Genomic DNA, 51,642 nt, shown 5'->3' with positions numbered 1-51,642 from the left:
ACTTCTTTGCCAAGATTAAGCAGTATCGTGCGATTGCTACTCGCTATGATAAGTTAGCCCGTCATTTCTTGAGTGCTATTTATCTGGTTTCTTGTGTCATTTGGCTTAATTGATGACACGCCCTAGTTGAAATCGAAAAAGATACTTTCGTTAGTTTTTATTCTATTAGAAAGTTGATGGATACTCCCAAAATAAGTGATTCTACTAGAGAACTGAAAATAAATCTTAATTGGAGTCCTAATTTGAAAAACGTGACTATGCTCAACAGTCACAAGATGAACGAACTATACGACTTAGGTGATATAAGGGTTGAAACAAAAAATCTCAGATTTTTGTGCAACCAGTTTGTGCATAGCTATATATTTGAAGTGGTTATAGAGGATGGTGTAGGGCTTTCCTGTTGTTACTTTACCTCTGATCGAGATAAAAATAAAAAAATATTTTTTATAACAGTAGAAGTGCTTGTACATATACTTAATTTAGTTGGCAATGATTATCCATCTAAGTTGAAAATCACAAGAGATTCAAAGACTGGAGAACTTCTTACAGGAGTATTATGATTCCTGTCGCCCATACTATGGCGCAACTTATAGACAACCAGTCATTCTAAAAATTACGCCCAAAGTACATCATAAAACAGTAACCCAAGTTAGTCTTGATTAGGATTATATTCTCGCAACGCCGCAATACGATCATCCAATGTTGGGTGTGAGCGGAACAGGTTGGCAATACTAAAGCCTTGAGATTGTCCAGATGAGATCGCAAATGCTTTCATATTTTCAGGCATTTGGTCAGGACGCTGTGCAGAGGGACGCAACGCATCAAGCGCACTGATCATTTTTTCGCGGCTGGCAAGTTTTGCCCCCATTTGATCCGCACGGAATTCACGTAAGCGTGAAAACCACATGACGATGGCAGACGCCAAAAACCCAAGCAAAATATCCATCACCATACTGGTAATAAAGTAACCAATACCGGGGCGATCACTAGTGTTTTTAAACACAGTACGGTCAACGAAACTGCCGACAATGCGCGCAAAGAACATTACAAACGCATTTACCACCCCTTGCATAAGGGCAAGGGTTACCATATCACCGTTAGCCACATGACCAATCTCATGCGCCAATACCGCTTCGACTTCATCTTGATTCATATTCTGTAATAGACCAGACGAAACTGCCACCAGCGCTTTATTTTTATTCCAGCCAGTGGCAAAGGCGTTTGGCTGCGAATTGTTAAAAATACCAACCTCAGGCATACCGATATTTACGGCTCGCGCTTGTTTGGCTACGGTATCGATTAGCCATTGCTCAGTAGCGGTGCGTGGAGATTCTATAACTACCGTACCAGCCATCCATTTTGATATAAATAGCGACACCATCGAGCCGACCATGCCGTAGATACCACACATAACAGCAAGGCTAATGTAGTTAAGACCACCTGCACTGTGCACACCGCCAATCCCAAAAAACCTCGATAAAATACCAAACACAATGCTAAATACCACAATCACTGCTAAGTTGGTTAATAAAAATAATCCAATACGCATCATGATGCTAACTTCCTATTTACAATGTCGGTATGGCTTCGATAGATGGTTCTCTAAGAGGTTTGTTTGTTATGATAGATTTTACTGTGATTTTGACTGTAATGTTAGACAAAATAGCCTTTTATAAGAGGTGGCAGAGATAGGGTGATTATTTTGGGGAATGCCGTACAATACCTGACTGGTTTTAGCAGGTTAGAACAGTAGTAGATGAGGAGTAGTGATTTTTGACAGAACTAAAGACGGTTGGGTTATTTGCGCTTACTGCATTGGCTGAGATTGCAGGATGTTATCTGCCTTATCTGTGGCTGCGAGAAGGCAAGTCAATCTGGCTACTGATACCTGGTGCACTGAGTTTGGTCGCATTTGTTTGGCTGCTGTCATTACATCCGACTGCTGCGGGTAGGGTCTATGCGGCATATGGTGGTGTTTATATATGTATGGCGATTTTATGGTTGTGGACGGTCAATGGCATACGACCAACCATGTGGGACATATTGGGCTCGGTAGTTGCGCTATTAGGAATGGCGATTATTATGTTTGCGCCGCGCGGAGCTTAATCAAAATCGAAGCTTAATTAAAGACAGTGCTTAGCTAAAGGCCAATGACGAACCAAAAAAATACCAATCAAACGGTTAGGTCAGATTGGCATATTGATGTATTGATTATTAATGTTTGCCTAAAATACTGCCATTGTCGTCTTTCTTGGCTTGTTTGGCAGCTTTCTTCTCTTTAGCAGTCAAAAGGGGCTTTTTCTTAACATTCTTTTTACTATCTTGACCTTTGCTCATAATCGTTTCCTTTTTTACGGCACACTACTCATTACGCCAAGTTAAGCGAATTCAAGATAGTGTGAATACAGCTAACATAGCTGTTTACTGAATAGAGTATAGGCTTAAGCTTTAGTAATAGATAGCGCTCGCACAATTCGTCTACGATTCAATTATCATTCAAATCGTTTATGGTTTTCGCTAAGTGTTCTTTGCGCAGAATGATGAGCAACCCTAATACGGTTAGTCCTATTTTATTAATTGATTCGTTCAATCAATCATTGTATTAATAAGTGCTTACTTACGGATACATGGCGATTTGCTATAATGAATCATAAACCGATTTATAAACGCGGCAAATTCTTATTTATTAACATTTAGCACCATCGTGCTTACTGTTTTGGTCAAATTATTATGCGTATTCGTAAACTATTCAAATTTGAAAATGCTCACATCGTTCGTAACTGTAGTTCTGAACGCTGTAAGCACTCGATTCATGGCCACAGCTACCAGATTGAGCTGATTTTAGAAGCCACCCGTTTAGATCACGGGCAAATGGTTTATGATTTTGGGCTACTAAAATCTTCGATCAAAGACATTATCGATAGTTTTGATCATGCGATTTGTTTTTGGAACAAAGATGATCCTGAATATGTCGCAGCGTGTAAAAAATTCAGCGCACGTTGGATCAGTCTACCAGTATCTCCGTCAGCAGAGCAGTTTTCACGAGTGATATTCTTTTGGGCACAAGAAATACTGCGACAGACGCAAATGCAAAACGGCGAAGCGGATGTCAGTGTTTATTCAGTGATTGCTCATGAAACCGCGACGGGTTACGCACAGTGTTTTGCTGATGATGTGGCAAATGATCAGATGGGTAAGCTGGTCCTAGAGGATTTTGAATTCAGTGAACAAGTTCGTGCTGAATGGACGGACTCTGATCTGTATGCCAAGCTTATTCGCGGTGAAAGCTTCACCAACCCAACGGTGACTATGCAGGTACAGACAGGGCAGGTACAGACAGAGCAAGCACAGGTAGGTTCGGACTAATGCACAACGATCAATCAATAGAAAATAGTGACACTGTGCAAACGCTTATACTGAACTCTGAGCAAGATACACAGTTATTGGCTAAGCAGCTGGCAACGTTGCCGCTAACTGGTAGTGTGTGGCTGGCAGGGGATTTGGGCGCAGGTAAAACTACATTGACGCGTTATTGGTTGCAGGCTCTCGGTCATACTGGTGCGGTAAAAAGCCCAACCTATACTTTGGTTGAGCCTTATAGCATTGAGCAAAGCAATGGCACGATTAAGCCTGTTTATCATGCAGATCTATATCGTCTACAAGATCCAGAAGAGCTGTCTTTTATTGGGTTTGATGAGTATCTAGATGAGAAAGAAGCACTGGTTATCATTGAATGGGCGAGCCGTGCTGATGGCTACCTACCAACGCCAACTTTATTTATCGATATGACGCAAGTTGAAAGCGACGATAAAGGTAATGAAGCACGCCAAGTATACTTAAGAGTATCAAAAGCAGGCCAAGCGCAAGGTTTGGATTTATCACAACTTAGCATCTAAATGAATATCTAAATTATACCACTCGCTACTTTCCAAAAATATGACATCTATCCATGCCAGATAATCATCCTAATACCCGCATCAAAAAACTATCGCCGTTGCTGATCAATCAATTAGCAGCAGGTGAAGTGGTGACACGTCCAGCAGCAGTGGTCAAAGAGCTGCTGGAAAATGCCATCGATGCTGGCGCGACCAATATTGAAGTGCGCATCACTCAAGGCGGTATGGGCCTGATTGAGGTAGTAGATAATGGGGTGGGCATTCATCCTGATGATATGGTCATGGCCATCACTCGTCATGCGACCAGTAAGGTTGCTGACGTTGCTAATTTACATGGTATTACGACGTTGGGTTTTCGCGGTGAGGCGTTAGCGGCTATGGCTGCTGTCTCGCGTTTGACCTTAACCAGTAGTCATGATGAGAGCGGTATCGGTCGTCAATTACAGGTCGCTGGCGTATTAGATGACACACCGAAACTCTTACCAGTTGTCCATAATCGCGGTACCACGATCGTCGTAAAAGATTTGTATTTCAATGTGCCTGCCCGCCGTGGCAACCTGAAATCTATTGCTACTGAATTCGGTCATATCGAAACCATTGTCCGAGAAGTCGCACTGGCACGTGCTGATGTTGCTTTGACACTTTTTCATGACAACAAACAGCGGCTATCATTATCTGCAAGTACTACGGGTATTAGTGGCAATAATGACAACAACGACAGTCGCTTGCCACTGCCGCGGTTGGAACAAGCGACTGGTATGGCATTGACAGATAATGCATTAGCAATATCGATAGATTTGTCGAGTCTGCTACAGTCGTCTGTAGAGTACGACAATAGCAATGTTACTCAAGCAGCGATTAGTGGCTGGTTATGGCCATTGCATCATGAAAAAACTGATTTACCAAAGCTGATTTATGTAAATGGCAGACTAGTAAAAGAAGCGTTGATTAGCAATCAAATACGTCAAATGGCACAAGGTGCGCAGCTAGCAGGTATGGGGTATGCACTGTATTTTGATTTACCAACTCAATGGTTAAATATCAATGTGCATCCATCTAAACAACGTATCAAAATCAGTCCATTGAATAATATTATGGCGCACTTAGGCCATACAATTCGTACGCAGTTGAAAAAGATCGATGTAGCTAAGTTTGGGCTTGGAATTGATTCTGCATCTGCGTCCGTAGCGACGACCGAAACTGACAGTCAATACAAATCTACGGAACGGGTAAATAACAATGCTTCTGAAGGTCGTTCGTCTAAAATGCCCATCTCAAGTAGTCAGCCTACCAACAACCCAAAGCGACATAATAAAGTAGAGTCTAATAAGCAGTCTTATCAGACTACTGCAAACCCATTATCTTCAAATAATTCTTCATGGCAAGAATCAGTACAACCTCATATTAATGAGCAATCAGACCAAAATAACAACAGTAACAACAGCACTTCATATTATTCTGATGGAGCAGCTACCTCTGCATTTTTACCAATTTGCTTAGATATTATTGAAAACGTAGAGACTATTGGTATTGACTCAAGCCCAAATGATAAAAAGCTACCTTGGCTGTTATTTTATCACCAAGGGCAGTGTGTATTGATAAGTGCTAAAGACTGGCAGCTTAAAGTAAGCCAGTTATTTGAATCACTTACCTCTAGTCAGCAAGTATTCAAAAAAGATAGATTGCCAAACAGTGCTACTGTGATTAATCAGCAACTTATTAGTGTCAATACGCAAATGTCTGTACAGGATTCAATGGTTTTTGCGAATGATCTTACTGGAATAATTATGAACAATGCTATTAAAGCGATAGATAGCCATCGCTTAGTAAAGCTAATGCTATCCTGAATATCTGAAAATAATTACAATATCTTAAAGCAATTAAACCAATCGATATCCGAGTTATCCATATATTATGAAAGGCCACTTTATGCAACATTCGTCTGATAGCATCTCTCACAAGCTGGCGGATAATAGCGTGGTCTGTCTTATGGCACCAACTGCTAGCGGCAAGACGTCATTGGCGTACGAGCTATACGATACAGGTCGTTTTGAATTAATTTCTGTGGACTCAGCGCTGATATATCGTGATATGAATATTGGCACAGCCAAGCCAACAGCGGCTGAGTTGGCGCGTTATCCACATCATTTGGTCGATATCATTGATCCTATGCAAAGCTATAGCGTGGCGGAGTTTGTCAGTGACGTTGCCCGCCTCATTGACGAGTGTCACAGAAATGGCAAGATACCATTGTTAGTAGGTGGCACCATGATGTATTACATGGCACTCCTCGATGGATTGTCTCCCGTGCCCGATAGCGATGACAGCGTACGCGCGCGCGTAGAGCAGTGGCGTCAAGAGAAAGGTATTAGCGCTCTATATGATTATTTGGAGAGTATCGATCCTATAAGCCATGCGCGTTTGAATGCTACTGATACTCAGCGTATCACGCGAGCAGTTGAGGTCTATCTACAAACAAATATTCCAATAAGTGACTGGCAGCGCAAGCCAAAGCAAGCCCTAGCCCATAACCCAGAGCAGCAGTGGCATGCGCTATCGGTAATGCCAGATCGTTCATGGCTACATAATCGTATCGAACAACGTCTAGATATCATGTGGAATGAAGGGCTAGTGGCTGAAGTCATAGACTTACTAAAAAAGTATCCGCTCACGCCTAATATGCCTTCGATGCGCTGTGTAGGCTACAGGCAAGTACTAGAATATTTGGTACATATTGAGCATCCGATATTTGATGAGACTCATCTAGATAAAGCTCAATTTTATGAAGCTTTTGGAAAGCATACAGCTGTCAATGAAGAAAAAGAAATCTCAGATAATGTTGCTCAGTCAGTTGCTCAACCAAACATGGCTAGCCAAGAGACCGAGGCGCTTGCTTGTCAGGAAATGCAAAATAAGGCATTATATGCTACAAGACAGCTAGCAAAACGTCAGTACACATGGCTGAGAAAGGTAATGCAATTGCCCAGCGCATCATCAAATGGCATAGCAGAATCTGAGAGCGGGGCTGATGCTAGCAGTCGTATGATATTACAAACGTTTGAAACCATGGCCGAAACACGAGAGTACTTGTCTTAAGGTGCAATGATAGCTAACACAATTAGTTTCAAAGATTGACATAGATAGCTGTTATAATTCGGCTCAGTGCATTGAGCGTTGTTATGATGTCTGGCTTATGAACTTTTGTAGACAAAAATTATTAATGAAACAACTAGTTACTTAATTATTTACAATAATAACGTATTCGCGATAAAGTGGAATCACTTAAGAGCAACGAATATTTATTTAGATACGTTTTATAAAGAAAACACCTTATTGTATCTACCTTTTAGCCATTATAATTAAATTAACACTTAAAATAATTGGCACCCAAAACATAACTATATAATACTTAGGAGAGATTTCATGTCAAAAGGACAAACTTTACAAGATCCGTTCTTGAACTCGCTGCGCAAAGATCGCATTCCTGTCTCTATTTTCTTGGTAAATGGCATTAAATTACAAGGCCAAATTGAATCATTTGATCAATATGTCGTTCTTTTGAAAAACACAGTGAGCCAAATGGTATATAAGCATGCCATTTCAACAGTCGTGCCAGCACGTAACCCGCGTAGTAGTACGACGACAGGTACAAGTGCGCAGCCTCAGAGCGCAGCACCGACTGGATATCAAGGCGGTGGCTTTGAACGTGGTAGTAACCCTGCTGCTGGCGGCTTTGAAGAGCGCGGATTTGCATCGAGTCGCAGTGGATTCAATCGTGGTGGTTTTAGCCAAGGTCAAGATCGTGGTTTTGAACGCGGTAGCTTTGGTCAAGGTCAAGAGCGCGGGTTTGAGCGTGGTGGTTTTGGTCAAGATCGTGGCTTTGATGCCACGGCAGATAATACAGGCTTTGAAGATAAGCCAAACGACGGTTCTAATGATAGCAATAGCTAACTCATCGCATTAATCGAGCCTATTGTCTAGAAAATGTTAAGACATGATTTATCCGTTTAAAGCCTGCTGATATAGTGGGTTTTTTTGTATAGATAGCAGCAAGCTCTTTATTCAGTATGAAGCACTATATTAGTGTAGATTTTGTAGACCATTACTAATATCAAACATAGTGTAGTAAAATAGCGTATTGATTCATCATAAAAATAGAGCGGATTCATGAGTGATACCAAAAACAACTTAACCCATGAGCAATTTATTACCACTGCTATCGAGGCCATTAATACCGAAATATCTGCGTTAGCATTGCTGACAGAGCAGATTGACGACAGATTTGCACAAGCATGTGACATCATTCTGACTTGTAAGGGTCGAGTGGTAGTTACAGGCATGGGTAAGTCGGGGCTAATTGGACGCAAGATTGCAGCGACCTTTGCCTCAACTGGTACGCCTGCTTTTTTTATGCATCCTGGTGAAGCGGGACATGGCGACTTGGGTATGCTTGTAAAAGGTGATGTGCTACTTGCTATTTCAAACTCAGGTGAGTCAGATGAAATCAAGATGCTACTGCCAGTTGTTAAGCATCTAAATATCCCTCTCATCAGTATCAGTCGTGATAAGCGCGGTATGCTACCGCGAGCAGCTGACATTGTATTAACGCTCGGTCAGTCGCAGGAGGCTTGTCCACTTAATCTAGCGCCAACCTCCAGTACGACAGCTACTTTAGCGCTCGGGGATGCGTTAGCGGTCGCTTTAGTACATGCACGTAATTTCACGTCTGAAGATTTTGCATTATCGCATCCTGCTGGTGCCTTGGGTCGTCAGCTATTGACGCGTGTTGAAGATTTAATGCATACCAAATCAGAAGACTTGCCTTTGATTCATCAGCAGGCCCCATTGCAACAAGCTTTATTTACCATGTCTGCTGGTCGCTTGGGTATGACAGTGGTGACTGATGATAATAATAAGGTCGTCGGTGTGTTCACAGATGGTGACTTGCGCCGAGGGTTAGAAAAAGGCATCGACCTACAAACGCCAATGAATGAAGTGATGGTCAGCAATCCACGCCATATCAGTAAAACGATGCGTGCGTCAGATGCGCTGAGTGTTATGAATGAGAGTAGTATTAGCCAGTTATTGATCATTGATGATGAAGATCGTTTAGAAGCTATTATTACCGTGCATGATTTGCTGCAAGCTGGGGTCAAATAAGGTTTGTGAGTTGCCGTTGAAATAGTTAAGCTATATAGAATAACGCTTCGAAAATAAATATTAAAAAGAGACAAATAATGCAGGACTTGATACAGAAAGCCGGACAAGTAAAACTATTGGTCATGGATGTCGATGGAATTTTATCCAATGGTCAAATTATCTATGATGCTAATGGTGTTGAGACCAAAGCGTTCTCAGTACAGGATGGTGTGGGTGTTAAGTCTCTAGCACGCTACGGTATTTTGACAGCCATTATTACTGGCCGTAGTAGTGCGATGGTAAACAAGCGCGCAGCAGAAATGGGCGTTAACCATGTGGTGCAAGGCCGTGATGATAAGCTTGTTGCACTAAACGAGCTGCTATTTTCTCTAGATCCTACCCTAAACATCACTGCTACCGACTGTGCCTATATGGGCGATGATTTACCAGACATTAAGGCGATGCAAACAGTAGGGTTTGCGGCAACCGTACCTAACGCGCATGCTGAAGTTATCAAGCGCAGTGACATGGTAACGACTCGTGCTGGCGGTACTGGAGCGGTACGCGAGATATGTGATCTTATCTTAAAAGGTCATGGACATTATCAAGACTTTATCGCGCATTACACGCTTGATGAGGCACTAACTCAGGATAACCAGTCGTGAATACACGTGTCTTAATTGTATTAGCCTTAATTATTGCCGGTATCGCGGGTTGGTTTTTTCAGCAGCAAGGCGACGTAACGCCGCCAGTCAATATTGAAACGACAGATGTCAATTATGAAGCCACTGATATCAAAGCCGTGCAGACGAATGAACAAGGTGAAACCGAATACGAGCTTACCGCTGAGTCTTTGACACATAATCCTGAAACCAATCAGGATGAAATGTCAGGCATTACTATGAATTGGGAGCCATCTGCAGAGCAACGTTATCGTATTCAAGCGGGCAGTGCAGCTATCAGTCAACAGACAGGGGAGCTTAGTTTATCAGGTGGATTTACACTGGTGAGCGAAGGCAATAAGAGTACCCCTGATATCGAACCGATAAAAGTAACTGGTAGTACGCTAAAAGGTAATACGAAATCAGGCAAGGTATACAGTGATGCGCCTGTGAAAATCGAACAAGGCATGAATCGATTTGAAGCCTCTAGTATGACTGCCAATCTTGAGACAGGTGAGTACGAATTTGGCCAAGTTGCTGTTGCCTTTTCTCCATCTGAACGCCAAGATAAAGCATTGTTTTAATCAAAGTACTTTCTATTTACCGTATCAAAAAATAGCAGCTAGCATAAAGTTTGCAAATCCTACCACCTATTATGAAATGAGTTATTTATATGAAACTTAAATTTTTGCCTACTTTACGCGCATCGTCACTCTGCTTGCACAAATTGCGCGCACTACCAATGGTGATGTTATTGGCGCTACCGCTATATAGTCATGCATTGCCATCAGATTCTAATCAGCAGATTAAATTGCTAGCGGATAAAGCCACTTATAGTGAGCGTACAGGCGTGACCAGTTATGCAGGTAATGTCATTATTACCCAAGGTACGTTTAAGATGACGGCCGATAACATCACGGTCAATCTTTCTCAGCAGCGTAGCATTAACTCAGCGGTAGCAACTGGCCGTCCAGCGACTATGCAGCAAGTAGTCACGCAAGAAAAGGGCTTGGCAAAGGGGCAAGCTAATAAGATTGACTACAACGCAGTGTCTGGGATTATTACGCTAACTGGCAATGCAAAACTGGTTCAGAATGGTGCAAGCTTCGCTGGTAATGTTATCCGTTATAGCCTAAAAGCAGGTGATGTTGAAGCGACTGCTGGCGGCAATCAGCGCGTTGAACTGGTATTCCCGCCTAATAACGGTACAAACCAAAGTGGCGTACGTTAATCCAAATAAACAGGCTATGAGTAAATAAGTCTGCCTTTAGCAATGCTTAAATTTTGTGAAAGTAAGAGTAAGTTATGAGCGATGATAAAAATCTAGACCTATCGGCATCAAATACCAATACGGCGCCTGTCGCTCGATTGACTATGCAAAATTTAGGCAAGCGATATGGTAAACGTTGGGTGGTCAAAGACGTTTCATTTTCTGTCGAACAAGGTCAAGTTGTCGGATTGTTAGGCCCTAACGGTGCTGGTAAAACGACTAGCTTCTATATGGTGGTGGGACTGGTCAATATGGATAAGGGCCGCGTTACGCTAGGTAAAATGGATTTATCTAAATACGCAATGCACGAGCGAGCGCGTGCGGGTATCGGCTATCTACCGCAAGAGGCATCAATCTTTCGTAAACTGTCTATCGAAGATAACATTTTAGCTATTTTACAGACTCGTACAGAATTAAGTAAAGCTGAACAACAGCAAGAACTTGAAAAATTGATTGGCGAGTTCCATTTAGAACATGTGCGCAAGTCTCAGGGTATGAGCGTGTCAGGAGGTGAGCGTCGTCGCTGTGAGATTGCGCGAGCATTGGCCGCTGATCCTAAGTTTATCTTATTGGATGAGCCTTTTGCAGGGGTAGATCCTATCTCTGTCGGTGATATTAAAGACGTTATTTTGACGCTTAAAAATCGCGGCATTGGCGTTTTAATCACCGATCATAATGTTCGAGATACACTGGCTATTTGTGAAAAGGCTTATATCGTATCAGAAGGCGCTATCATTGCAGAAGGCACTTCGGCTGAAGTTTTAGAAAATGATTTAGTAAAATCTGTTTATCTAGGTAAAGACTTTCAAGTATAAGTTATAGCATTAAATCCCTTATCTCATACTCTATTTTATATAGTGCGCTCAAAACAAAAAGGTGCCGTTAAAGTAGCGTTATGCTGGTATAGATTTTCCTTACTTCCTATGCATTCTACTTTCCAAGCGCTACGTAAAATTCATACTAATAAATTTCTAATTAACTAATAGAGCTACCTAAAACTATTTTATATAGAGCTTATAAGCCAGTTACTACTTATATCTATAATTAATATCTCTACAATTAACATCATCCTCTTTCAAGTACAGCTTGCAAAACCAATGGCTGACTTATCATGACAAATATTTTTAAATCAGCGCTTATAAAGCGTGACATTATTACCTTCATTATTCTCAACTGATCCTTTGAATAAGGCTTATAAGCTATGGCAAAAAATAAAAGCAGCTATGTCTGTCAGCATTGCGGTGCGCATTTTGGTAAATGGGCTGGGCAGTGTACGGATTGTGGGGAATGGAATAGCTTGGTTGAAGCCCCAAATGTCAGCATGCCACATCATAATAAGAGCACCGCGAAGCCTAATAACGCACGAGCTGCTACTCGTGGTACCAGTGCGCCAGCTGGTAACTACTCTGGTACTCACAGTGCTGTCATGCCGCTTAATGCAGTAAGTGTAACGCTCGACACACGCTTACCAACTGGTATCAGTGAGTTCGATCGCGTACTGGGTGGGGGGTTAGTGGCGGGTTCCGTAGTGTTAATCGGTGGTGATCCGGGTATTGGTAAATCAACGATCTTGCTGCAAACGGCGACCAATATGGCACGGGCTGATTCATTGGCAGGTAGTGCATTATACGTGACGGGTGAAGAGTCACTTGCACAGGTGGCCATGCGAGCCAAACGATTAGACTTGCCTGCTGATAGACTGCGTGTACTGGCTGAAACTAACGTAGAAACTATCTGCGCTGCATTAACGCAAGAGCAGCCAGCCATCGCTATTATTGATTCTATTCAGACGATTTATACGGACGCTATCAACTCTGCACCAGGTGGTGTCAGTCAAATTAGAGAGTCTGCTGCGATTTTGACGCGCTATGCTAAGCAAACGGGAACGGCGCTGTTTTTAGTAGGGCATGTAACCAAAGAAGGTACGTTAGCGGGTCCGCGAGTATTAGAGCATATGGTTGATACCGTACTTTATTTTGAAGGCCAGTCTGACTCGCGTTTTCGTATGATTCGTGCGGTCAAAAATCGCTTTGGTGCGGTTAATGAGTTGGGTATCTTTGGTATGACCGATATGGGGCTCAAAGAAGTCGCTAATCCATCAGCGATATTTTTAAGTCGTTATGACAAACCTGTTGCAGGGTCTGTTGTGATGGTCAGCCGTGAAGGTACAAGGCCATTATTGGTAGAAGTGCAGGCATTGGTAGATGATTCACAAGGCTCGCCTAGAAGGATGGCGCTGGGTCTAGATTTCCAACGTTTATCCATGTTACTAGCAGTGATGCATCGTCACGGCGGAATACATACCAGTGGACAAGATGTCTATGTCAACGTCGTTGGTGGTGTCAAAGTCATAGAAACAGGATCTGATTTGGCTGTACTGTTGGCCTGTGCTTCAAGTATTAAAGAGAAAGCGTTACCATCTTCATTAGCCGTATTCGGAGAAGTGGGTCTATCAGGTGAGATACGCCCAGTACCTAACGGACAAGAGCGGCTGAAAGAAGCAATGAAGCATGGGTTTAAGCATGCCATCATTCCAAAGGCCAATGCACCTGCTAAAAATGCGCCTCAGTTTAAAGGTATCAATGTGATTGCTGTTGAGCGACTCGATGATGCTATCGAAAGCGCGTTTGAATTGTAAAGTATGTAGAATTAATAGTACTTTGTTCTGATTAATTTAGTCGTTAATGTTAGCTTGAAGCAATAAATATGAACCATAAAAAAAGCCTAACTAATGATTAGTTAGGCTTTTTTTGCTATATAGGCTAGCAATATTATTGGTCTCTAAAACCGATACCTAAAATTAAGGTCCTGTAACGCGCTCAATAGCAACGTTACCCACGCCTTTGCTCGTAATACCGAGTTTTTTGGCAGCACCATAAGATAAATCTAATACACGGTTACCATGGAATGGGCCGCGATCGTTCACTTTTACCACGACACTTTTACCATTAGTCTTGTTAGTAACTTTGACATAGCAGTTCAATGGCAATGAGCGATGCGCTGCAGTTAAACCATTCATATCAAAAGTTTCGCCACTGGCAGTCTTGCGACCATGAAACTTACGACCATACCAAGACGCAAGGCCAGTCTGCTTGAACTTACTGACAGAGTTAGAAGCAACAGCTGTTAAGCGCTCTAATACATCTTCATCATTGGTAACTTGTGTCGTATCATTGGCTAACAATGAGCTGCTAAGTGCCAATGAAGTCGGCTGACGAGCTGACTTTACCAAACTTGATGCACCATCATGCTGACGGCTTAGTTCACCAAGTACACGGTCAATGTGGGAGGCGTTATCTTGCGAAATCATAGCAAGTGTGGTCTTTGCTTCTACAGCATTTGCATTGGTAGCGACTGCAGAGCCAGCAAATAACATTGCTGACATTGTAAGTAAACCAGATAAACGCTTGTTCATAAATACCTCTATAACTTATACATCAAAACCTAACTCTAAATATTTTAGATTGAGCATGGCATTAATCTATTGTTTTCATATTGATTAATGAGCGGCTCTTATAGATATTAATATATGGTAATTTTTCATTTCATTATCATCAGTATTCAGTACATCTAGTAGATAGAGTGACTGACGATACGCTTAAATGATAGTTAGCGATAAGCATTGAATACAAAGTCCAAAATCAGGACTGAATGACAATGTCACTATATGTCGTATTTACATGATGTGCGATATACAAACTTCATTAGAATGCTACATTAATAAAAGGTTCAGAGGACATCGCGTATCGCTTTGTTATCAAACCGTTAATTAAGTAGTGTATTTGAAAGTCTGGAATCTACAAGATGCTAACTATACGGCTATGCTACAACCTAAATATATTTAAATGCAAAGTTTATTAGTAGCTATGTACGGGTTATGTATCAGAGTACAGTAAAACGAGGTTAACGCAATTTTTTGTAAAAAACAAGGAATAAAATCTTTCTAGATTGATAGGTGGTTAACTAATATCGGAAATTGTGTCTATTTACTATTAAAAATAAGAGGCGCTAAAACGAACAATTATTTCAGATTTGTAACTATTATAGTGATTGATACGAACATACATTATATGAAAACCATTAAAATAAAAAAGCCATAGCGCTCAGAAAGAAATTCTTCTTCGCGCTATAGCTCATTGTCTTTTATCGAACCATGGGTAATACAAAACAATTTATCTTAATGGTACTACCATAGTTATTACAATGACTTACTCGAAAGACGAATTATACAGAAAGTATCTTATACAAATTAGCCGGATTTATGTGTATGGATAGACATGAGCAAGCCAAATCCTGCCATCAAGGTGACGATAGCCGTACCCCCATAACTAATGAATGGTAGTGGAACACCTACGACAGGCAAAATACCGCCAACCATGCCGACATTGACGAATATATAAACAAAGAAAGACATAGCGATAGCACCAGCCAACAATCTGCTGTAAACGTCAGGATGGGTGAAAGCGATATATAAGGCGCGTGATAAAAGGCAGAAATAAATGAACATCAGTAGCATCACACCGAGTAAACCAAACTCCTCGGAGAAGGCGGCAATGATAAAGTCAGTATGGCCTTCTGGTAGGAAATGTAGGTGTGACTGCGTGCCCTCCAGATAACCTTTTCCAGTAAGACCACCAGAACCAATGGCTGTCTTCGATTGAATGATGTTCCACCCAGCACCTTGTACATCTGCTTCAGGATTAAGGAGTGTCAAGACTCGCGTACGCTGATAGTCGTGGAGTAAAAAGTTCCAAGCAAATGCTATAAACGGTACAGCCAAAATTACAGCAGCAGAGATTAAACGCCATGAAAGGCCTGCTAAGAAAAGTACAAATATACCACTAGCAGCGACCAGTAGGGATGTACCAAGATCGGGCTCTTTAGCAATTAATAGTACAGGTACAATGATCAATGCCAAGGTAATAGCAATGCTAGACGCTGACGGTGGCAAATCACGCTTAGACAAAAACCAAGCACACATCATTGGCATGCCCAGTTTCATAAACTCTGAAGGCTGCACACTACCGAACCCAGGCAAATTGATCCAGCGCTGAGCACCCATACGTACTTCACCGATAATATCTACCAATACCAATAATATAAGCCCTAAGACATAAAATATGGGCGTGAAAGTACGATAGAGACTGGGCGGTATCTGCGCCATGGTAAACATCACAGTGAATGCCACACCATAACTGACCATTTGGCGAATAACCATACCAATATCTTGGCTTGCAGCGCTGTATAGAATCGTCAGACCAATGCAACAAACCGTCAACAACAGTAAAGTTAACCATGGGTCGATATGAATGCGTTGCCATAGTGTCGGTGCATGACCTTGACCCAAATGATGGCTCTGACGTGAAAAACGATATTGCGGGTTAGAAGACATAGGCAGAATTTGGCTAACAATTGGTGTAGGAGGGAAGTACTAAATAAATTATCTCATTATAAATAATGATGAGAAGCGTACTTAAAAGTACCGACTTTAATAAAAATATGCGAGCACGCAATGGCTATATAATTCACAAATAATAATAAAGTCACTCAATTATAAAAGTTGTAAGGATAAGTGTTAATTATCAATATTGGACTTCAAATTAGAAGCGATAGTTTAGCCTGCTTGTTGAAAATTTGATAGTATCGATAAAACGTTTTTAGCGGTAGTTTCTTGCAATGATAAAATCAAAAATCCATGCGTATAGGCAAATTTGCCAACCTATTATCACCCTTATCCTATGTGCTGGCAGTGTCAGTGCTCATGCCGTTATCATCAGTAATGATAGTGAACGCCGTATTCAAATACGTCAAAGTAGCAGTACAAGCAATAATAGTAATGCTTATATAACGCCCTCTACCAACAGCTCAAATCAGCGTCCTGGTGTCACCATGTTGAGTGGTGCGAATGCATCAAGTGGCGACAGTATGCAAAACTTGATTGTACAAAAACAGCGTGATTTCGAGATTGATGCTAGGTTGTCCATTGAAGAAAACAAACGTGTGAATGTAGTGAGACGCGGTACTACTTATAGTACAGCAAACAACACCTATAATGGTGCTTATAACGATTCTATGAGTATGGACTTTAATGCATGGTTAAATAGCAATAGCTATCGTGCCAGACAAGTAGCAGAGTACGAACGCTATCTCAGCGCACGAGTCGGGTCACAGAATGTACCGCCATTATCGCAACTGCTGACGACTGCCCGTAGTTGGAGTAAATGCGGGTATGAGCCGTATCAATTGCCACCTCAAGAGCTATGGTCTAACATTGTACCAACATTGCGCCTTTATAGTGAGTTGAAAAACCAAGGTATTTTACCACTCAGCAGTGAGATACGTTCGGTATATCGTAACCCGGGTTTGAATGACTGTGCAGGCGGGGCAGACAGTAGTAAGCATATGAATGCAAGTGCTATGGATATCTGGGTGCCTGAGTATGAAGACAATCTATGGCGTTTGAGTACCATGCATGATGGCTTATGTCAGTTTTGGCAGTATCAAGGACAGCCTTATAATTTTGGCTTAGGATTATATGCGACAGGGGCTATTCATTTAGATACTGACGGTTATCGTAAGTGGGGATTCAATCACGCTAGTAGTTCCTCTTCTTGCCGCTATTAATTGATTTATGAAGAATCGAAAGTTCGAATAAATATAAAGTTAACCGAGATAACACTAGATATATATTCATTTTTATATATACTATTCCAATGCTTACTAAAAATAATAATTTCGTAATTATCTGGTAGGATTCATACGTTAGACGCATGAGTTCATTAAAAATTTGTTTGGTCTTTAAAAAATATGCTTTAATAATATGTGTTATCAATCGCCTTTATATTTTCATGGCTTATAAAGAAAACCACCAAATTTACTTTAAGCGAAAACTATGAAAAATCAGCGCTCGACAATGAAAAACTATCATAAATTAAATAACGAGAAGCAAAGTTTTTTGCACTCGAACTATAAGTATGGTGCTTTGTTTACTTCTGCACTTATGTCGGCATTACTGATTAGTGCGTGTAGTACAGAGATGTCTTCTGAGAATAGTATGATAGTAACGGATAAGTCTGATAGACATATACAAAGCTCTAAAGAGATAGAAGATAGTATCAAGAACTCTTACGCTCGTTTGGCCTCTAAGCGCTCTGATGTCTGTCCAAAATTAATTCAAGAAGAAACGGGTAATCAGGTTATCGAACGCATATCAGAGGTCATGGTAAATGACTACTGTGATTATTTTTTATATCCGCGAGAGGGTCAGCGCCTCAATGTTAAAGTAGATGACCGTCAAATAGAAGCGCTATTAATTGTGCCGACGCTACATAACTTTGCCAATGGTAATTATAAAGTGACGTCTTATGATAAGCATGTTATCCGTTTAAGCTATAACGGGGCTACCCATAAGCCTGAGCATTTTGTCTATGATGTTGCGCTAAAAATTTCTGACGCCAAGCATTCCTAATGCCTAGCATTAAGAATGTTCTGCTTCTTATTAATGCATCATAGTAATTCAAATATTTAAATGGACATATTATAAGCAGTATTCTTTACCACTTATAATACGTTCACAAAATTAATGAGCCTTAACTTTTCTAAACTACTTTCCTAGCAACTTATTTCTTACTGGTTTTTTTTGCCGCTTTATTTTCTTTCCACGGATCTTCTTGCCCAACCGTAACTATCAAAAAGTTATCAGGTTTTAGCGTATCTCGCATGGTTTGATTGACCTCTGAAAGAGTGACTTGATCAATGCGATTGGTATAGTCAGCTAAGTAATTATTCGGTAATTGGTAAAAATTCATCATTCCGAGTAAGCCGTTAATACCAGCATTGCTTGCAAATCCCATCGGGAAGCTGTTTTTCAAATTATCTGTAGTCAGGCGCATCTCATCATTAGTAATGCCCTTGTCCAGCGTTTCATTGATAACATCTAAGCTTGCATCAATGGCCGCACGTGCCTTGTCATTACGTGTCGAAAAACCAATCTGGTAGGGACCTCGAGAGAGCATGGGATTCATCGACCCTGAGATTCCATAAGTATAGCCAAGGTTTTGTCTTACCTCCGTCATTAGCCGCGCATTAAAGTCACTGCCTGCCATGACTTCGTTTCCAACAGCAAAGTTAGTCTGCTGCTGCTGTGCTATTGGGTCGGTAGCTCGTTTGCTACCGAGTTGTCCCATGAGTACAGTGGTTTGAGTGCTTGGAAATGGAATATGAACGTACTGCGCTTTAGTAAGCGGTTTCGGCTCAGGTAAATCAGTGGCAGCTTGGCCAGTAGGCAATTTAGCAGTGATGTCTTCTGCCAGTTTTTTGGCTTGTGCTAATGTCAGGTTGCCGGTCATAGCAACAGACGCGTTTGCTGCTACCAGATATCTGTTTTTAAAGTCTATCAGTTGTTGTTTCTCAATCGTAGGAACGCTTTCTAGCGTGCCGACTGATGGATGCGCGTAAGGGTGAATACCGTACAAAGCATCATTGAAAGCGATACTGGCTAGGCTATTGGGATCTTGTTTTTGTTGCTGCAGACCTACCAACAGTCTTGCTTTATTGCGAGCTAAAACTTGCTCGTCAAACGTAGGCTCACTCACCATCTGTGTCATTAAATCAATGGCTGGCAGGAGATGCTTATCATCAGATAAGCTACGCAGTGAAACGATAAACATATCCTTATAGGCACTACTGCTTAGATTAATGCCCAACGTTTCCACTGCACGTGTAAATGCGTTTTCATCTAAGCTTTTTGAGCCCTGTTCGAGCATCGTCGCTGTCATATTCGCAATACCAAAACCATCCTTTTTGATACTACCATCACGTGCGCTACCAGCATTAAAACGCAAATCAACATCGACGATTGGCAAGGTGGTCGTTTGTACAAACATAACAGGTACGCCAGACTTGGTCTTAAACTGTTGAATGGTTGGCACGGTGACTTTTAAGGGCTTGTTATCGTCTAAGCTGGTTAGCTTAGATAAGGCAGCAATTGGCGCACTTGCATCGACTGCAGCAGGTGAGCGGTAATCTTCAGCAGCTGTTGTATCAGCTTGAGCAGTAGTAGCCAAGATACCAAAAGCAAAAATTACGCTAGCACTGAGATAAGATCCCTTTTTAGATGCGATAGTGCTTCTTATAGAGGCTGAAGCAGTTTTAAAAGATTTTGGTTTTGCTTTAGAGTCGTATTTATTCTGAATCATGAGTTTCTTCTTATTAAGAATACGGTGCTATGGCCATTTTTATGAGACGTTTGATAATAGGCAGCGACTATTTCGCTGGGGTTTTACTGTCTTTAGGTGGCACGACATGCATCACCGTCAAGTTGTCTTTGACCAAATATTTTTTGCTGGCAGCCTGAATGTCAGCCACACTGATACCGTCGAGCTTAGTTGGCAGTTTAGCAAGCAGTCTGTCATCTAGACCGATAGATTGTAACGAGCCAATCATACGTGCCTGTCCTTCCATGCTGTCTTGTGCATAGATCAAACCAGTAACCGTATTAGTCTTGGCACGACTGATTTCGTCATCGGCAATCGGATCGGTTTTTAACTTTTCTATTTCTGAGGTTATGGCTTGTTGTGCTTGCTCTAAGCTGACGCCTTCACGAGGTGTTGCTTGTATTAAAAACAGCCCATCTCCGCGATCTAACAAGTCGTAAGAAGTACCAACCGTGGTAAGCAGACCTTGCTCACGTATCAGTCGACTCTCTAAGCGTGCAGATAAGCCGCCATCGAGCACATCTTGCGCAAGTGACAGGGCATAAGCTTGTTTTTCATTGTTGGTGCCTGCCGTGGCAAGGCTTGGCACGTTGTAACCCATCAGTAGAACGGGTACTTGTACGGCTTGCTCAGAGTCTACCTTTTGATAACCACGGAAGCCTTTTTGAGTCACAGAAGTACGTTTGGGTAGGTCACTTTTTTCTAAATCACCAAAGTAACGTTTGACTTGAGTGAGTACTTCCTGTGGTTGCACGTCGCCGACGATGACTAACGTTGCATTATTTGGTGCATACCATGTCTTATACCAGTCTTTTAAATCTGAAAGTTTGATCGATTCTAGCTCGCTCATAGGTCCAATGACAGATTCACCTTTTGGGCTGTCAGGTAAGGCCAGCAGACGAAATGACTCATACGCTTTGGCAAGGGGATTGTCATCAGTACGTTGGCGACGCTCTTCCATGACCACTTGATGCTCTTTGGCAAATTCTTTGTCATCGAATATAAGGTTTTTCATGCGATCTGCTTCAAGCTCTAACGCTAATGGCATACGATTGGCAGGGAACAGCTCGTAGTATCCGGTATAGTCATAGCTGGTAAAGGCATTGTTGACGCCGCCAAACTTAGCAATTAGCCGCTCATAATCATCACTAGAGACATTGGTCGTGCCCTTAAACATCATGTGCTCAAGCAAGTGAGAGATACCACCTTTATCAAGAGGCTCATCTGCCGAGCCCACTCGGTACCAGATTTGTGTCATAGCGACTGGGGCACGGTGGTCTTCTTTTATAACGACTTTTAGACCGTTTTCTAACTGATATTCATGTCGACCTGACATGTCCATTGTCAACTCAGACGGCTGTGTGTCTTTGCTCGTTTTATTTTCATCTGATATGTTTTGAGCCGAGCTATCTGTTGTGATTGAGCTTGTCGCGGTTGCAGAGTTAGTAGGTATCGTATTGGTTTGACATGCAGCAAGTGACGCTGCTACTACTAAGGCACAAGCCATGCGTAATGGCGCAGCTGCTAGAGGTAAAGACAATGACATGGTATGGTCTACTTATATAAAATAATAACTGAAGAATTAAATGCTAATCATAGTAATAAATGGCATTACAAAGAGGTCTGAGCACCAACCATAACACTAGCAGTCGGTCTAAACTCTTGCGTCGTGGTGCAACCCGCCACCAATATAGTCGTCGTTAATAAAACAGCCACACTGATGCTGCTGATTTTTTTGTAGTGCTTAGAGAATAATGACATAACGGATTCCTAATAAGTATTTATCGAATAAGTCTTGGTAGAGTAGGCGAAGTCTGACAAGTAACAGGTCAGAATTTTGTGTCCAAACCTTAAGCAAAACTTTCTCAAATCATCGAGTGATTTTTTAAACAGATAAATTTTGACGATAGTCTAATAGGGTAAGGGCTGAGCATGACTTGAATTATGCTAAAATAGGTCAAAATTAGATGTCATGTCGCTCGTAGCCAGATGACAACCTATAAATCCATTAACAATAAACAAATAATTGATTTTGATAACTTTTAGGGCAAACTTATGAACAACCCAAACAACAGTAACCGCGTAGTCATTAACCTTGATGCGGGTCTTGACGACTTAGATGACGATGATATTACCTTACCCAGTCTACCGGTGCAATCTGTGCCCATTATTGATGAAACAGAGAGTGTTGCTCTACAAAAAGACAGTACGGTAAATCAAGACGTCTCTAGCAATGATGCTGCAAACAATATTGCTTTAGCGACACCAATTGTTATGACAGAAGAGCATAACGTCCCTAAAGGTAATTCTGAAAGCTTTTCAAGCGCTACAGAGACAGCCGCTACAAGTGGAACTAATACTGCGTCGACTATTCCTGCTATGCCATTGCAGGAGCAATTAGGTGATACGCCAAGCGTAAACCCAGTGGCTGACAATGACGCACAGGCAGCTACTAGCAAAGAGTCCGCTACAGAATCACAAGAGACTAAAGAGAATAAGAAAAAGGGCAGCTGGTTCAACCGTATGAAAACGGGCCTCAGTAAGTCACGCAAAAACTTAGCCGAAGGGATGGTCAGTATCTTAATCGGTGGTAAGGAGATTGATGACGAGCTATTAGAAGAAGTCGAAGATCAACTATTGGTAGCCGATATTGGCGTCAACGCGACGAACCGTATCATCAAGAGCCTCACCGAGCAGACAGATCGTGGTGACCTGATCTATGCTCATTCTTTATATAAAGCATTGCAAAGTGAGTTGGTTGATATCCTAACGCCAAAAGTTGAGCCATTGGTGATTGATACTAGCAAAAAGCCGTTTGTTATATTGGTAGTAGGTGTCAATGGTGTAGGGAAAACCACAACGATCGGTAAGCTTGCCAAGCGCCTACAGGGCGAGGGTAAATCAGTTATGCTGGCAGCAGGCGATACGTTCCGTGCGGCAGCTACTGAGCAGTTACAGATTTGGGGCGAGCGCAATCATATTCCAGTGGTAGCGCAAGGTCATGGTTCCGACAGCGCTTCTGTCATTTTTGATGCGATGCAATCAGCCAAAGCAAAGAATATCGATGTGCTCATTGCCGATACTGCTGGACGTCTGCAAAACAAGACACATTTGATGGCAGAGTTAGAGAAAGTCGTACGTGTCATGCGTAAAGCGGATCCAAGTGCCCCGCATGAAGGTATGATTGTGCTGGATGCTGGCACGGGTCAAAATGCTATCAACCAAGTTGAGCTGTTTAATAAAGTTGTGCCGTTGACAGGTATTACTATTACTAAACTAGACGGTACTGCTAAAGGTGGCGTGGTATTTAATATTGCCGAAACGACAGATGTGCCTATCCGATATATTGGTGTGGGTGAGTCGATTGATGACTTGCGTTCTTTTAGTCCGAAGCAATTTGTCGCCGCTTTGTTCGAGACCGATGATAAAGAATAAGAGAGCCAGTTTTATCTGGTAAATCATTTTTAGAAGAATAGGGAAGTAGACGCTATGATAGTTACCACAGCAGCCTTTGGGTTACATCGATTAACATTGATTGCTCGTGTCAATGAGCATACCAGCGAGCATGGTCAGCCTATGCTTGTTGAAGCCAACTGGCTGCTGGCAGGTAACTCATGGCATAGTTCAAAATCTGTACCCAAACTTAAAAAGTACTATGGCCTGACAGATGAAGACTTTACCTTTATAGATAAAAATAGCCTAAGCATAAATGAACCTGTTCAAGCATTGTTAATAGCAACGATTTCCCAACTTAAAGACTATGCTGATGGTAAACGTAAGACATTGGATTTGCCTTTAGACTTCTCTATGGGTACTGAGTTCCAGCAAAGAGTATGGCAGGCACTACAAGGTATTGAGTATGGCGAAACCATCAGCTATGCCACACTCGCGCAGCGTGTCAACAGTCCAAAGGGATTCCGTGCAGTTGCGCAGGCAAATGGCAAAAACCCTTTTAGCATTATTGTGCCTTGTCATCGAGTCATTGCAAGCGATGGTAAGCTTGGGGGCTATACAGGCGGGCTAGATAAAAAAGAGTATTTACTATCATTAGAAGGAAGTTGGACGTAAAACTAAATCTATCTTAATAAAAAAAGGCCAAATACTTTTAGTATCTGGCCCTTTTTACTGAACAATTAATACGCTTATGCTTCAAGCTGAGCCATGACGTCAGCAGAGAAATTCACGTTAGTATAAACCTCTTGCACATCATCAGCATCTTCTAACATATCAATCATCTTCATGATCTTTTCAGCATCATCGACATTGTCGATCTCAGCCGTGGTAGATGGTGACATAGTGACCTCGGCGTTGTCAGAAATAAGACCGGCCGCATTAAGGGCATCTTGGACTTGACCGAAGCTTTCCCATTCAGTGATAACGAGTAAGCTTTCGCCATCATTTTCGATATCAACGGCGCCCGCATCTAGTGCAACGAGCATGACTTCATCTTCTAAGCTGACATCGTTAAAAGTGATTTCGCCACGTTTGGTGAATAGATACGCCACTGAGCCTGATGTGCCAAGATTACCATCATTCTTGGTAAAAGCATGACGTACTTCGCTGACCGTACGGTTAAGGTTATCTGTCATGGTTTCGACCAATACGGCCACACCACCAACACCGTAGCCTTCGTAACTGACTTCTTCCATATTCTCATTATCACCGCCGCCTGTACCACGGTCGACAGCACGATTAATCGTGTCGCGCGTCATATTGACGGATAGGGCTTTTTCGATAACGGCACGTAAGCGTGGGTTTTTGTCAGGATCGGGATCGCCTTGTTTGGCAGCTGAAACGATTTCACGAATAATCTTGGTAAATATCTTACCCCTTACTGCATCCTGACGGGCTTTACGGTGTTTAATATTTGCCCATTTTGAATGGCCTGCCATATAACATCCTTAAGTTCTACGTACTATTTTTATGGGTAAAAAAAGTGATTAACAACAACCTTCGATATCTGATTGTCTGATTTTATACTATCATTACTTTGTCTATTTAAGGTAGTAGCGCTACTGACACGTTAACGATTTGTATGTTGTTGAGAGTGCTTTTTTGCTACACTGTGGCAACTTATAGATTGTATTCACTGTGATAGGTGAGCGATATTATAAACCAGTTTTAGCTATTTTGACCAACTTGCCCTTATCCATCACATTTTAAGTCATTGCGTGCTATCAAGCCATTGATTTTATAAAGTACTGATTCTATGAAGCAACCAACCGCCGAAGCTCTTACACACTTGCGTAACCGTACGCATATCATTATTGAAGGCACAGATACTCGTCTGGGTAAGCTCTTTGATATTGTATTGCTGATCGCAATTTTAGCCAGTGTGGCCGTCGTCATGCTTGATAGTGTGCTATATATGCGTTTGCAGTATGGCACGTTGTTCTTTTATGCAGAGTGGTTTTTTACCATCTTGTTTACCATTGAGTATGCGTTAAGGCTGTTTTCAGCACCCAACCGCTTACGCTATGCTTTTAGTTTCTTTGGAATAGTAGACTTACTGTCTGTATTGCCAAGTTATTTGAGCCTAATGTTTGTAGGCGTACAGTATCTACTCGTGATACGGGTATTACGTATTTTACGCGTGTTCCGCGTTCTTAAGCTCAAGGCCTATATGCAACAGGCTGGGTTTTTGGCGTCTGCATTAAAAACCAGTCAGCAGAAAATTACAGTTTTCTTCCTATCGCTTGTATTGTTAGTAACTATCTTTGGTTCAATTATTTATGTCGTAGAAGGGCCAGAGAATGGATTTACCAGTATTCCATTGTCTATCTACTGGGCAGTTGTCACGATGACGACGGTTGGCTATGGTGATATGTCACCGAAAACACCGCTCGGCCAAGCAATTGCAACCATGGTCATGATCACGGGTTATTCGATTATTGCGGTACCAACAGGTATTTTTACGTCAGAGTTAGCACGTAATATGCGTCCACAGTTGAACCCAGTGACTTGTCCAAACTGTGGTAAGTTCGGCCATGCAGTAGGGGCAGACTTTTGCGATCGTTGTGGACACGCGCTACATATCTAGAGATAGGTTTAATCCTGACAGTCAACATACCTACTACGCATCGATGTATTCGTCAACCAGTGGTGACAGGTCGATCTCGACGCCTAGATTGACCAAATTCCAGTATTGTCCTGATACAGTACGGTCTAGCATCATAGTGGTGGCTGAGGGTTGAAACTGACCAAAGTACTTTAAAGACGTACGCATCTGGGCAATGGCCTCGTGATGTACTTGGCTACTACCGAAATCAAATTCACCTTCTTGATAGGGGCTAATGGATAAAGGTTTAAGCCCAATCGATAGCCACTTTTCATAAAACTCACCAGGGATGTTCTTATCATCTTCGCGGCGAATATCTAGGGCAATCAAATCTTGCTCAAGTGCAGTGACGTCACCTCTTAGCGCATGTTTGACAAAGCGTTTGAATAGCTGCACTTCGCTATCGCTATAGCTGCGGATGCCACCAAAATCATATGCCACGACGCTACCGTCATGACGGAACGCAAAGTTACCTGGATGAGGGTCGCAGTGCATACGGTATAAGCCAAACAGCTGCCCTGCGGTAAAATGAAACAGACGCTCTGCTATTTTTTGTTTGACGCCATTGTCCCATGTCGCGGCGACAGTCAATGTCTCTCCCATCTCTTCGGTCAACGTTAAAATCCGTCTAGAAGAATGGCTGCTAATCACTTTGGGAATAATAAGCCCTTCATCTTCTGCATGAAAAGCACCAAACACACGTAAATTATGAGCTTCTTTGACATAGTCCAATTCATCATGCAAGCTCTGACGAATCTCATTAAAAAGCTGCTCTTGTAGTTGCTTACTCATATTGAGCACGCCAGCGATTTTTAATGCCATACGTACTTGTTTGAGATCGCTATCGCAGTTTTCATCGACATCAGGATACTGAACTTTGACCACTACTTTTTGACCCGATGGCAACGTCGCTTTATGCACTTGTCCAATAGATGCTGCGGCAAAAGGTGTCTCTTCAAACTCGCTGAATAATTCTAAGATCGGCGCTTTCAGTTCGCGTTCAACTTGGGCTTGTATCTGCGCATATGGCATTGGCGGCGCATCTTTCTGTAGCTTTTCAAGTGCTGACGCAACCTCAGGCGGGAACACATCCTTATATTGTGAAGCAATCTGTCCGACTTTCATCACTGCACCTTTCATCTCACCTAACGTCTCGGCAATTTGAACGCCCACGTCTTGCATCAGATCTGAGCGAGCCTGCAGACGTTTTTCTTCGTCACTTGAGAGATGCTTAAATGAGTTTTTGGCGGCTTTGCCAGCAATACTCGCTGTCATGCCAGCGAGTTTCATAAAGCGTTTTCCGGACGATTTTGCCATTCATGTCACCGTATAATGGGTTGTTTACTCAGTCGTAATTCTATTATTTTACTTGCAAGATTACTGTTTGACTAATGTGTGAAGACGCGAGTAATCATTTATAAAAAGTAAGCACAGTCATATCATTTGCTTGTGTCAACTGCATACATATTGCTCAACCAGTAATCAAGCGCCATTTGATAGCCTAATTGTCCCAAACCGCAAATGACACCGACCGCAATGTCACTTAAATATGAATGATGACGGAAAGGCTCACGGGCATGCACATTGGATAAATGTACTTCTATAAATGGTTTTTGGGTGGCCAACAGCGCGTCGCGTAGAGCCACTGAAGTATGTGTAAAGGCAGCCGGATTGATGATGATAGCATCGACTTGGGCAGGTTTGTCCGCTAATAATCCATGATGCTGAATATCATCTACTAGCTTACCCTCATGGTTGGACTGTATACATATTAACTCTACACCGTGGTGAGCCGCGTGCTCAACTAGTTGCTTTTCTATATCAGCAAGTGTTGTATGACCATAAATGTGCGGTTCTCGCTTGCCTAATAAATTCAAATTTACCCCATTTACCAGTAGTAATTTATGAGTCAGTATTTGATTTGAATTTTCGTTAGTCGATTGTTCGGCTGTTTTTGATGGAGTAGAGGTCATAATGGTCTCGGTAACTATTGAGCGATGTTAATAATTTATTATATTATAAGAATAATCTAAGGTGCGCGGCGTTAAGCTAAAATGGCTTCAACGCATTTTGCTCTTTATCATAACAGCTTGATAGCTAGGTTATAAAAATTTGTCTAAAAAAATTATTTAGATATCAAAAAGCATATTAAAAGTCTTTATGTTGCTAAAAACCCGTGCTATGATATTTTTTATGCAATAAATATTGCAAGTTTGTTGCTATCATCAAATTTCATGACGATAAGTGCGTTTGGCGAATTCGTTATGGAAACACTATGTATGTAATTCAAGAACTACATAGACGATGGTAAGTAGAGTAGTAATACTCTTAATTTTTGATTTCATAATCTTAGACCCTGTTTATATGCAATGTCGCAAAGGAAGCTAGGGCTAAGCGGACTTTTTTAGGAAGTAATATTATGTCAGCTCGTGAGCAAGGTATCGTTAAGTGGTTTAATGACTCAAAAGGCTTTGGTTTCATTCAACGTGACAGCGGAGAAGATATTTTTGTCCATTTCCGCGCGATTCAGGGTGATGGCTATCGTTCTCTAAAGGATGGCGAAAAAGTTGAGTTCAGCGTAGTAGAAGGTGACAAAGGTCTGCAAGCTGAAGAAGTCAGAAAGATAGAAGAGTAATTTACTCAGGCATTAAAGCGGTTTAGTTATAATGTCTGTACAAACTACTGATATACTACTGAGTCAAGCCCATCTTATCTTACCTATGTTGAGTGAACTGCAGCATATTTGGTAGGATTGGATTTGGGCTTGGCTTTTTTTGTGCCTATATGGCTGATGGTTTTCCGCAGACTCGATAAGGCTACTTTTACTGATTACGGTTTAAACGCTACATTTGACACTATAAAGGTTCATTGTGAGCCTATGTATAATTAATAAAATACGAGCAATTCATTTAAAAGGATATTTTTTTGAGCAATTTTACAACGTTTACTGATTTGCCACTTTCAACAGCGACTCTGCGTGCAGTAAGTGATCTAGGCTTTACTGAATTGACGCCCATTCAAGCAAAGATACTACCGCATACATTGGCACATCAAGATGCTATTGGACAAGCACAAACGGGCACAGGGAAAACAGCGACCTTTCTACTGACTATTATGGAAGCCTTGCTTAAGCGCCCATTTACCAATGACGAAGAGCGCTATCTTGGTGAGCCGCGTGCTGTGGTCATGGCACCAACTCGCGAACTGGCTCAGCAAATATTTGATGACTGCATTGCATTAACCAAATATACCTCGCTACATAGCGTCTGTATTATGGGCGGTACTAACTATGAAACTCAGCAGCACGAGCTGGAACGTCAATACGTTGATATCTTGGTAGCGACGCCTGGCCGTCTAATTGATCTTGCTAATAAAGGCATGGTGTATCTAGATAGAGTAGAGGTACTGGTACTTGATGAAGCCGATCGCATGTTAGATATGGGGTTCATTCCTGATATCAAGCGCCTAGTTGGTCGAATGCCTGCCAATACTGATCGTCAAAGCTTGCTGTTTTCTGCAACCTTTAACCAAGATGTGATGAATTTGGCCTATCGTTGGTTACATGAGCCTCAGTTTGTTGAAATTGAGCCTGAACACAAGACCAGCGAGTTAGTAGATCAGCATTTTTATTTGCTGACAGAAGATCAAAAGCTAGACGCCTTGCAGCGTATTATCAGTGATGAAGCAGTAGAGAAGGTCATCGTCTTTGCCAATCGTAAAGACCAAGTAAAGCGTCTGTATCACAAACTGCGTCAAGCGCATAATATCGTGATGCTCTCGGGCGATGTCATTCAGCAAAAACGTGAGAAATACTTACAGCGTTTCAAAGATGGTCACGCGTCTATCTTGGTGGCGACAGATGTAGCAGGGCGCGGTATCCATGTCGATGATATCAGTCATGTGGTTAACTTTACTTTGCCTGATCAGCCAGATGATTATGTGCATCGCATTGGTCGTACGGGCCGTGCGGGCCAGACAGGTATTAGTATCAGCTTTGTGAGTGAGGATGATGCTTTTAATATACCGGCATTAGAGAAGCATTTAGAAACCAAGTTTACGCTTGAGCAATGGCAGGAATAATTGCTATAAACTGAGCATTATTCAAAAAATAAAAGCCCTCAATATCAAACATGGTATTGAGGGCTTTTTTATATGCTAAGTGTTAATAGTATCTGTTACCGATAACTTTATTGAGCGTGTTCCATCATTTCAGTATGCTCATGGTGATTCATGTCCACTGATTCATCACTCATGTCATTCATACTATGATCCATATCCTGCATGTTGTGATCCATGTCTGCTGCCATATCCGTATCATGATTCATTTGGCTCATGTCGTGAGAGTCCATATCAGACATCATAGCAGTATGGCTACCATGATTCATCTCACCATGGCCGCCATGCATATTTGCCATGACCATCGGCACGACTGCTACTGCCAACCCTGATATGACCATAACCGCACCATTTAACTGCCTTAAGCGAAAACGTCCGATCTTATCACGTAGCCAACCGACCGTTTCGTGCGTCGCAACCAACATCGGTATGGTTCCTAGACCAAAGACAAACATCAACGCAGCACCGCTTAATGGATTATGAGCAACGACCGCAATTAGTAGGGCGCCATATACCAAACCACAAGGCAAAAAGCCCCAAAGCAACCCTGCTGTTAATGCGCGCGGAAAAGTATTAAGTGGAAATACCTTTTGACGCAATGGGCTAAGATGCTGCCAAAAGCGCATACCAAAACGTTCGAGCTTAGTCAAAAACGGTGCACCAAGCATCGTTACACCGACGAATACCAGTACCAATCCTAATAAAATACGCGGTGTACTATTACCCATCATCAATGGCTTTAATACAGTAATACCGATAAGCCCTGCGATTAAACCCAGTAATGCGTAACTCGTTAAACGCCCAAAATGATACGTGGCCACCAAAGCACGGCGTTTGGCGGGGCTAACATCTTTCATAGACAGACCAAATGCGGTCACAAGACCGCCACACATGCCTAAGCAATGCGGTGAACCAAAGAATCCCATTAGTAATGCCGCCACAAGTAAAGCGATGGTCATGAATGCGTCTCCTAAGAATAGTAAAGGGCGAACTTGCTAGTGCTGAACTGGTTAATAAAACGGTACCAATAAATTACGCATTTATAAGGTAGATAAGATTAGATTTCTGAGTTTTTATTTATCTCAGAATTATCGTTTTTTCCATCAGTTGCCACTGTTTCATCTTTTTGCTGGGTAGGTGCTGAGCGTTCATGAGCCTGCATGGTTTGGCGGCGTTCTTGACGGTCATCCAATATAATACGCTGTGATGCATTGTCCAGATCTTCGAATTGATTTGACTTGACCGCATAACGCACTGCCCAAATAGCAACCACAAACAGCATGAGACTTAATGGAATTAATAAAAATATACTGAGCATGGCAAATCTCTTAAATAGCAGTGTCTCTTATCATTATACACCCATCACAAATGTAGTGGATGATCGGTAGCATTTAGAATGCGTCTCTCAATGGTACCGTATATGTCTTTAACGTTTATTCGTCAGAGTTTTTTGTGGCGGTGCCTCTTGGGGTCAATAGCTGCTGTGAAGTCACATCATTGGCATGGCGACAGTCCATCTGGGGACGTATCACATCGCGCAGGTAGGCTGCGACCTCATAGACAGCGCGCCGTGAGTGACTTAAGTTGTGGGCAGGTTTCATCCAGTCGCGTCTTACTGGCAGTGGCGCAGGGAGTGGTGTGCTATTGATGCCATTTAAGGCAAACTGTCTGCGTGCACGCGCCATATGATAGCTATCAGTAATCAGATATACATGGCGTAGCGGAATGCGTTTGGCTGTAAAACGGGCGTTTTCACATGTATTCATGCTGGCATTTTCACTTATCAGTCCATCGATACCGTGTTCCATCAACCATTGACCGAGCCATGGAGCTTCAGCGCCACTCAGTACGATCGGTAGGGGTAAATCATGGTAAGCGCCTGCAGCGGTACGGGCGCGATTGAGGCTATAGCGATTGAGGATAATTTGGTTGTTGTGGTCATTGGTCAGACCGCCGCCTAGGACTACATAGGCAGTAGGCGGTGAGCTCATGGCAGCAGAAGGCATATCAGGTAGCGGCAGTAGAGAAAAGATATAAACGATTGCTTGCGAAAACAGCGGAGTAAATAAGCTAATAATCACCAAAATGACAGACGTTGAGCCTAGTATAAAAGTAATATTGATAATGCGGAATAGCGTCACCATGCGTTCAGAAAACCGCAAGTAATATCGCCATAATCGTTTAGATAATAGCCGCTTAGACCATGATTTTTTAGGCCACATGCTCAGCATATCCAATTGAGCCATCAGCATTTACCCAAACTGGCTCACGTGACAATTGAATGGCAAATTTCTCATAGACAGTAGCAGCGATATGTTTCTGCGCTATGGCTACGTCCTCTTGCGTAGCTTGCTGAGGCGTGTGGTTAGTCAGCACCAATGCTTGCTGTTTATGCGTAAAAATAGGTGCAATACCGTCGCCTTTTAACCCTGCTTGCTCAATGAGCCAACCTGCGGCAACCTTTACCATTGCATCAGGCATCGCGTAACCAACGATAGCTGGATAAGTTGCTTGCAGCGCTGTGAACCGCTCCTGAGCGATAATAGGGTTTTGAAAGAAACTGCCACAGTTAGGTAGCTGCTTTGGGTCAGGCAGCTTTTGTTGTCTAATATCTATAATGGCTTGCATAACGTCAGCAGGCATCGCTTGCTTACGCCCTTGTTGCTCCGCATAGCGCTGCGCCACAGTCTGTACATCGCCATAACTGGCTAAAATATTGGCAGAATCAGTATGTAATCTGAAACCCACACGGCTAATAAGCCATGTGTTTGGTGTACGTTTAAAGATACTGTCACGATAGCCAAATTGGCAATCAGCAGCTGACAAATGGTGCCAAGTTTGTGTCGGCAAATGATAGGTGCGTACATACTGTAAGCGGTCTTCTAATTGTACGCCGTATGCACCGATATTTTGTATGGGTGCTGCGCCCGTCAGACCCGGTATTAGTGCAAGATTCTCTAACCCATACCAACCTTGATTGACCGTATGTACGACCAAATCATGCCAGTTCTCGCCAGCCATTACTTCGATATCAACATAATCGTCGGTTTGATTGGTTAGATGAATACCACGCATCTTTGGCTGCAATACTATGGCTTTTAACGCGGCAGGTAATAAAACATTGCTACCGCCAGATAAGACAAACAGTGGCAATTTGTCTGCTGTATCTTCTATATAAGCTGCCATAAAATCATCAAGCTGCGCCTCATTCTCTAATGTCACTACAGAGTCAGCAACACAGGCCAATGCCATAGTATTATCATGTGACAAGTCGACTGAAACATTGACTACGGCAGTCGCTGAAACATTAGAAACATCAGAGCTGATGGTAGACTGAGTACTGTGGTCAAGGCGTGAAGCTTGGGTCATAACATAGCCTATGTGGCAAAAGAATAATAAGTAATAAGGTAGCTATAGTTTATTCAATTTAAAAGAGGTATAAGGCAACTGAGTGCAGACGTAACTGTGTTACTTCAAGCGAGGTTAACGCTGTCGCTCTTTTATAGAGGATTAACTATATTATAGAGGATACCGGATGCAAGAGTAGCAGAAATATAGACGGTATGGCTAGCAGGCTTTCCAGCTTTCTATCCAAGCTTGGGCGCTTGATTCGATACGCTCGATCACTTCTTCGAAATCATCGTTATCGCCCTTATAGGGATCTGGTACATCGCTACCGCAATAGGTAGGGTCTTCTTCGCTGAACAGCGCTAGTGTTGCTAAATTATCTTCTGACTCTGCAATGCTGTCTTTAATAGCTTGCAGATCAGCTAGATTCTGTGAATCCATGGCTAAGATTAAATCAAAGTCACGAAAGTCATTGGCACTGACTTGACGAGCGACCAGCTTATTAATTTTATAGCCGTGTGACTTAGCATGACGTTGCGAGCGAGCATCAGGCGCACTGCCAACGTGCCAATCACTGGTGCCTGCTGAGTCTACTTTTATGGATAGTCCAGCAATCGCTGCTTGCTGACGAAAAACTTCTTCAGCAGTAGGGGAGCGGCAGATATTTCCTAAACATACCAATAATACAGACGAGGGAGTACAGGCTTTCATCAGCATAATATGACCTTCTATAACAAAAAAAACATGCTATAAGAGACCAGCATTGTTAATGCGGCTTTTATCAGCATGCAATCGATTGAATCAGCTGCTAGCGTAACGCTTAATGCTTGGAATGGCAAGGATAGAGACTAAACAATAGCGTCATTTAACAATGAAAAATTGGCCATATGATGCATGGCCAAAAGGTGAGATAGTGAAACAGTTTTAATCTTGATTACTTTTAAAACGTTGTAGATCGCGGCGTTCTTTTTTGTTGGGCTTGTTATCAGGACGAGCAAGATTAGCCAGTTTGCGCTGTTCGGCATAGTAAGCACGGCGCGTCTCGCTCTCTTTAGTCTCTGAATATAGTACCTCAGCGGCGGTCGCATTGCCACGCTGTGCAGATAGCGCCTCAACAACGACAGTCTTTTCGGTCATAGCGGTCGCTGAGCCTTGGCGAATGGTTAGCTCATCGCCGACTGAAATCTCTTTACTGGTTTTTACCCGGCTACCGGCATAGTGTACGCGTCCACTCTCAATCGCTTGCTTGGCAAGAGTGCGTGTACGATAAAACCTAGCTGCCCATAGCCATTTATCGAGACGGATTTTCACCAAACCTTGGTTATTATCATCAGCATTAGCATTTTTCTTCATAAGAGTCACTCTGCATTCGTTTTTATATTAAATCATAGTGTTATATAAACAATATTAGGGCAACTTTAATATTTGCAAATAGATTTGATGACTGTGGGTTAGTTGCACCATTGTTGTTCACAAGGTACACCATCGTGGTTACCATCCATTTTGGTATTAGGACAGTAGTTTGTGAAATAAGTGGCTTCTGCACAGGATGTCATTTGTGAGCAATGTGTTCTGCCGTCACATGAAAAGTTTGAGGCCGATTGTGTCGATAAGACTGGAGTGGCAGTTGGCGCTGATGTTGAAGTGGTACCCAAATCAACGTATGTTGGCGGTATGTCATCAATATTATCAACGTCATTAGAAGTAAGAGTAGATTGCGTTACGATATCTGCTGCTGCATTGGTTGCAGGTTGATGTACCGTGTTTTTAGGTTGAAGGACTCTATAACCTATAAGCACGAAAAGCAGACATGTCAATATCACTAATACTTTGTTTATCACTGTGCCATACCTGCCAGCTCATAATTATTATTAATATGAAAATGGCAGTTTTTAATCGACTTAAAAACCGCCATTGGATTTGAATTTTTATAGCTATTTTTACTATCTTAAAAACAACTGATAGCCAATATTGTCATTGACCGTCGTACAGTCGTAACCGATATCTAAAAGGGCGTCTTGTAGTTGGCGCGAGTTACTGTCAGAGGCTTGTAAGCCAACCAACACCCGACCTTCAGCGGCACCATGGTTACGGTAATGGAATAAAGTGATATTAAAGTCATCGCCCAATTTTTCTAAGAAAGTCAGCAGTGCGCCCGGACGCTCTGGGAATATCACTTGTAGTAGCTGCTCGTTTTCAACCTTGGCGTGACCACCAATCAAATGACGGATATGTGACTTGGCGATATCATCGTCAGTCAGATCGTGAGCGGTATAGCCATCGTCTGCCAGTTGGCTGCTGATGGTTTGACGTTCTTTTTCGCCTTCTTTTAACGCGATGCCGACAAAGATTGAGGCAGGCTCCATAGAATCTGGCGATTTTTTGCTGTCAGCACGGTAGTTAAACTCAGTGATATTACGACCATGCAGACTGCGACAGAAATTCAAGAAAGCGCCTGTTTGTTCAGGGATAGTGACCCCAAAGATGGCTTCTTTTTTCTCACCAATTTCAGTACGCTCAGCGATATAGCGCAGACGGTCAAAGTTCATATTGGCACCGCAAATGATGGCCGCGCAGTTTTTACCTTGAATATTGTTCGCTGTGATATATTTTTTCATACCAGCAACTGCCAACGCACCTGCAGGCTCTACGATACTGCGGCTCTCCTCAAACACATCTTTGACCGCGGCGCAGACTTCATCGTTGCTACAGGTGACGACGTTAGGCTCCACGACAGGGCCGGAGTTATCGCTTTTTTGCGTACGCACAACGTCAAAAGGCAATTCACCAATCTGCGCGACTGCTACGCCATCGACAAACAATCCCACTTGCTCAAGTTTGACACGTTCGCCCGCTTCAAGTGCGGCTTTTAGGCAAGCTGATTGTTCCGCTTCTACCGCGATCACTTTGACATGCGGTGCCACTTCTCCCAAAAATGCGGCGACACCTGAGATGAGACCGCCACCCCCAACCGCGACAAAGACGTAATCCATGTTGCGCCACTGCTGGGTAAGCTCAAGCGCGATGGTTCCTTGTCCTGCAATCACCAATTCATCATCATAAGGTGGTATGAAAGTCAGCCCTTCGCGCTCAGCACGATCTATTGCATAGCGGTTTGCTTGATCGAAGCTATCACCATGCAGATCCACATTGCCACCGAGTGCTCTGACGGCATCTACTTTGATATCAGGAGTCGTGGTTGGCATGACGATGATGTTGTTCAGTGACAGTTTGCGTGCAGAGTAAGCCACGCCTTGTGCATGGTTGCCCGCTGAAGCACAAATCACACCGCGCGCTTTTTGCTCATCGCTCAATTGACTGATGCGATTATAGGCACCGCGCAATTTAAAGGATTTGACCGGTTGTAAGTCTTCACGCTTGAATCGAATGTCATTGGCAAAACGTTGGGTCAGCTTGGGCGCCGTTTCAAGTGGTGTTTGAATAGCAACGTCATAGACGGTGGCTTGTAATATGGCTCGTACCCAGTGTGACAGCATAGTAATCCCTAAACAGAATGAATATAAAAAACGAAATAGATTAGCCTATGCTGATTTTGAGTATCTTGCAAGACTCAATTGCAGTTTTCTTGGGATTTCATGCTCGAATGTGAATGAATTGAAGATGTGTGGCGAAGATCGATAACAGACCAGTACTAGAGACGTATCATACGACAAGCAAATTAAGGTCATGATTGCGCTAACATCCATGAATATCATCAGTTATAATAGCCGCGCATTTTATCTCTTTTAGCCTTTTACTTTTTTTAAGACCATACGTTTATTTTCCAAGGATTTATGATGAGTGATCAGCAAGCACAAAAGCAAGCCGCCGCCCGCGCCGCCTTAAATTATATTGAAGACGATATGATACTTGGGGTAGGGACAGGTAGTACGGTCAACTGTTTGATTGAGTTGTTGCCGCAATTGAAGCTTGCTGGCGCGGTTGCCAGCTCACAAGTGACTGAAGACAAGCTTCGTGCGCTTGGTATCGAAATCGTTGATTTGAATTTTGCTGGTACGCTCGATGTTTACATTGATGGTGCTGATGAGGTCAATGAGCACTTGCAACTTATTAAAGGCGGCGGCGGTGCGCTGACGCGTGAAAAGATCGTCGCGGCAGCGTCTAGCAAGTTCGTTTGTATGGTCGATGAGAGCAAAAGCGTTGAGATCTTAGGTCGTGCGTTTCCAGTACCAATTGAAGTACTGCCACAAGCTCGCTCGTATGTGGCTCGTCAATTGGCCAAATTGGGCGGTGAACCAGTATATCGTGAAGACTTTGTCACTGATTATGGTAACGTTATCTTAGATACTTATGACTTGGATGTGAGCAATCCAATTGCGCTAGAAAAAGAGCTGAATAATATCGTCGGTGTGGTCTGTAATGGTATTTTTGCGGCGAACCAAGCTGATGTTCTATTAAAAGCAGGTGCAAATGGCGTGACGACGCTCACGCGTTAATTCATATCCATACGCTTGCTAAAAATTGAATAATAAAAAAGGCAGACTAATATATAGTCTGCCTTTTTTGTGTCTTACTTTACAAGTAACTTACTTTGATTAGCTATGAGGGTGTGTAAGTGATTAAGACAACTTGATTTTGTCTTTTAGCAAAAACTCCATCAATGCTTTTTGGGCATGTAAGCGGTTTTCAGCTTCATCCCAGACGACAGAGCGTGGGTCGTTCAGCATATCATGAGAGATTTCCTCGCCGCGATGGGCGGGCAAGCAATGCATAAACACCACTTCAGGATCGGCTTTGTCTAACAGAGACGGCGTCACTTGATAAGGGGCAAAACGACGTGCGCGCGTATTTTGCTCGGATTCTTGACCCATACTTGCCCATACATCGGTGACAATTAAGTTAGAATCTTTGGCTGCGTCTTGTACGTTTTCAACCAGACTGACACAGTGTGAAAAGCGTTCCATAAGTTTCGGATCAGGCTCGAACCCATAAGGTGCTGCGACACGTAATTCAAAACCAAACTGATTGGCAGCTTGCATAAATGACGAGCACATATTGTTGCCATCGCCGACCCACGTGACGATCTTATTTTCGATACTACCGCGATGCTCGTAATAGGTCTGCATATCAGCAAGTAGTTGGCATGGATGGTATTCATCGGTCAAGGCATTGATAATAGGTACACTAGAGTATTTAGCAAAGGTTTCAACTTTTTCGTGTCCAAAGGTACGAATCATAATGATATCTACCATGCTAGAAATCACGCGTGCTGAGTCTTCTAGTGGCTCGCCGCGACCTAGCTGCGTATCGTTTGGTGATAAAAAGATAGCATTACCACCAAATTGACCCATGCCTGTCTCAAATGAGATACGGGTACGCGTTGAAGATTTTTCAAATATCATGCCAAGCGTCCGACCAACGAAAGGCTGATATATCTCGCCTGCGTGTTGCATCTTACGCAATTCGCTTGCGCGTTTGATTAAGTTTTCTAGTTCTTGTTTGGTTAAATCAGATAAGGTCAAAAAATGGCGCAAACTCATAGTAATCCTAGCAGTCGATCGCAGTCAGTGAAACGTCATCAGTCTTCAATAGCATCGCGTCAGTGCGTATACTGGGTTGACAACAAACTTTTAGTATAGCGTATTTACTTTCAATGTAAACGCTCAATTTTATCAAGATCGAATGGCTTGCTAAATAGACCAAAATCGCATTAGCAAACCACAATACTCGTATGCTAATGACTATCCCTGTGTACGGTTTGGACGTATGCTGAGGCGACACAGTAGCTCATAGCTGATCGTCCCAGCATGACCTGCAACTTCATCGACATGCGGCGCATCACCCCAGAGCATAACTTTGCTATCCAAAGCAAGACTCTCAGGTGCGCTACTGATATCAATGACAATCATATCCATTGCCACACGCCCAATCACAGGACAACGGTAGCTTTGATTGTCGTTAGCATCGATGACGGTGACATAAGCGTCGTCACTTATTACACGCGGATAGCCGTCTCCGTAACCCACACTCACGAGAGCGGTTCTGGTGTCTTGCTGCGCACGCCAGCGGCTACCATAGCCGATCGAATCATTGGCACTGACCGTTTGTAATGCCATAATTTGAGCACTAAATTCCATCGCGGGCTGCAAGTTTAATTCTTGTGCGCTTTTGTCAACGACAGGCGAGCTACCATATAAGATAATGCCTGGACGTACCCAATCATAATGGTACTCTGGCAAGTTGACGACACCAGCAGAGTTGCATAGTGAGCCTTGGATATCTGGGCTAATGGTATCTTTCAAAGTCGCTAATACGCTTGAGAAGCGCTCAATTTGCATTGCATTTAGTGGGTGGTCATGGTCATCAGCATTGGCAAAATGTGTGGCTAGGATTAGCTGATAACCTGCTTCATGTAGGCGCTTTGCTGCTGATAGCACACCTTCAGCATTGAAACCCAAACGGTTCATGCCTGTATTGTATTTGAGCCAAACCACATTCGTTGCACTATTGGCGGGTGGAATGTTTTGTAGTGCCCATTCTAGCTGTGGTCCGTGGTGAATCACGCAGCTAATCTCATGCTCGATCGCTTGCTGCCACTCATCAGCGCTAAATGCCCCTTCTACTAGACCGATGGTTTTATCCCAGCCTAACTGTCTGGCTTCTAGCGCTTCAGTCAACGTTGCGACACCGATACCATCTGCTTGCTGCAGGGCTGGCAAGACTGCCGCTACGCCATGTCCGTAAGCATTGGATTTGACCATGGCCAATACTTTCGATTGGGGTGCTCGTTGTTTTACTTGATTTAGGTTATGGGTAAGGGCTTTTGGTTTTATGGTAATAGTGCGCATAATCGCCTTCTATATGAGTAGAATTATGAAGTGATAAAGCCAGCACTACATCGGTTGGGCGGATGCGGTACTGGCTATGGTATTAAAAACTGATTATATAAAATTACTTATTAACCTACGACTAAACCTAATTTTATGCAAGGCTCAGTCTTGATCAAGGTTAAATTTATAAGGTTGGTTACTCATCATTCTCAAAACTGACGCCTTGGTAGTACTCTGGCGTTAGATTAATAAAGCGGGTAAATTGACCTTCAAAACCCAAACGTACGGTGCCAATAGGGCCGTTACGTTGTTTACCAATGATAATTTCCGCCACGCCTTTATGGTCTGAGTTTTCATTATAAACCTCATCACGATAGATGAACATAATCAAATCGGCATCCTGCTCAATTGCACCAGATTCACGTAGATCCGACATGATAGGGCGTTTATTTGGACGGTTTTCTAGACTACGGTTAAGCTGTGACAATGCAATCACGGGACATTCAAGCTCACGTGCCAGTGCTTTTAGACTGCGAGAAATTTCAGAAATCTCGCCAACACGGTTACCATCTAGACTTGGTACTTTCATCAGCTGAAGATAATCGACCACGATAGCACCCAAGCGCCCATCATGGTTTTTGGCGATACGTCGGCAGCGAGAGCGCATCTCAGAGGGCGGTAGGGCGGTACTGTCATCAATATAAAGGTGCTTTGATTGTAGATGTTGAATGGCGTTCATCATTTTTGCCCATTCATCTTCGTTCATTTGACCAGAGCGCAGGTGTGTCTGATTAATCGCACCCCATGATGACAGTAAACGCATCACGATAGATTCCGCAGGCATCTCCATCGAAAACACCACAACGGGCAAATCTTCATTAAACAAAATCCCTTCTGCTAAGTTCATCGCAAAAGTGGTTTTACCCATAGAAGGACGCGCAGCGACGATAATCAGATCACCCGCTTGCAGGCCTTGAGTCTTGTTGTTGAGCTCGACAAATGGCGTTTGTAAACCAATCATGCCGTCAGGGTTTGATTTGAGTTCTTGAATCTTATCGATGACGTTGGTCAGTACAGAGGTAATACCGACAGGTCCACGCTGTTCGGCGCGTTTATTGTGCTGCTCATTGATACTAAATATTTTGCCCTCGACATTGTCCAAGATATCACTGACACTTTGATCTTTTGGATTGTAGGCAAGCGTCAACATGTCGTTACCTGTGGTGATCAGTTGACGGAGGGTCGACAGCTCACGCACACGCTGCGCATAGGCAGTCAGGTTAAACAAGGTTGCAGGGCTTTGGCTCAAAATATCCGCCAGATAACTGTCACCACCTGCGCCTTTAAGAAGCTTTTGCGCCTCTAACCAGTCGTGTACCATGACCGTATCATAAGGCTCATTCACTGCTGCCAAATGGGCAATGGCATCAAAAATATATTGATGTCGCCCAGCATAAAAGTCATCTTTGGTGACGATATCGGCAATCTTGTCATACGCCTCTTCGATACTCATCAAGGACGCCAGCAGCGCCTTTTCAATATCGATATTGTGCGGCGGTGTTTGATTGAGTAAGTCGTCGGTTTTTTCGGTATCTGCCATGAGTGCCTAATAAGTCAAAAGTCGGTATAGAAAAATCTGTTTGTCGTGTCGTCAAACAAACGTGCCATGCTATCTACGATAGAGGTACCAAAACATGGTCTCACGTATGTCTGTAAATGCTACAATCAGAAGCGAAAGTTTAACACATCTTGGGATTTTTTTAGATACGATGACTAACTAAATCCGAGTGCAAGATGCTTAATATGTTGAGCGCGCTTATGTGAATTTTAGACAGAACCAGCGCTGTAGATGATGATAAGAACAATAAAATAAATAATTCAACTTGAGAGAAGGTGAGCAATATGACTCAGAAAAAGGCCCCGCTATTGATTACCACTGGTGAGCCTGCGGGCATTGGAATGGATGTCGTACTGAGTTTGGCATCAGAGGGAAAGTTGCAAGACTTTGCTCGGCCAATTTGGGTGACTGCTGATGCTAAAGCGATGCAAACTCGCGCAGATGAATTGGTGGCAGCTGGCGTGCTCAAAAGCATACCCAGTTGGCATACTATCAATACAGATATAAATGCCGATAATTTCGATGTTCATTTGGTAGAGCAGATATCAGAGCAAGATATAGACGCTGATAGTGCTTTTATCCTACTGAATATTCCTTGTGCTGCACCTGTGGTCAGTGGTCAGATCAATATTGCTAACTCAGCGATGGTGGCTCAGCAGTTAGATATTGCTCATAAACTGGCAATAAATAATACAGTCGCCGCTATCGTCACAGGTCCCTTGCAAAAATCAGCGCTAATAGACGCGGACATTAAACTATTAGATGGCACCATGTTTAGTGGTCATACTGAATTTTTTATGCAGCAAAGTAATCGTGAAAAAGTAGTCATGATGCTTGCGAACCAAGCCATGAAGGTAGCGCTGGTTACCACGCATTTGGCCTTAAAAGACATCCCTGCTGCGATTACAGCGGATAATGTGCGCCAAACGGTGCAGATTGTCATCGATGACATGAGAGAAAAGTTTGGTCTCGCGCAGCCTCGTATTTTAGTTTGCGGCCTCAATCCACATGCAGGCGAGGGCGGGCACTTGGGTAGCGAGGAGATTGACATTATCAATCCTGTGTTGCAAGAATTTATTGATGCAGGTGTCAACATATCAGAGGCGATGCCAGCCGATACGTTATTTACCACTAGACATTTGGCCAATTGTGATGCGGTCATTGCCATGTATCACGATCAAGGGTTGCCAGTATTAAAATCGCACGGTTTTGGCGATACGGTCAATCTAACCTTGGGCTTGCCTTATATTCGTACCTCTGTCGATCATGGTACGGCGCTAGATTTGGCAGGAAGCGGCGGTGCGAGTGCGACCAGTTTATATCAAGCACTAAATATGGCTAATGAGATGGCTGATAAATCACTTATCGATGTACCTGCTGTATAAATCATTGCTTATAGATATTTTTCACATAGTACTTAATAACTTTAGTAATAGTAATGTCTATCTAAAAAGGCAGCCGCCTAAGACGATCCAGTAAAATTTTTATCGTGTATGACGGGCATTATCTGTCTTAAACACAGGCCCGAAAGCCTAGGATCAGGAACCTAAGATTGTCTGGTCACGGATACCGATTGGTTGACCAGCTCCATGGATCCGAACGAGGTTAAGAATGCGACGTTTGACGCATCAGACCCAACACCGATGCGGGCCATCGTGTCGGCACCTGCCATGCCAGTCGGATCAATGAGGTGCCAGCTCCCTTCAAGATAGACCTCGGCCACGGCATGAAAGTCTTGTGGTGTCACGTCGGGCGCATAGACGCTTGCGAATCTAGCTGGTATCGACGACGCGCGCGCTAGTGTTACGAGAACATGCGCAAAGTCGCGGCATACGCCTTGACGTTGAGCAAAGCTGTCGAGCGCGGTAGTTTGTGCATGGCTCGATCCGGGTACATAGCTAAATGCCGACTCGATCCAGTCGCGCATCGCGGCAATCCGTGCGCCGCCAGCGAGATTGCCAAACTCGGCGTCCACGAAGGCATGGAACTGTTCTGACGGGCAATAGTGAGACGGCATCAAATGCCTGATTGTCTCTCCGGGCAAAAGATGCAGGGGCGTTTGGGACAGTGCCGATATGTCTAAGGCAGGACGGTCAACGGCGATTTCTGCGAGGTAAGTGCAGCTAAAGTCCCCTTCAGCGTGAATCCAAATCCGCTCTCCTATGCCATCATCGGCGGTAACCCGTGAAAAATGCGCAACGTCAGATGTCCAAATCTCGGCTGACCGTACCCGTTGATCCGCAAGATCGGCGGCTTCGATCTGAAGCAAAAGATCCATTGGCTCTGAGAGTCGATAATGGAGTGTGACGTTAAGTTTCAGGATCATATGTGAACTCCCTAAGGGTATTTATTTAGCGAGCTGACGATCGCGTAGGGCTAAACCGCCTCGACTATACCAGAGACTGGCTTACTAGAGTCAGGCAGCAATACCTGACAGGGTTAAATTATCATAATACCGCTTTTCAAACTCAAAAGGTGAAACATAACCAATTGCGTATGGCTCGTCTATCGATAATAATTATTCAAAAACACAGCCTAATTATGAGCTGTGGTATAATTTATCATTATAAAGCTAAAACATTGCTGCTATTACATTATCATTGCCCATTTCTCTTTTATACATTAAGACTCTTTTATGTCCAAAACTTCATTTGATGCTCAAACTATTTCTAACAGCTTACGTGCTGCCAAACATCAGCCGCGTAAACGCTTTGGCCAAAACTTCTTGCATGATACTAGCGTCATTCGCGAAATCGTCGAAAGTATTCGTCTAGAGCGCGATGACAATTTGATCGAGATTGGGCCTGGTATGGGCGCATTGACCGAGCCATTATTAGCAGAAGTGGATGCGATGACAGTGGTAGAGCTGGATCGCGATTTAGCAGATAGCTTGCGTATTCGTATCGGTGCCAATAGCCATCCAAACTTTGAGATTATCAAAGACAACGCGATGTATGTGGACTACCGTGAGCTATATAGTGAAGAGCGCGGTAAGCTGCGCGTGGTGGGCAACCTGCCGTATAACATCTCAACGCCTATCTTATTTCATCTGCTTAGCTATGCCGATGTGATTCAAGATATGCATTTTATGTTGCAAAAAGAAGTGGTTGAGCGTATCACAGCCGACGTGGGTAGCAAGACTTATGGCCGCTTATCGGTCATCATGCAGTACCACTGTGATACAGATTATTTGCTGACCGTTCCTCGCGGTGCGTTTAATCCACCACCAAAGGTGACTAGTGCCGTGTTCCGCCTGACGCCGCATATCAACAAACCAGTAGTCGCAAATGATGAAGAGCACTTTGCTATCGTCGTGCGTGAGACTTTTAACCATCGTCGCAAGACGCTACGGGCTATCTTTAAAAAATCAACGTTGCTGCCGACATTGAGCGAAGACGATTTTGTGGCTTGTGGTATCGATCCGCAGGCACGACCTGAGACATTAAGCGTCACAGATTTTGTGAACCTAAGCAATCATTCACAACAGCTAGACGTATAATGTATTTTCAATGAATAATAGCATGCTACTAACCGTCAATTATAATGGCGGTTTTTTATGCTTTATTTTTATGATTAGCACTTAAGTATTTATTTCTTATCGAGCTGTCTTTAACTATCGTGTTTAAATCGTTGAGGTATTATGAGTTTTCGCCATCAGTATGTTATCGGTGACTTGCAAGGTTGCTATGCTGCATATCTACAATTACTAAAGACACTGGATTTCGATCCTACCCAAGACAAGTTATGGTTTGCTGGTGATCTGATAGCACGCGGTGAAGATTCATTGAACACGCTGCGTCATGTCAAAGCGTTGTGTGAGCAGGGCGCCGCGGCAACGGTATTGGGCAATCATGATCTTAATTTGATAGCAGTCTGGCGCGGGGCAGCCAAGCTTAAAAATAAAGACAAAACCGCACCTATCTTTGCTGCGGATGATTGTGATGAATTACTCGAATGGTTACGCAGGCAGCCGATATTGGCGTATCCTGATGAGCACACGGTGTTGGTACATGCGGGTATTCCACCGCATTGGAGTATTGAAGCCGCCGCAGGATACGCTCAGCAATTAGAAGTTCAGCTGCAAAGTAGATTGGAGCAGCTCGACCAATTGCTGCCGAATCTATATAGCAAAGAAGCGGATGAATGGCATGCAGGTATCGAAGGATTTACTAAGATGCGGGCGATTGCTAATTACTTTACGCGCATGCGCTTGTGTAAGCAGGATGGGTCTCTTGAGTTTAGCTTTTCAGCAGGCTTAGATGAAGCTATACCAACCGATTTTTTGCCTTGGTTCGAGTGGCAAGTACCGCGCACTCGTAAGATACTATTTGGGCATTGGGCTGCGCTAAAAGGCGAGATTGATTTGCCACATGCGCGCGCACTTGACGGGGGCTGTGTGTGGGGTAATTATCTATTAGCTTATAGATTGGGGGACAGTAAGGTAATAACTTCAAGCGCACAGTGCCCGAGTCTATAAAGAGGGTTATAAGCGTCTTTATATAAGGCTAAATAAACAGTCTGTTAATAGGTTTGAAGGGTAAAACGACTAGTTCGATTAGGATATGCTTAAAACAAAAAGCGGGCAATGAATTCCATTGTCCGCTTTTTAAATATTGAGTACTGTATATAACAGAGTCTTATATAATATGGAACATCGCTTCTGTTTGCATATTATTGTCAAGCGCTTGCACTATAGAGAAGTCCATTACTGTTGACTGATTAGAAGCGCCACTAAATCCTGTAGTAGTAGCAGTCTCCTTAGTTATAGCCATTGTATCAGTGCTTTCAAACACTAATGCATCACTATTTGTATCAAGTAAATCATCAATCTTAGGTAGCTCTATTTGCTGTGAGTTTGCAAAAATATCTATTTCAGTATTGAATTCATCAACTCTATCGAATGACATCACGCTGCGAGCGCTACTGTAACCCCCATCAGACATAGCTTCTATAGTCGCTCTATCCCAAGCAGTTCCATCGTCGAAATAAATGTTATCAACACCGCCAGTACTAAATTGAGCCCCTAAATATATTGTTCCATTTCCTGTAGATAGATATAAATGCGTATCTACACGAGCCAAAGTTATTTCAGAGGTATCAAAACCCTTTAATTCTAATTTGTTTGAACCATTAAAATCATCGATATTTACTTGCGTATTGTTTAGAAAGCTCTTAGCATCAAAAATATAAGTATCATCTCCTTGACCGCCCTTAAAACGGCTACTATAAACTGCTCCAGAACTTCCGTTCCCACCATAAATTAAGGTATCATTACCAGCTTCGCCATATAAAGTGTCACGACTGTCATTAGAAATTAAAATATCATCGCCATCGCCACCATATAGTACAGAGTATTCACTAGTAGCTGTAAAGATGTCCTCGCCATCGGTACCAATCCATTTTTGACCCGCCATAGCTTCTATAGTCGCTCTATCCCAAGCAGTTCCATCGTCGAAATAAATGTTATCAACACCGCCAGTACTAAATTGAGCCCCTAAATATATTGTTCCATTTCCTGTAGATAGATATAAATGCGTATCTACACGAGCCAAAGTTATTTCAGAGGTATCAAAACCCTTTAATTCTAATTTGTTTGAACCATTAAAATCATCGATATTTACTTGCGTATTGTTTAGAAAGCTCTTAGCATTAAAAATATAAGTATCATCTCCTTGACCGCCCTCAAAACGGCTACTATAAACTGCTCCAGAACTTCCGTTCCCACCATAAATTAAGGTATCATTACCAGCTTCGCCATATAAAGTGTCACGACTGTCATTAGAAATTAAAATATCATCGCCATTGCCACCATAAATAGTGTCGTTCCCAGCAGTTCCTTTAACAATATCAATTCCATCAATTAATGGTCTATATTCGCCAGAGGCAGTAGCCATCGCGAAATCTAACGTTGTACTATTCCCAGCTATATCAGACGCTTTAATTTGGTAATTACCCTCTACAAACGGAATATTAGAAGCATCATCAAGCAGTATCAAAGTACCATTTTCGGATTTAAAAGCTTGTAGCGTGTCTTGGTCGATATCTGCATCAACTTCTAACTGATTAGTAGTAGTATTAAAATTTAAAATATTACCTAATATAGGAGCGGTAGTGTCGATAGTGATGTCTTTTATAGTGGTAAAGCTCTCATTAAGTGCTTCATCTGTTACCTTTGCTCTAAAGATATAGTCGCCATCTGACAAGTTAGAAGCCGTACCGTTTGCCAATGCTTGCCATGTAACACCTTGATCAGTTGAATACTGATACTCAACTTGGCTTCCACGCTCATTATTACTAATTGCTAAATCAAATGAGCGATCAGAGGTGATACCATCATCCTGAAATAGCCCTGTGTCTTCAAAGTCATTGAACACTAATTCACCAGGCTCTGGAGGCGTTGTATCCGAGCTAATATTGATCCCATAGTGACTTGCTTGCTTAGTATCTAAATCAATAACCTTTACATAAAAATCTTCTGCTAGACTCTCAGCCTCTAAACCTAGATCATTACGGTCTGAGCGATACACGTAAGAGCCATCCGCTGCTATAGTAAGCTTGCCGTTGTCAGTATCAATAGTAATTGGGCTTGCTGCAGGACTGCCTGTTTGGAATACAAGCGACTGGCCGCCTATCTGGATTTCATAATTGCTAGGTGTACTGATAGCGCCACTTTCATCTGCAAAGATATTTCCTGTGATGTCTTGATAGCCAGTAAAACCAATAGTCTCCACATCCTTAAACTCAGTGACATTAAAGTCAATTGAAGACCCTTGTGATTCTACATATAGATATATAATATATTTACCCAGTGGTAAAGTATCTATATTGAAGTCGATCGAATAATTACGTGATCCTGCTGATGAAATGCTACCTGAGCTTGAAGTCGAGATTCTTGAACCCTCAAGTTCATAGCTATAATAACCATTAATAATATTAGAGCTATTAGAAATCTCCAGCTGAGGCATACCATTTTCGCCAGTGATTTCAAACTCTATCAACTCACTTATGAAAGATAATGCCTGCTTTTCTATAACTATTTGCTGCTCATTAATAACACTAGTTTCAAATACTTCTTGCAACTCAAAGTTAGATTTTTGATCAAGTGAGCTTATCGTGACATTGGCAGTCTTAGTAATAAGGCCACCTTGCCCGTCATTCACTGTATAGGTGAAGTTATCTTCGCCTGTAAAATCGGTATTTGGAGTGTAAGTGTAGCTGCCATTGGCGTTGACAGTCACTGTGCCATTCTCTGCCTCAGTTAACAATGCATAAGTCAGCGTGTCACCATCGACATCAGTGGCTTCAGTAAGTACACCTGTATCAATTATATTTTTAGCAACACCGATGATACTGTTTTCTGAGACTGGCGCATCATTCACTGCTGCCACGTTAACGGTCGCGGTTTGGGTGATAACACCGCCTTTGCCGTCATTGATGGTATAAGTGAAGCTATCTTTGCCATTAAAGTTGGCATTAGGTGTGTAGCTGTAGCTGCCATCTTTATCGATGACTACTTTACCGTTGGCAGCATTAGTAGCGATGGCATAGGTCAAGGCATCGCCATCCGCGTCAGTTGCCGCTTCTAGTTTGCCACTAACCGCAGTGTCTTCTGTAGCAGTAACGGTAGAGTCTTTTGAGACAGGGATGTCGTTCACAAAAGCCACAGTAATGTTGGCCGTTTTAGTGATGGTTTCCGTGCCGTCTGTCACTGTATAGGTAAAGCTGTCTTTGCCATTGAAGTTAGCATTCGGTGTGTAGGTATAGCTACCATCAGTATTCACTGTCGCTGTACCATTTTTAGCAGCGGTGCCAATAGTATAAGTTAAAGCATCGCCATCAACGTCAGTGGCTTTAGCTAAGAAACCTTTAGCTACTGTGTCTTCTGTTGCCGCAATCGTAGTATTGGCTGAGACTGGCGCATCATTCACTGCTGCCACGTTAACGGTCGCGGTTTGGGTAATAACGCCGCCTTTGCCGTCATTGATGGTATAAGTGAAGCTATCTTTGCCATTAAAGTTGGCATTAGGTGTGTAGCTGTAGCTGCCATCTTTATCGATGACTACTTTACCGTTGGCAGCATTAGTAGCGATGGCATAGGTCAAGGCATCGCCATCCGCGTCAGTCGCCGCTTCTAGTTTGCCACTAACCGCAGTGTCTTCTGTAGCAGTAACGGTAGAGTATTTTGAGACAGGGATGTCGTTCACAGGTTGCTTTGATGAGCTGCTGCTACCTCCGGAAAATGCTACGGCTCCTAGTGCAGCTGCCCCAAGTGATCCCAGTAAAACAGTATTACTGACCCCGTTAATTATTGAAGTACCACCTGACATTTCTGACACAAGTGTTGTATAGGAAGTTTCTAAAGCTACTTGTGATATCACACCTGTTTCCGAACTCACATAATCAAACTCAGAAAAACCTGAATCACTGACTGTACCGAGCTGAACATCGTCTGTTATGTAGTAATCTTCAATAGTCAGTAACGTGTCACCATTTTCATCAGCAATCAATAAGTCATTAGCTGACTTTTTAGCTTTCAGTTTTTTAGCTGGCTGACCTGTTTTAGCATCTAATAAGGAAAATCTCATACCTTGTTCAGCAGTCACTTTAGTAGATTGATTACTGATCAATAATTTATCAATCAAATTAGCATTATCTTTTTGCAAGATTAGTTGAATTGTTTGTATCATTAAATATCCTTATTAAACCTTCTTATAAATCGAGAAAGGTTTCTATGCATCGAAAGTTTTGTTTTAGGTAGGTAACATTAACTAACAGTAATTATACTATAATAATATACATTAGTTGAATTTAATAGTGCGTAAGACTGTACTTCTTAGTTTCCTATTTAATTGCATAATAAGTATTTAACGAGAAATAGTGTGAAGTCTGTAAGATACAAGAAAGTGTGAGTAGGTCGATTGATGATTGTTCAAGAGTATGTGAATACAACAGAGAGGCAATTATAGTATCGTTAGTTTATGTTCATATGGCTATATGAATTGATAGTGAACAGTTAAATTATTATGCTTTTCCCATAACAGATTTTGAAGTAAACGGTCTTCAGTATAAAAAAGACACCAGCATATTTGTAAACAAACCGCGAGTATAGCAGCTTTATTAAATGGAGGTAACTGAATAGAGTGGGATAAGTCATACTTTTGGGGACAAATTATTATTCTATATAAAGTGGCTGAATTTAGTGATTTTGGAAGGTTTAGATGGTGAGTACCAAGGAAGTAACGAAATGAAATTGTTAAACCTTTTAATAACTACGATGTAAGCAACTAAACAAGCATAAAGCCACCGCAACTTGACCCCTGCTGTCAATCCCGTAGAACTAAACTTGGGAGATTTTAGTTACGCAGCTTGACGATAAAAGTCAAACCACACTTGTCTTGGCGTTTTATAGCCCAAACCCTTTTGAATCCTAGTCTGATTGTAATACAGCTCGATATATTTGATGATGTCAGTAATGGCTGTGAATCGTGTTTTATAGTCCTTATGATATATTAGCTCATTCTTTAATATG

The 51,642-nt window shown here is 42.6% G+C and carries 49 protein-coding genes and 1 pseudogene; 26 read left to right on the top strand and 24 right to left on the bottom strand.

The window, feature by feature from the left end:
- Positions 1-113: transposase (locus JMX91_RS10970; protein ID WP_201549131.1), on the top strand; the 113-nt coding region annotated here is incomplete at its 5' end.
- Between the two features lie 63 nt (positions 114-176).
- Positions 177-560, top strand: a complete 384-nt coding sequence (locus tag JMX91_RS10965) for a hypothetical protein (RefSeq protein ID WP_201549130.1) — start codon at positions 177-179, stop codon at positions 558-560.
- Between the two features lie 89 nt (positions 561-649).
- Here JMX91_RS10965 and htpX read toward each other — a convergent pair whose 3' ends face one another.
- Entirely contained in the window at positions 650-1,552 is a 903-nt protein-coding gene (htpX, locus tag JMX91_RS10960) for a protease HtpX (protein WP_201549128.1), read from the bottom strand.
- Between the two features lie 221 nt (positions 1,553-1,773).
- On the opposite strand from htpX, the gene JMX91_RS10955 reads away from it, so the two are divergent.
- A complete protein-coding gene (locus JMX91_RS10955) occupies positions 1,774-2,106 on the top strand; it encodes a YnfA family protein (RefSeq protein ID WP_201549126.1) in 333 nt (110 codons plus the stop codon).
- Between the two features lie 108 nt (positions 2,107-2,214).
- Here the strand turns inward: JMX91_RS10955 and JMX91_RS13425 are convergent, their stop codons facing one another.
- Positions 2,215-2,337, bottom strand: a complete 123-nt coding sequence (locus JMX91_RS13425) for a hypothetical protein (RefSeq protein WP_021815223.1) — start codon at positions 2,335-2,337, stop codon at positions 2,215-2,217.
- 393 nt (positions 2,338-2,730) lie between these two features.
- Between JMX91_RS13425 and JMX91_RS10950 the strand changes: the two genes are divergently transcribed.
- The 11 genes from JMX91_RS10950 (at position 2,731) to radA (ending at position 13,605) form a co-directional block, all read left to right on the top strand.
- The gene (locus JMX91_RS10950; protein WP_201549124.1) at positions 2,731-3,366 is read left to right on the top strand and encodes a 6-pyruvoyl trahydropterin synthase family protein; all 636 of its coding nucleotides are present in this window, start codon (positions 2,731-2,733) and stop codon (positions 3,364-3,366) included.
- Positions 3,366-3,896, top strand: coding sequence for a tRNA (adenosine(37)-N6)-threonylcarbamoyltransferase complex ATPase subunit type 1 TsaE (gene tsaE / locus JMX91_RS10945; protein ID WP_201549123.1), 531 nt, complete (start codon positions 3,366-3,368; stop codon positions 3,894-3,896). The genes JMX91_RS10950 and tsaE overlap by 1 nt, the downstream gene beginning before the upstream one ends.
- Before the next feature lie 53 nt (positions 3,897-3,949).
- Entirely contained in the window at positions 3,950-5,743 is a 1,794-nt protein-coding gene (gene mutL / locus JMX91_RS10940) for a DNA mismatch repair endonuclease MutL (RefSeq protein ID WP_201549115.1), read from the top strand.
- 82 nt (positions 5,744-5,825) lie between these two features.
- Positions 5,826-6,992 carry a tRNA (adenosine(37)-N6)-dimethylallyltransferase MiaA gene (gene miaA / locus JMX91_RS10935; protein ID WP_201549113.1) on the top strand — a complete coding sequence of 389 codons (1,167 nt, stop codon included), beginning with the start codon at positions 5,826-5,828 and terminating at the stop codon, positions 6,990-6,992.
- A 327-nt stretch (positions 6,993-7,319) separates the two neighbouring features.
- Positions 7,320-7,847, top strand: a complete 528-nt coding sequence (hfq, locus tag JMX91_RS10930; RefSeq protein ID WP_160022674.1) for an RNA chaperone Hfq — start codon at positions 7,320-7,322, stop codon at positions 7,845-7,847.
- Positions 7,848-8,063: 216 nt separating this feature from the next.
- Entirely contained in the window at positions 8,064-9,056 is a 993-nt protein-coding gene (locus tag JMX91_RS10925) for a KpsF/GutQ family sugar-phosphate isomerase (protein ID WP_201549111.1), read from the top strand.
- A gap of 77 nt (positions 9,057-9,133) precedes the next feature.
- Entirely contained in the window at positions 9,134-9,700 is a 567-nt protein-coding gene (locus tag JMX91_RS10920; protein WP_201549109.1) for a KdsC family phosphatase, read from the top strand.
- Positions 9,697-10,281 carry an LPS export ABC transporter periplasmic protein LptC gene (gene lptC, locus JMX91_RS10915; RefSeq protein ID WP_201549107.1) on the top strand — a complete coding sequence of 195 codons (585 nt, stop codon included), beginning with the start codon at positions 9,697-9,699 and terminating at the stop codon, positions 10,279-10,281. Before JMX91_RS10920 ends, lptC begins: the two co-directional genes overlap by 4 nt.
- Before the next feature lie 89 nt (positions 10,282-10,370).
- On the top strand, positions 10,371-10,928 hold the full coding sequence (gene lptA / locus JMX91_RS10910; protein ID WP_057760441.1) for a lipopolysaccharide transport periplasmic protein LptA: 558 nt from the start codon (positions 10,371-10,373) through the stop codon (positions 10,926-10,928).
- Between the two features lie 143 nt (positions 10,929-11,071).
- Positions 11,072-11,782: an LPS export ABC transporter ATP-binding protein gene (gene lptB, locus JMX91_RS10905; RefSeq protein WP_379544987.1), complete on the top strand. Its 711-nt coding sequence runs from the start codon at positions 11,072-11,074 to the stop codon at positions 11,780-11,782.
- Positions 11,783-12,168: 386 nt separating this feature from the next.
- On the top strand, positions 12,169-13,605 hold the full coding sequence (radA, locus tag JMX91_RS10900; protein WP_201549105.1) for a DNA repair protein RadA: 1,437 nt from the start codon (positions 12,169-12,171) through the stop codon (positions 13,603-13,605).
- A gap of 162 nt (positions 13,606-13,767) precedes the next feature.
- On the opposite strand, the pseudogene JMX91_RS13460 reads toward radA, so the two are convergent.
- Positions 13,768-14,109, bottom strand: a pseudogene (locus JMX91_RS13460) (septal ring lytic transglycosylase RlpA family protein); the annotation flags it as partial.
- Positions 14,110-15,216: 1,107 nt separating this feature from the next.
- Positions 15,217-16,359: a rod shape-determining protein RodA gene (gene rodA / locus JMX91_RS10890; RefSeq protein WP_201549101.1), complete on the bottom strand. Its 1,143-nt coding sequence runs from the start codon at positions 16,357-16,359 to the stop codon at positions 15,217-15,219.
- 284 nt (positions 16,360-16,643) lie between these two features.
- Between rodA and JMX91_RS10885 the strand changes: the two genes are divergently transcribed.
- Together JMX91_RS10885 and JMX91_RS10880 are read left to right on the top strand one after the other, a co-directional pair.
- Complete coding sequence (locus tag JMX91_RS10885) at positions 16,644-17,591, top strand: D-Ala-D-Ala carboxypeptidase family metallohydrolase (protein ID WP_201549099.1); 948 nt, start codon at positions 16,644-16,646, stop codon at positions 17,589-17,591.
- 268 nt (positions 17,592-17,859) lie between these two features.
- Complete coding sequence (locus JMX91_RS10880) at positions 17,860-18,435, top strand: hypothetical protein (protein WP_201549097.1); 576 nt, start codon at positions 17,860-17,862, stop codon at positions 18,433-18,435.
- A gap of 151 nt (positions 18,436-18,586) precedes the next feature.
- Here JMX91_RS10880 and JMX91_RS10875 read toward each other — a convergent pair whose 3' ends face one another.
- The 3 genes from JMX91_RS10875 to JMX91_RS10865 all read right to left on the bottom strand — a co-directional run bounded on the left by JMX91_RS10875 (position 18,587) and on the right by JMX91_RS10865 (position 21,943).
- On the bottom strand, positions 18,587-20,164 hold the full coding sequence (locus JMX91_RS10875; RefSeq protein ID WP_201549095.1) for a M16 family metallopeptidase: 1,578 nt from the start codon (positions 20,162-20,164) through the stop codon (positions 18,587-18,589).
- A 67-nt stretch (positions 20,165-20,231) separates the two neighbouring features.
- Positions 20,232-21,728 carry a M16 family metallopeptidase gene (locus tag JMX91_RS10870; RefSeq protein ID WP_201549093.1) on the bottom strand — a complete coding sequence of 499 codons (1,497 nt, stop codon included), beginning with the start codon at positions 21,726-21,728 and terminating at the stop codon, positions 20,232-20,234.
- A gap of 65 nt (positions 21,729-21,793) precedes the next feature.
- A complete protein-coding gene (locus JMX91_RS10865; protein WP_201549092.1) occupies positions 21,794-21,943 on the bottom strand; it encodes a hypothetical protein in 150 nt (49 codons plus the stop codon).
- A gap of 762 nt (positions 21,944-22,705) precedes the next feature.
- On the opposite strand from JMX91_RS10865, the gene ftsY reads away from it, so the two are divergent.
- Together ftsY and JMX91_RS10855 are read left to right on the top strand one after the other, a co-directional pair.
- Positions 22,706-23,617 (top strand): signal recognition particle-docking protein FtsY, encoded by a 912-nt coding sequence (ftsY, locus tag JMX91_RS10860; RefSeq protein WP_227526712.1) that lies wholly within the window; start codon positions 22,706-22,708, stop codon positions 23,615-23,617.
- A 54-nt stretch (positions 23,618-23,671) separates the two neighbouring features.
- Positions 23,672-24,250, top strand: coding sequence for a methylated-DNA--[protein]-cysteine S-methyltransferase (locus JMX91_RS10855; protein ID WP_201549090.1), 579 nt, complete (start codon positions 23,672-23,674; stop codon positions 24,248-24,250).
- 74 nt (positions 24,251-24,324) lie between these two features.
- On the opposite strand, the gene JMX91_RS10850 is transcribed toward JMX91_RS10855, so the two are convergent.
- Complete coding sequence (locus JMX91_RS10850) at positions 24,325-25,074, bottom strand: YebC/PmpR family DNA-binding transcriptional regulator (protein WP_102091781.1); 750 nt, start codon at positions 25,072-25,074, stop codon at positions 24,325-24,327.
- A 317-nt stretch (positions 25,075-25,391) separates the two neighbouring features.
- Here JMX91_RS10850 and JMX91_RS10845 point away from each other — a divergent pair, with 317 nt between their 5' ends.
- The gene (locus JMX91_RS10845) at positions 25,392-26,222 is read left to right on the top strand and encodes an ion transporter (protein WP_057760421.1); all 831 of its coding nucleotides are present in this window, start codon (positions 25,392-25,394) and stop codon (positions 26,220-26,222) included.
- Between the two features lie 33 nt (positions 26,223-26,255).
- On the opposite strand, the gene JMX91_RS10840 is transcribed toward JMX91_RS10845, so the two are convergent.
- Positions 26,256-27,557, bottom strand: a complete 1,302-nt coding sequence (locus JMX91_RS10840) for an ABC1 kinase family protein (protein ID WP_160022692.1) — start codon at positions 27,555-27,557, stop codon at positions 26,256-26,258.
- Positions 27,558-27,679: 122 nt separating this feature from the next.
- Positions 27,680-28,213, bottom strand: coding sequence for a type II 3-dehydroquinate dehydratase (gene aroQ, locus JMX91_RS10835; RefSeq protein WP_160022694.1), 534 nt, complete (start codon positions 28,211-28,213; stop codon positions 27,680-27,682).
- A 446-nt stretch (positions 28,214-28,659) separates the two neighbouring features.
- On the opposite strand from aroQ, the gene JMX91_RS10830 reads away from it, so the two are divergent.
- A complete protein-coding gene (locus JMX91_RS10830) occupies positions 28,660-28,875 on the top strand; it encodes a cold-shock protein (RefSeq protein WP_057760416.1) in 216 nt (71 codons plus the stop codon).
- Positions 28,876-29,165: 290 nt separating this feature from the next.
- Positions 29,166-30,320 carry a DEAD/DEAH box helicase gene (locus JMX91_RS10825; RefSeq protein WP_102091784.1) on the top strand — a complete coding sequence of 385 codons (1,155 nt, stop codon included), beginning with the start codon at positions 29,166-29,168 and terminating at the stop codon, positions 30,318-30,320.
- 107 nt (positions 30,321-30,427) lie between these two features.
- Here JMX91_RS10825 and JMX91_RS10820 read toward each other — a convergent pair whose 3' ends face one another.
- From JMX91_RS10820 to JMX91_RS13330, 7 genes are all read right to left on the bottom strand, one after another.
- A complete protein-coding gene (locus JMX91_RS10820) occupies positions 30,428-31,315 on the bottom strand; it encodes a sulfite exporter TauE/SafE family protein (protein ID WP_201549089.1) in 888 nt (295 codons plus the stop codon).
- A 98-nt stretch (positions 31,316-31,413) separates the two neighbouring features.
- A complete protein-coding gene (gene ccoS / locus JMX91_RS10815) occupies positions 31,414-31,674 on the bottom strand; it encodes a cbb3-type cytochrome oxidase assembly protein CcoS (protein WP_201549088.1) in 261 nt (86 codons plus the stop codon).
- A 115-nt stretch (positions 31,675-31,789) separates the two neighbouring features.
- Positions 31,790-32,518 (bottom strand): YdcF family protein, encoded by a 729-nt coding sequence (locus tag JMX91_RS10810; RefSeq protein WP_227679385.1) that lies wholly within the window; start codon positions 32,516-32,518, stop codon positions 31,790-31,792.
- Positions 32,519-32,567: 49 nt separating this feature from the next.
- Complete coding sequence (murB, locus tag JMX91_RS10805) at positions 32,568-33,608, bottom strand: UDP-N-acetylmuramate dehydrogenase (protein WP_265089197.1); 1,041 nt, start codon at positions 33,606-33,608, stop codon at positions 32,568-32,570.
- A gap of 315 nt (positions 33,609-33,923) precedes the next feature.
- Positions 33,924-34,421: a low molecular weight protein-tyrosine-phosphatase gene (locus tag JMX91_RS10800; protein ID WP_201549084.1), complete on the bottom strand. Its 498-nt coding sequence runs from the start codon at positions 34,419-34,421 to the stop codon at positions 33,924-33,926.
- A 207-nt stretch (positions 34,422-34,628) separates the two neighbouring features.
- A complete protein-coding gene (locus JMX91_RS10795; protein ID WP_057760405.1) occupies positions 34,629-35,057 on the bottom strand; it encodes an RNA-binding S4 domain-containing protein in 429 nt (142 codons plus the stop codon).
- 98 nt (positions 35,058-35,155) lie between these two features.
- Positions 35,156-35,260 (bottom strand): excalibur calcium-binding domain-containing protein, encoded by a 105-nt coding sequence (locus JMX91_RS13330; protein WP_201579448.1) that lies wholly within the window; start codon positions 35,258-35,260, stop codon positions 35,156-35,158.
- Between JMX91_RS13330 and JMX91_RS13325 the strand changes: the two genes are divergently transcribed.
- Positions 35,238-35,459: a hypothetical protein gene (locus JMX91_RS13325; protein WP_227679387.1), complete on the top strand. Its 222-nt coding sequence runs from the start codon at positions 35,238-35,240 to the stop codon at positions 35,457-35,459. The two genes, JMX91_RS13330 and JMX91_RS13325, sit on opposite strands and share 23 nt — an antisense overlap.
- Before the next feature lie 188 nt (positions 35,460-35,647).
- On the opposite strand, the gene ilvA is transcribed toward JMX91_RS13325, so the two are convergent.
- Positions 35,648-37,201, bottom strand: a complete 1,554-nt coding sequence (ilvA, locus tag JMX91_RS10785) for a threonine ammonia-lyase, biosynthetic (RefSeq protein ID WP_201549083.1) — start codon at positions 37,199-37,201, stop codon at positions 35,648-35,650.
- Between the two features lie 300 nt (positions 37,202-37,501).
- Here ilvA and rpiA point away from each other — a divergent pair, with 300 nt between their 5' ends.
- The gene (gene rpiA, locus JMX91_RS10780) at positions 37,502-38,161 is read left to right on the top strand and encodes a ribose-5-phosphate isomerase RpiA (protein ID WP_201549082.1); all 660 of its coding nucleotides are present in this window, start codon (positions 37,502-37,504) and stop codon (positions 38,159-38,161) included.
- A 123-nt stretch (positions 38,162-38,284) separates the two neighbouring features.
- On the opposite strand, the gene argF is transcribed toward rpiA, so the two are convergent.
- The 3 genes from argF to dnaB all read right to left on the bottom strand — a co-directional run bounded on the left by argF (position 38,285) and on the right by dnaB (position 42,095).
- Complete coding sequence (gene argF / locus JMX91_RS10775; RefSeq protein WP_201549081.1) at positions 38,285-39,205, bottom strand: ornithine carbamoyltransferase; 921 nt, start codon at positions 39,203-39,205, stop codon at positions 38,285-38,287.
- 201 nt (positions 39,206-39,406) lie between these two features.
- Positions 39,407-40,513: an alanine racemase gene (gene alr, locus JMX91_RS10770; RefSeq protein ID WP_201549080.1), complete on the bottom strand. Its 1,107-nt coding sequence runs from the start codon at positions 40,511-40,513 to the stop codon at positions 39,407-39,409.
- Between the two features lie 178 nt (positions 40,514-40,691).
- Entirely contained in the window at positions 40,692-42,095 is a 1,404-nt protein-coding gene (gene dnaB / locus JMX91_RS10765) for a replicative DNA helicase (RefSeq protein WP_201549079.1), read from the bottom strand.
- Positions 42,096-42,397: 302 nt separating this feature from the next.
- Here dnaB and pdxA point away from each other — a divergent pair, with 302 nt between their 5' ends.
- Entirely contained in the window at positions 42,398-43,498 is a 1,101-nt protein-coding gene (gene pdxA / locus JMX91_RS10760) for a 4-hydroxythreonine-4-phosphate dehydrogenase PdxA (protein WP_201549078.1), read from the top strand.
- A 161-nt stretch (positions 43,499-43,659) separates the two neighbouring features.
- On the opposite strand, the gene JMX91_RS10755 is transcribed toward pdxA, so the two are convergent.
- The gene (locus JMX91_RS10755; protein ID WP_201549076.1) at positions 43,660-44,439 is read right to left on the bottom strand and encodes a transglutaminase-like domain-containing protein; all 780 of its coding nucleotides are present in this window, start codon (positions 44,437-44,439) and stop codon (positions 43,660-43,662) included.
- A 309-nt stretch (positions 44,440-44,748) separates the two neighbouring features.
- Between JMX91_RS10755 and rsmA the strand changes: the two genes are divergently transcribed.
- The gene (gene rsmA, locus JMX91_RS10750; protein ID WP_201549074.1) at positions 44,749-45,612 is read left to right on the top strand and encodes a 16S rRNA (adenine(1518)-N(6)/adenine(1519)-N(6))-dimethyltransferase RsmA; all 864 of its coding nucleotides are present in this window, start codon (positions 44,749-44,751) and stop codon (positions 45,610-45,612) included.
- A gap of 141 nt (positions 45,613-45,753) precedes the next feature.
- A complete protein-coding gene (locus JMX91_RS10745) occupies positions 45,754-46,590 on the top strand; it encodes a symmetrical bis(5'-nucleosyl)-tetraphosphatase (RefSeq protein ID WP_201549072.1) in 837 nt (278 codons plus the stop codon).
- A 160-nt stretch (positions 46,591-46,750) separates the two neighbouring features.
- On the opposite strand, the gene JMX91_RS10740 is transcribed toward JMX91_RS10745, so the two are convergent.
- Positions 46,751-50,800 (bottom strand): tandem-95 repeat protein, encoded by a 4,050-nt coding sequence (locus tag JMX91_RS10740; protein WP_201549070.1) that lies wholly within the window; start codon positions 50,798-50,800, stop codon positions 46,751-46,753.
- A gap of 670 nt (positions 50,801-51,470) precedes the next feature.
- A partial coding sequence (locus JMX91_RS10735) for an IS3 family transposase (RefSeq protein ID WP_201549068.1) occupies positions 51,471-51,642 on the bottom strand: 172 nt, incomplete at its 5' end.

The sequence above is a fragment of the Psychrobacter sp. Pi2-1 genome (genome assembly GCF_904846645.1).
Taxonomy (GTDB): domain Bacteria; phylum Pseudomonadota; class Gammaproteobacteria; order Pseudomonadales; family Moraxellaceae; genus Psychrobacter.
The sequence above is the reverse complement of the archived record's forward strand: the minus strand, read 5'-3'. Positions and strand labels throughout refer to the sequence as shown.

Excerpts from the sequence above, each read along its gene's own strand:
- JMX91_RS10965 (WP_201549130.1), top strand. The coding sequence starts at position 177 with ATGGATACTCCCAAAATAAGTGATTCTACTAGAGAACTGAAAATAAAT.
- htpX (WP_201549128.1), bottom strand. The coding sequence starts at position 1,552 with ATGATGCGTATTGGATTATTTTTATTAACCAACTTAGCAGTGATTGTG.
- JMX91_RS13425 (WP_021815223.1), bottom strand. The coding sequence starts at position 2,337 with ATGAGCAAAGGTCAAGATAGTAAAAAGAATGTTAAGAAAAAGCCCCTT.
- JMX91_RS10950 (WP_201549124.1), top strand. The coding sequence starts at position 2,731 with ATGCGTATTCGTAAACTATTCAAATTTGAAAATGCTCACATCGTTCGT.
- tsaE (WP_201549123.1), top strand. The coding sequence starts at position 3,366 with ATGCACAACGATCAATCAATAGAAAATAGTGACACTGTGCAAACGCTT.
- mutL (WP_201549115.1), top strand. The coding sequence starts at position 3,950 with ATGCCAGATAATCATCCTAATACCCGCATCAAAAAACTATCGCCGTTG.
- miaA (WP_201549113.1), top strand. The coding sequence starts at position 5,826 with ATGCAACATTCGTCTGATAGCATCTCTCACAAGCTGGCGGATAATAGC.
- hfq (WP_160022674.1), top strand. The coding sequence starts at position 7,320 with ATGTCAAAAGGACAAACTTTACAAGATCCGTTCTTGAACTCGCTGCGC.
- JMX91_RS10925 (WP_201549111.1), top strand. The coding sequence starts at position 8,064 with ATGAGTGATACCAAAAACAACTTAACCCATGAGCAATTTATTACCACT.
- JMX91_RS10920 (WP_201549109.1), top strand. The coding sequence starts at position 9,134 with ATGCAGGACTTGATACAGAAAGCCGGACAAGTAAAACTATTGGTCATG.
- lptA (WP_057760441.1), top strand. The coding sequence starts at position 10,371 with ATGAAACTTAAATTTTTGCCTACTTTACGCGCATCGTCACTCTGCTTG.
- lptB (WP_379544987.1), top strand. The coding sequence starts at position 11,072 with ATGCAAAATTTAGGCAAGCGATATGGTAAACGTTGGGTGGTCAAAGAC.
- radA (WP_201549105.1), top strand. The coding sequence starts at position 12,169 with ATGGCAAAAAATAAAAGCAGCTATGTCTGTCAGCATTGCGGTGCGCAT.
- rodA (WP_201549101.1), bottom strand. The coding sequence starts at position 16,359 with ATGTCTTCTAACCCGCAATATCGTTTTTCACGTCAGAGCCATCATTTG.
- JMX91_RS10885 (WP_201549099.1), top strand. The coding sequence starts at position 16,644 with ATGATAAAATCAAAAATCCATGCGTATAGGCAAATTTGCCAACCTATT.
- JMX91_RS10880 (WP_201549097.1), top strand. The coding sequence starts at position 17,860 with ATGAAAAATCAGCGCTCGACAATGAAAAACTATCATAAATTAAATAAC.
- JMX91_RS10875 (WP_201549095.1), bottom strand. The coding sequence starts at position 20,164 with ATGATTCAGAATAAATACGACTCTAAAGCAAAACCAAAATCTTTTAAA.
- JMX91_RS10870 (WP_201549093.1), bottom strand. The coding sequence starts at position 21,728 with ATGTCATTGTCTTTACCTCTAGCAGCTGCGCCATTACGCATGGCTTGT.
- JMX91_RS10865 (WP_201549092.1), bottom strand. The coding sequence starts at position 21,943 with ATGTCATTATTCTCTAAGCACTACAAAAAAATCAGCAGCATCAGTGTG.
- ftsY (WP_227526712.1), top strand. The coding sequence starts at position 22,706 with ATGAAAACGGGCCTCAGTAAGTCACGCAAAAACTTAGCCGAAGGGATG.
- JMX91_RS10855 (WP_201549090.1), top strand. The coding sequence starts at position 23,672 with ATGATAGTTACCACAGCAGCCTTTGGGTTACATCGATTAACATTGATT.
- JMX91_RS10850 (WP_102091781.1), bottom strand. The coding sequence starts at position 25,074 with ATGGCAGGCCATTCAAAATGGGCAAATATTAAACACCGTAAAGCCCGT.
- JMX91_RS10845 (WP_057760421.1), top strand. The coding sequence starts at position 25,392 with ATGAAGCAACCAACCGCCGAAGCTCTTACACACTTGCGTAACCGTACG.
- JMX91_RS10840 (WP_160022692.1), bottom strand. The coding sequence starts at position 27,557 with ATGGCAAAATCGTCCGGAAAACGCTTTATGAAACTCGCTGGCATGACA.
- aroQ (WP_160022694.1), bottom strand. The coding sequence starts at position 28,213 with ATGACCTCTACTCCATCAAAAACAGCCGAACAATCGACTAACGAAAAT.
- JMX91_RS10830 (WP_057760416.1), top strand. The coding sequence starts at position 28,660 with ATGTCAGCTCGTGAGCAAGGTATCGTTAAGTGGTTTAATGACTCAAAA.
- JMX91_RS10820 (WP_201549089.1), bottom strand. The coding sequence starts at position 31,315 with ATGACCATCGCTTTACTTGTGGCGGCATTACTAATGGGATTCTTTGGT.
- ccoS (WP_201549088.1), bottom strand. The coding sequence starts at position 31,674 with ATGCTCAGTATATTTTTATTAATTCCATTAAGTCTCATGCTGTTTGTG.
- murB (WP_265089197.1), bottom strand. The coding sequence starts at position 33,608 with ATGGCATTGGCCTGTGTTGCTGACTCTGTAGTGACATTAGAGAATGAG.
- JMX91_RS10800 (WP_201549084.1), bottom strand. The coding sequence starts at position 34,421 with ATGCTGATGAAAGCCTGTACTCCCTCGTCTGTATTATTGGTATGTTTA.
- JMX91_RS10795 (WP_057760405.1), bottom strand. The coding sequence starts at position 35,057 with ATGAAGAAAAATGCTAATGCTGATGATAATAACCAAGGTTTGGTGAAA.
- JMX91_RS13330 (WP_201579448.1), bottom strand. The coding sequence starts at position 35,260 with ATGACATCCTGTGCAGAAGCCACTTATTTCACAAACTACTGTCCTAAT.
- ilvA (WP_201549083.1), bottom strand. The coding sequence starts at position 37,201 with ATGCTGTCACACTGGGTACGAGCCATATTACAAGCCACCGTCTATGAC.
- rpiA (WP_201549082.1), top strand. The coding sequence starts at position 37,502 with ATGAGTGATCAGCAAGCACAAAAGCAAGCCGCCGCCCGCGCCGCCTTA.
- argF (WP_201549081.1), bottom strand. The coding sequence starts at position 39,205 with ATGAGTTTGCGCCATTTTTTGACCTTATCTGATTTAACCAAACAAGAA.
- alr (WP_201549080.1), bottom strand. The coding sequence starts at position 40,513 with ATGCGCACTATTACCATAAAACCAAAAGCCCTTACCCATAACCTAAAT.
- dnaB (WP_201549079.1), bottom strand. The coding sequence starts at position 42,095 with ATGGCAGATACCGAAAAAACCGACGACTTACTCAATCAAACACCGCCG.
- pdxA (WP_201549078.1), top strand. The coding sequence starts at position 42,398 with ATGACTCAGAAAAAGGCCCCGCTATTGATTACCACTGGTGAGCCTGCG.
- JMX91_RS10755 (WP_201549076.1), bottom strand. The coding sequence starts at position 44,439 with ATGATCCTGAAACTTAACGTCACACTCCATTATCGACTCTCAGAGCCA.
- rsmA (WP_201549074.1), top strand. The coding sequence starts at position 44,749 with ATGTCCAAAACTTCATTTGATGCTCAAACTATTTCTAACAGCTTACGT.
- JMX91_RS10745 (WP_201549072.1), top strand. The coding sequence starts at position 45,754 with ATGAGTTTTCGCCATCAGTATGTTATCGGTGACTTGCAAGGTTGCTAT.
- JMX91_RS10740 (WP_201549070.1), bottom strand. The coding sequence starts at position 50,800 with ATGATACAAACAATTCAACTAATCTTGCAAAAAGATAATGCTAATTTG.